Source organism: Streptomyces sp. NPDC047061 (assembly GCF_040643955.1).
GTDB lineage: Bacteria > Actinomycetota > Actinomycetes > Streptomycetales > Streptomycetaceae > Streptomyces.
Genome location: NZ_JBEYVI010000032.1, coordinates 57,672 through 114,962 on the forward strand (window position 1 = coordinate 57,672; position 57,291 = coordinate 114,962).

Genomic DNA, 57,291 nt, shown 5'->3' on the forward strand with positions numbered 1-57,291 from the left:
GGGGCTGGAGCTCGCCGAACGGGTCTGGCACAACAGCGAGTTGATCCCGCGGGCCGAACAACTGGCCGCGACGGGTGCGCCGGTGCGGCGGGCCGTCGTGCTCGGTGCCGGGCAGAGCGCCGCCGAGACGGTGGACTACCTGCACCGCACGTTCCCGGACGCCGAGGTCTGCTCGGTCTTCGCCAAGTACGGCTACACGCCCGCGGACGACAGCCCGTTCGCCAACCGGATCTTCGATCCGGAGGCGGTGGACGTCTACTTCTCCGCGCCGTCCGCGGTCAAGCAGTCCCTGCTGGACTACCACCGCTCCACCAACTACTCGGTCGTCGACATGGACCTGATCGAGTCGCTGTACGCCACCACCTACCGGGAGAAGGTGGCGGGCCGGGAGCGGCTGCGCTTCCTCAACGTCTCCCGCGTCCGCGAGGTCGCGCCCGGCACACCGGGCGCGGACGGCACGGACGGCGGTCTCGACATCACCGTCGAGTTCCTGCCCACCGGCGAACAGCAGACGCTCCCCGCCGACGTCCTGGTGCTCGCCACCGGCTACCGGCCCCGGGACCTGACCGCGCTCATGGGCGACGCGGCCAAGCTGTGCCTCAAGGACGACGGCGACGAGATCCGGGTCGGCCGGGACCACCGCGTCGAGACGGTCCCGGAGGTCGCGGCCGGCATCTACCTCCAGGGCGGGACCGAGCACACCCACGGGCTCACCAGCACCCTGCTGTCGACCGTGGCGGTCCGGGCGCAGGAGATCCACGGATCCCTGCTGGCCGACCGGGCGACGGCGGCCTGACCCGCCGCGCCCCCGCACTCCCGTGGCCCGGACGGTACGGTCCCGTCCGGGCCACGGGGTCCGCCCAAGTCCCTCGAAGGCGGGCGGTGTCAGTACGGTCCGTGGGTCCAGCGGCCGGCCGTCATCGTGGCGTGCACCGGCATCGCGCGCAGGGTGTCCGGGTCCGCCGCCGACGGGTCCGCGTCCACGACCACCAGGTCGGCCGGGTCCCCGACCCTGATGAGCCGGCGCCCGCGGGCCGCCGCGGCCAGTGCGTCCCGTACCGGCAGGCGCTGTTCCGGGTGCCAGGCGGGGCGGCCGTCGTCGGTGCGGGCGACGGCCGACGCGATCGCGAGCCAGGGGTCGAGCGGCGAGACGGGGGCGTCCGAGCCGAACTCCAGCCGCGCCCCGGCGGCCAGCAGGTCGGCGTACGCGAAGGCGCGGCCGGTGCGTCCCGCCCAGTACCGGTCCGCCACGTCACGGTCGTCCGTCGCGTGCCGCGGCTGCACCCCTGCCGTGACGCCCAACTCCGCGAAACGCGGCAGGTCTTCGGGGCTCAGCAGCTGCGCGTGCTCGATCCGGCCGCGGCAGCGCACCGCCTCGAAGGCGTCCAGGGCCACGGTGTTGGCCCGGTCGCCGATGGCGTGCACCGCCGGCTCGATGCCGTGGGCGGCGGCCCGGCGCATGATCCGTACCAGCTCGTGCGGTCCCGTCTGCTCGATGCCGTGCGAGCCGTCCGTGCCCTCAAGACCCGGGTAGGGGTCGCGGCACAGCGCGGTACGGGTGTTGAGCGAGCCGTCGGTGAAGAGCTTGAGCGGGCCGACCCGCACCAGGCCGTCGGACGCGCCGATCGCGGAGCCGGTGCGCAGCCCGCGTGCCACGGCCGCGTCCAGGTGGCTCGGGTAGGCGGCGGCGGACACCCGTACGGCCGGCGGGAACCGTGCCGAGCGCCGCTCCCAGGCGCCCACGGTGTCGCCGTACTGGAAGTCGACGACCCCGGTGACCCCGCGGGCGGCGGCGGCCCGGCAGGCGTCGGCGACCCAGCCGTCCAGTGTCCCGTCCGGCACCTCGGGCAGGGCCGAGAGGACCTCGTGCCCCTCCGCCTCCCGGATCAGTCCGGTCGGGTGGTCGCCGCGGCCGGCCAGGGCCAGGCAGGCGGAGTTCAGCCACACGGCGTGCAGATCGGCGCTGACCAGGGCGACCGGCCGGTCCGGCAGGGCCGCGTCGAGGAGCCGCTTGTCCGGGGCGTCGGGCCAGAGCCCGTCCCGGAAGCCGTATCCGAAGAGCACCGTCCCCGCGGCGGGCGCGGTACCGCCGTGGGCGCGCACCCGGTCGGCGACCTCCTGCGCGGAGGCGGTCCCGGAGAGGTCGAGCCGGCGGCGCGCGCTCGCCCACTCGGCGAGGTGGACATGGGCGTCCCAGAGCCCCGGCAGGAGGACCCGGCCTTCCAGATCGAGGACCTGCTCCCCCGCGGCCGGTCCGGCGGGCTCCGCGACCCCCTGTTCCGGGACGACGTGGGTGACCCTGCCGTCCGCCACCCGCACGGCGACCGGCGGTCCGCCCGCCCCCAGCCGTACCCGGGCGAGCGTCACCGGCTCCGGCCGGCGCGGGATGGTGGCGAAGTCCGTCATCGAGCCTCCTTCTGTGGCGGCACACCCGCCCGGAGCCGTGCCGCCTCGGACAGGGCCGTCGACCGGGACCGTCAAACTTAGGGTCACCTTACCCAATCCCGGCCCCGTGGTCCCCGACCCACCCGCGGAGCCGGGGACGGTGGTCCGCTGATCGGAACGGCGCATGACGCACGGCGTCCGCCCTTCCACTCTGGTCGTCCAGGCAGGAGCGAAGGGCCTGGGCGCCACCGGCCGCCCGTCCGGCGGCCGCGCCACGGGGAACGGGGAACGGCCCACGGCCCGCAACGGCCGGCGGGCGCGCACGAGCCGCTCCGCGAGAGCGTGCACCGCGCCCTGCCCGCCGCGCACTTGACCGACACCACGAAAGGAGGCGGCGCGAGGTGTCCACATGCCGTGGAATCGACCTGTCCGTCTATCAGGGGGCCCAGGACTGGAAGGCCCGTGCGGCGGAGGGTGTGGTCTTCGCCTTCGCCAAGGCCAGCGAGGGCGAACACACCCACGACCAGCGCTTCGCCCTGCACGTCAAGGGCATCATCGAGGCCGGGCTGGTGCCCGGCGCCTACCACTTCGGCTGGCCCAACCAGGATGTCGCCGCCGAGGCCGCCAACTACGTCGCCGCCGTACGGCCCTACGCCCGCCCGGGGTTCGTGCACTGGCTCGATCTGGAACGCAGGGCCGACGGCGCCAACTACGCGGGGACGACGGCGGGCGGGATCCGGGCGTACGCCACCGCGTGGATCGCCAAGGTGCAGGCGGCGTTCCCCGGCCAGCGGGTCGGCGTCTACACCTCGGCGAGCGATCTGGCCGCCGGCCACGCGCCCGCCACCGTCCCGCTCTGGTACCCCGCCTACCCCTGGTCCGGAGCCGCGACCTACGCGCAGGCCGAGGCGCACCCGAAGCCCGGCCCGTCCGGCAGATCACCGCTGTTCTGGCAGTTCACCTCGACTCCCCTCGACCGATCCATCTGCTACCTGAGCGAGTCCGCGCTGCGCGCGTGGGCCGCCGGAACGGAGACAGACATGGCGCTCACCACGGACGACATCGACAAGGTCGCGGCCGCGGTCGTCGCGAAGCTGGTCGCGGGCGGCGGTGTGCTGGAGACACAGGACATCAGCAACGTCGCGTCGGCCACCGCGAAGGCGGTCCTGACCATGGACGGGGTGATCGCGGCCCCCTCCGACGCGCCGGACGCGAAGACCAACCAGTACTGGGCTCTCCAGTCCTACGTGAAGGACACCAACGCCCGCCTGCGGCTGATGCAGGCGACGGAGGCGGCACAGAGCGCGGCCGTCGCCCAACTCACCACCGCCTTCGCGGCGTTCGACAAGTCGATCGACGTCGCCGCGCTGGTCGCCTCGGTCACCGCGGCGATCGAGGACGCCGTGCGCAAGGTCGTCATCCACCTCGACCCCGCTTCCTGACGTCCGGGACAGGCCTCCTCATGAACCTCTTCACCAGCTTCATGCGCACCGTCGTGCCGATCGTGGCCGGACTGGTGCTGACCCTCCTGGTCCACCTCGGCGTCCGGTTCGATTCGGCGTCCGTGGCGAGCGTGGTCACGACCGTCCTCACCGGGGCCTACTACACGGTCTTCCGGCTCCTCGAGAACCTCGCCGTGAAGATCCGCTCCCGGCCGCTCGCGACCGTCGCCGGCGTCTTCCTCGGCTGGGCGACCCCGCCCGACTACCCGACGGCGGAGCACCCGACACCCGCCCCCGCCAGTCCCTGACGGCCGACGACACAGGCCCGCGGCGCAGCTCCGCCGCGGGCCCTCCCGGGGACATCGCCGATCCTCCGGCCGTTCACCGTCGCACTTGCCAACGCGCCGGGAGTTTCGCTCTGTCCAACTTGGGACGGATAGTCGAAGATGTTCGTCATCTCCGGGGGAGATGGGTCGCCGTCGCTCCGGCGGTGCCTGGCGTGACTCCCGTCCGCAGCCGTGATGGCATACCGGCATGGAGTTGCGGGAGTTGCGCGCGTTCGTGGCGGTGGCGGAGGAGGGCGGCCTGTCGGCCGCCGCCCGGCGGCTGCACGTGAGTCAGCCCGCGCTGTCCCAGACGATCAGCGGACTGGAGCGGCAGCTGGGGGTGAAGCTGCTGGTCCGCGGAAGCGGCGGGGTGACGGCCACCGAGGCCGGGACCGCACTGCTGGGCGAGGCACGGGCGGTGCTGGCCCGGCACGACCAGGCGGTGCGGCTGATGGCCGGGTACGCGGGCCCTGGCGGCGGGGCGCTGCGCCTCGGGATCCCCCTGGAACTGCCGCCCGGCCTGCTGGATCCGGCGCTCGCCGAACTCGCCGAGGCGCATCCGGAGACCCGGGTGCAGGCCCGGCACCTGTCCACGGCGGAGCAGCTGACCGCGCTGCGCGCCGGTGAGCTGGACGTCGGCTTTCTGCGGGAGCGACCGTCCGGGCCGGAGTTCGACGCGCTGCTCGTCGTACGGGAGAGGCTCGGTGTGCTGGTCGCCGCCGAGCAGGCCGCCGAACTCGCCGGGCCCGACGGCATCCCGCTCGACGCGCTCGCGGCCCTGCGGTGGGTCGGGTTCCCGCGCGCCGGCAGCCCCGCCTGGTACGACGAGCTGACCGCGGTCCTGCGCGGCCACGGCCTCGATCTCGGCCCCGAGGCCCCCGAGGGGCAGACGCTGATCGCCGACGTGAAGCTGGCCGCGGTCGCGTCCGGGCAGGCCTTCGCGCTGGCCCCGCCGGGCTGGCAGCAGCCGCTGCCCGGCCATGTGACGTGGTCGCCGCTGGTCGGGCAGCCGCTGGTGCGGCGCACCTGGGTGGTGTGGCCGGCCGACTCGCGCCGCCGGGACCTGGGCCGGTTCATCGCCGCGCTGGACCGGCCGGTGCGGGAGTAGCAGCGGGCGGCGCCCGCACCGGTACCCGTGTGCCGGACGGCCGCACCCGTGTGTCAGACGGCCGTACGGCCGCCGTCGACCGGCAGGATCGCGCCCTGTACGAAGCTCGCCGCGTCGCTCACCAGGTAGGCGATCGCCTCGGCGATCTCGCGCGCCTCGGCGGGCCGGCCGGCGGGTGCCTGTGCGGCCAGGGCGTCCAGGTCGTCACCCATGACGGCCGTACCCTCGGTGCGGGTCGGGCCGGGCTCCACGGCGTTCACCCGCACCCCCTGCGGGCCGAACTCGGCGGCCCACGACTTGGTCAGCAGGTTGACCGCCGCCTTGCTGGACGCGTACAGCGCCATCCCCGCGACGCCGTACTCGGCGACCATGGTGCTGATGTTGACGATGGCGCCCTTCCCACGCTCGGCCATGGCCGGGGCGAGCTCCCCCACCAGGTAGAACGGCGCCTTCACGTTCAGGTCGTAGACGGCGTCCACCTGGTCGGCGGGCGTCTGCGCGGTCGGTCCGAACGGGAAGACGCCGGCGTTGTTGACGAGGATGTCGACATGGCCGCCGCCCAGTGCGACGGCCTCGCGGGCCAGGTGCCGTACCGAGTCGGCGTCCCGCAGGTCGGCCGCCAGGAAGTCCGCCTTGCCGCCGTGCTCCCGGACGGCGGCGACCACCTGTCCGCCGCGGTCCGCGTCCCGTCCCGCGACCAGTACATGCGCCCCCCGCTCGGCGAGCAGCGTCGCGGTCGCGGCGCCGATACCGCTGGTCGCGCCGGTCAGCAGGGCCACGCGTCCGGTCAGATCAGCAGAACTCATGAGGTGTCCTTAAAGTGTGGAAAGTGGGGCGAATCCATCGTCCCGCCGCCTCCTCCACGAGGCGACGGGAGTCCACAGCGGCCGCAGCGCCTCCGCGATTCCGTTCTCCCCATCGGCGGATCCGATGGCCGCCATAAGCGCGCGGCCAGAGGCGACGCTTATGGCGGCCATTCACCGGGCGCATGGCCCTGCCGCGATCAACTGCACACGTCCCGCGGTTACCTGACCAGGACGGCTCGGGGCCCCGCGGCCCGGAACAGTTCGCAACAGTTCGGACCGGCACCGATCGCCATGTGAGGCAGCAATGAGCGAACCGAACGCAGAACGGAACGCAGGACCGCACACAGCGCCGGGCGTGACCGGCGAGAACGGCACCTACGACGTGATCGTCCTGGGTGCGGGTCCGGTCGGGCAGAACGTCGCCGACCGGGCCCGGGCCGCCGGGCTCTCCGTGGCCGTCGTGGAGCGGGAGCTCGTCGGCGGCGAGTGCTCCTACTGGGCCTGCGTCCCCAGCAAGGCACTGCTGCGGCCGGTCCTCGTGGTCGCCGACGCCCGCCGCGTGGACGGCGCCCGGCAGGCCGTCACCGGACGTCTCGACGACGCCGCCGTCTTCGCCCGCCGCAACCGGTACGTCACCGACTGGGACGACAGCGGTCAGACGCTGTGGGTCAAGTCCATCGGCGCCGACCTCTTCCGCGGCCACGGCAGGCTCGACGGGCCGCGCCGGGTCACCGTCACCCGGGACGACGGCGCCCGGCAGACCCTCGTCGCCCGGCACGCGGTGGCACTCGCCACCGGCAGCCGGCCGGCGCTGCCCGACGTCCCGGGTATCGAGGAGGCCCGACCCTGGACCAACCGGCACGCCACCGACTCCAGCACGGTGCCCGGCCGGCTCGTCGTAATCGGCGGCGGCGGGGTCGGCGTGGAGATGGCGACGCTGTGGCAGGGGCTCGGGTCACAGGTCACCCTGCTCGCCCGGCGGCGCCTGCTCCCCCGCATGGAGGCCTTCGCCGGGGAACTGGTCACCCAGGGGCTGACCGAGGCCGGCGCGGACGTGCGGATCGGCGTGCAGGTGACCGCGCTGCGCCGCCCGGACCCGGACGGGCCGGTGACGCTCACCCTCGACGACGGGAGCGAACTGGAGGCGGACGAGGTCCTGTTCGCCACCGGACGCACCCCCGGCACCGACGACATCGGCCTGGAGACCGTGGGCCTGACCCCCGGGTCCTGGCTGGACGTGGACACGACCTGCCTGGTCGACGGGGTCGAGGGGGCGTGGCTGTACGGCCTCGGCGACGTCAACCACCGCGCACTCCTCACCCACCAGGGCAAGTACCAGGCGCGGACCGCCGGTGACGCCATCGGCGCCCGTGCCGCCGGGCGGCCGCTGGACGACGGGGACTGGGGCGACCACGCCACGACCGCCGACCGGCACGCCGTTCCCCAGGTCTTCTTCACCGACCCGGAGGCGGGGGCGGTGGGCCTGACCGCCGGGCAGGCGGCCGCCGCCGGGCACCGCGTCGAGACGGTCGACCTCGACCTCAACGCCGCCCAGGGCGCCAACCTCTACGCCGACGGCTACACCGGCCACGCCCGGCTGGTCGTCGACGTCGACCGGGACGTGCTGCTCGGGGTGACCATGGTCGGGTCCGGGGTCAGCGAACTGCTGCACGCGGCCACCGTGGCGGTCGTCGGCGAGGTCCCGCTGAAACGCCTCCGGCACGCCGTCGCGCCGTTCCCCACGGTCAGCGAGATCTGGGTGTTCCTCGTGGCCGCGTACCGGCGGCAGCGGGAGCAGGCGGACGCGGGCTGACGCCCTGCCGACCCGCGCGCTGACACCCTGCGGACCCGCGCCGGGCAGGATCCCGCAGGCCCCCGACGGCACAGACGGCGACGCGCCGCGGCTATCCGGAGCCGACCACCGCCCGGACGGCGGTGCCGACCTGCTCGGCGACCTTCTCCGGGCTGGACGTGTTGAGCTTGCCGTCGAGGTGCAGGAACGCCAGCCCGTGCACCAGGGCCCACACCGCGGTGGGCAGTCCGTCCGGGTTCCCGCCGGGAAAGGCCTTCCGGACGAGGGTGTCGACGTACGCGGAGAGCACGGCGGCCGCCTCGACCCGCTCGGCGCTGCCGGGGTCGCAGGGCTCCGCGAACATCGCCCGGAACAGGGCCGGGTGGTCGAGGGCGAACCGGACGTAGGCCACGGCGACGTCGACCAGGTCGTCGGGGGTCGAGGGCGCGGGATGGGCGGCCGCGAGACTCGTGGCGAGTTCGCGGTAGCCCTCCGCGGCGACGGCGGAGACCAGTGCGTCGCGGTCCGCGTAGTGGCGGTAGGGGGCCGTGGGCGAGACCCCCGCCCGCCGTGCCACCGCCCGCAGCGACAGCGCCCCGCTGCCGTCCTCCTCCAGCAACTCCCGGGCGGCGCGCAGGCAGGCGGCCCGGAGATCGCCGTGATGGTACGAGTCGCTCGGTGGTGGCATGGGGTCACCCTCAGGGATATGTACGCTGCTGACATTACCGGCCCGATGTGAATGCCGTACACATGAGGGGCGCCGCCCATATTTTACGGCCGCGCCGAGATCCCCCCCGGCTGCCGAGCCCCCCGCTCCCCCTCCCGCCCCCTCCCCCGCTCACGGCTACGGGGGTGCTGCCTCACACCGCCAGCGCACAGACCACCGACGGGACGGCGGCCGTGGCGACCGGCTCGCCGAGGGCGCCCGAGTCCAGGACCGGCAGTGCGGCCAGGGTGCCGCTGTGCTGGTTGGCGACGAGGAGGTGGCCCGGGACCGCGGTCAGACCGCGCGGCCAGGTGCCGCCGCACCGCGTCTCGCCGAGCGGCACCAGGGTGGTGCCGTCGGTCCGGAAGGCGGCCACGGTGTCGGCGCCCCGGTTGGTGACCCAGACGGACCGGCCGGAGACGACGATCCCGCCGGGCTGGTTGGGCACCCCGGCGGCCGTGACGGCCGTGGCGGGCACCCGGGACAGCTCGGCGAGGGTGCCGGTCTCCGGGTCGTAGCGATGGCAGGTCACCGTCGAGGAGAGCTCGTCGGCGCTGAACACCAGGTCGCCCGCGGGCGCGAACGCAAGGTGCCGGGGCCCGGAGCCGGGCCGCAGCCTGTTCACCGCCGTGCGGTGCAGGGTGCCCCGGACCGGGTCCAGGCGGTAGGTGAACACCGCGTCGGCACCGAGGTCGGTGGCGAGGAGGAACCGGCCCGCCGGGTCGACGAGGACCTGGTGGGCATGGCTGCCCTCCTGCCGCCCCGCGACCGGCCCGGAGCCCCGGTGCTCGGCCACGTCGACGCGGCCGGCGATCCGGCCGGCCGCGTCCAGCCGGTGCACGGCGACCGTGCCGGGCAGGGTGTCGGTGCCGTAGTTCGCGGTCAGCAGCCAGTCGCCGCCGGGGTGGACGGCGAGGTGGCAGGGGTTGGCGCCACCGCTGCCGACGGGTGCGCCGAGGGCGGTGATCCCGGCGGCGCCGACGGCGAAGGCGGAGACGGCGCCCTCGGTGGACTCATGGGTGGTGTAGACCACGGGGAGGTCCGGGTGGGCGGCCAGGAAGGAGGCACCGCTCGCGGGGACCGGCGGAGCCTCGGTGGTCAGCACCGGACCGGCCAGGCGCAGCGGGGTGAGACCGACGCCTTCACCGCCGGTGTCGGGGGTGTAAGAGCCGGCGAGAACTGTGGGCATGGGGTTCCTCGGGTCGGTCGGCGACGCGGTACACCGCTCAGCGCAGCACGTCGTCATGGTGGTCGAGCAGGGCGAGTTCGGTGCGCCGGGGCAGGCCCTCCCAGTCCCCGGCGGTGGTGACGGCGAACGCGCCGAGCCGGGCGGCGGTGCGCAGCCGGCGCTCCGGCTCCTCACCGGCCAGCAGTTCGGCGAGGTAGCCGGCGACGAAGGCGTCCCCGGCGCCCACGGAGTCGTGCACGCGCACGGGCAGCGCGGGCTGCCGGTAGGGCACCCCGTCGAGGAGCGCGTACGCCCCCTCGGCTCCGAGTTTCACCACGGCGCCGCCCGGCCCCAGCTCGCAGAGCCCCTTGGCGAGCTCCTCGGGCTCGCGCAGGTCGGGCACCACGAGCCGGGCCTCGTGCGGCCCCGCGAACACCAGGTCGCTGTCGCGCAGCAGCGGCAGTACGGCCCGCCGGGCGTCCTCCTCGCTCCACAGCAGGGAGCGGAAGTTGATGTCGAAGGAGACGAGGACACCGGCGTCCCGGGCGATCCGCACCGCACGCCGGACCGCGCTCGCGGGGGCGTCGCCGAGGGCCGGGGTGATCCCGGTGAGGTGCAGGACCGCGGCGCCGGCGACGACCTGTTCGGGGATGTCCTGGGGCGCGAGCCGGACCCCGGCGGTGGCGGTGCGGTAGTAGCGCATGCGGTGGTGGGTGCCGGTGCGCCGCTCCTTGAGGAGCAGGGAGGTCGGCGCGGGGTCGCGGACGGCCAGCGCGGTGACGCCCTCGGCACGCAGCTCGCGCAGCACGAGTTCACCGAGCTGGTCCTCGCTGACCCGGCCGATCCAGGTGGCCCGCCCGCCGAGCCTGCTCACCCCGACGGCGACGTTGGACTCGGCCCCGGCGATCCCGAGGCGCAGCTCGGTGCCCATGGCGAGCGGACCGGGCTCGGCGGCGGACAGGACGGCGAGGGTCTCGCCGACGGTGACGAGGTAGGGCTGGGGCGACGCCTCCGGGGCGGGCTGGGGTGACGCCTCCGGGGCCCGTGCGTCGTTCGCGGAACCGTTCACAGGCCGCCCTTCCCGGCCCGCGTCGCGGACCTGACCGTCTCCAGCAGGGCGCGCGCTCTCCCGGTGAGCGCGTCGAGGGCGGCCGGGTCGCCGGGGGTGCGGTCCGCTCCGCGCAGCAGCGGGTTGCCGATGCCCACGGCACGGGCCCCGGCGGCCAGGTAGCCGGCGGCCTCGTCGAGGCCCACGCCGCCGACCGCGACAAGCGGGATCTCCGGGAGCGGGGCGCGGAGTTGCCGCAGGTGCGCGGGGCCGCCCGTGGAGGCCGGGAAGAGCTTGACGGCGGCGGCGCCGGCCCGCCAGGCGGTGGCCACCTCGGTGGGCGTCCAGGCACCGGGATAGAAGGGGACTCCGAGGTCGGCGGAGGCGCGGACGACGTCGGGTTCGACGTTGGGGGCGACCAGGAACTGCGCGCCCGCGGCCACCGCGTCCCGCAGGTCGGCCCGGGTCAGGACGGTACCGGCGCCGACCGCGACGTCGCCGCCCAGCTCCGCCCGGATCCGGGTGATCGCGTCCAGGGCGCCCGCGGTGGTGAGGGTGACCTCCAGGCAGGTGACCCCGCCGGCGGCGAGCGCGCGGGCCACGGCGGGCAGTCCGGTGGCGTCGGCGGAGCGGAGGATGGCCATCGCGCGGGTGTCGGCCAGCTGGGGCGTGAGGGCGGGGCGCGGGATCGTCACTTGACCGCCCCCGCGGACATGCCGGCCACGACCTGGCGCTGGAAGAAGACGAAGATGACCAGCAACGGCAGCACCCCGAGCAGGGCGGCCGGGAACAGGGTGGTCGGCTGCACGGTGTGCGGGTCGATGAAGGAGTAGGCGTTCACCATGACGGTGCGCTTGCCCGGGTCCTGGAGGAACACCAGCGGCACCAGCAGGTCGTTCCAGATCTGCAGGGCGACGAAGGTCAGCAGGGTACTGGTGACCGGCCGCAGCAGCGGCAGCACCACGACGAAGAAGGTGCGGAAGGCGCCGCAGCCGTCGAGTGCGGCGGCCTCCTCCAGGTCGACCGGGATCGAGCGGATGAAGCTGGTGTAGAAGAACACGGCCAGCGGCAGGTTGATCGCGGTGTAGATGAAGACGACGCCCGCGTAGGTGTCGAGCAGGTTCATGTCCCGCATCAGCAGGTACAGCGGCGCCACCACCACGAAGACGGGGATGGAGGTGCCGAGGATGAACAGCCGGTACACCGCCGTCGACCAGCCCGCGGTGATCCGGGCCAGCGGATACCCGGCCAGCGAGCCCAGCACGGTGATGCACACGCACGACAGCCCGGTGATGAGCAGGGTGTTGAGGGTGCTCGGCCCGTAGTGGATCTGGCGGAAGGCGTCGCTGAAGTTCTTCAGGGTGAAGGTGTGCGGGATGCCCAGCGGGGCGCGGGCGACGTCGGCGGCGGTGCGCAGCGAGGTGACGACCGTGAAGAGGAACGGCAGCACGAAGAGCACGGTGCCCACCCACAGCAGGGCGGTGCCGAGGCCGCTGCCCGGTCGGCCGGTGCGGCGCGGGGTCCGGGGACTGACGGCACGCGCGGTGGCGGGGAGTCGGGAGGTCTCAGAGGTCATGGTGGCGATCCGTCCGGTTCGATCAGGTGCGGTACGACGTGACAGGCGCCGTCACACGCGACGTTCGCGCAGCCTGAGCAGGGAGTTGGTGGCGCTGGACAGGACGACCACGGTCACCAGGAGCAGTACCGACAGCGCGACGCCGAGGGCGAACTTCCCGCCGCCGAAGATGTTCCGGTACACCAGCAGGGTCAGGGTGTCGGTGGCGCCGGCCGGGCCTCCGTTGGTCAGGACGAGCGGGAACTCGAAGACCTTCAGCGAGCCGATCAGGCTGAGGGTGACGTTGACGGTGAGGGCGGGGGCGAGCAGCGGCCACTCGATGCTGCGGAACCGCCGCCAGCCGCGGGCGCCGTCCAGCGCGGCCGCCTCCAGCAGTTCGGCCGGCATGCTCATGTAGCTGGCGAGGAAGATCGCGCAGGAGTAGCCGGTGAACATCCAGATGTTGACGGCGGCCACCGCGTACAGCGCGGTGTGCGGGTCGCCCAGCCAGACATGCCGGAGGCTGCCCAGCCCGACCGCGTCGAGCAGGCCGTTCAGCCCGCCGCCGGGTGCGAGCAGGTACGACCAGATGAAGGCGGCCATCACCGGGGAGATCAGGGTCGGTGTCAGCAGGACGACGTTGAGCGCCTGACGGACCCGGGGCCGGCGGAACAGCATGGACGCGAAGAGCAGCCCGAGGCCGTTCTGTACGACGACGACCACCGCGGCGTAGAGCACGGTGTGCCACAGGGCCGCCGAGACGGCGGGGTCGTCCGCCATGGCCCGGTACTGCTGGAGCCCGACGAAGTGGGCGACCGGGCCGCCGAGGCTGTCCGTGAAACTCAGGTACAGGCCCCGGACCAGCGGATACAGCATGAAGACGCTGTACACGGCGATCGCCGGGAGCAGGAAGGCGGCCATGGTGGCGCGCCGGCGGTGGAACACGGGGATCGATCCTCCTTGGCCGGGGGCCGCGGTGGGGCGGGCGACAGGGGCGGGGAAGCGGCCGCACCCGCACCGCGGCGGTCCCGGGACGGGACGGGGCGGCCGGTCTACTTGGCGGAGGCCGCCGTCTGGATGTCCTTGAGGGTCTGCGCCTCGGAGGCCTGGCCCAGCAGGTAGGCCTGGATCTTGGAGCCGACGGCGGTCTCGGCGGTGGCGCCGTACCAGGAGTTGGACGGCAGCACCCGGTAACGGCCGTCGTTGAAGGCGGCGTTGAAGGTCTTGGTCTCCGTGGCGTCCGGGGTCGTACCGCCGGTGAAGGGCGACTCGGCGTGTTCGGCATCCAGGTACTTGGCGAGGTTCTCGCTCTGCGACCAGAAGTCCACATACTCCTTGGCCGCGTCGGCGTGCTGCGACTGGGAGTTGACGCCCCACATGGTGCCGGAGAAGAGCATCGCGTTGGGCTCGGTGCCGGCCGCGCCGGCCGGCCAGGGGGCGAACTGGACCGGGAAGCCGGCCTTGGCGACGTTGGAGACCTGCCAGGCGCCCTGGTACCAGAAGGCGCTCTTGCCTGCGCTGAAGTCCTGCGGACCCTGCGACCACTCGTCGACGCCGAGCTCGTTCTTCCAGCTGACATAACCCTTGTCCGCAAGGGTCTTGAGCTGCTCCAGCGAGGACTTCCAGTCGGTGCCGAAGGAGGTCTTGCCGGCCAGGAAGTCGGCGTCCCACTGCTTGTTCTTCTGGTAGACGAGCGTGGAGCCGATCGCCTGGAAGGTGGAGCTGCCGGTCCAGCCGGACTTGTCGGGCAGCGCGATCGGGGTGATGCCGGCCTTCTTCACCTTGGCGAGGTCGGCGAGGAACGTCGGCCAGTCCGACGGGACTTCGGTGATGCCGGCCTTCTTCAGCAGGTCCATGTTGGCGTACAGGCCGATGCCGATCAGCTCCATCGGCATGGCCAGGACCTTGCCGTCGCTGGTGGCGAAGGGCTTGGCGGCGTCGGAGATGCTGCTCGCCCAGGACTCCTTGGAGAGGTCGGCGAGGTAGCCGGAGGCGCCCCACTTGTTCATCTTGTCCGTGTCGACCATGATCACGTCGCCGGCCTTGCCGCCCAGCAGCTCGGGCTGGAGCTTCTGGGTGTAGGTGTCGTTCGCGGTGATGTACTCGAAGTCGACCTTGATGTCGGGGTGGGCCTTCTCGAAGGCCTTGTTGATCTCCGCGACGTTCGCGGGCTCCGCGCCGCCGCCCTTCCAGGCCTCGACCTTGATGTGCACCTTGCCGTCCGCGGAGGACGAGCCGGAGCCACCGCCGCAGGCGGCGAGCGTGGTCGCCAGGGCGGCGACCGTGGTGGCGACTGCGAGCAGTCTCCCGGAGCGCTTCATTGCACACCTCACCCATTCGTCGGCACAGGCCGACATCTCGTTGTTGATTGCGGGACGACCAGACCCTGGTCGATATTCGATATGTCGAACCAGGTCTGGGATTACGAACACAGTGGGGGGAAGCGGGGGGAGCAGGAGAGGGGGACGTCGGACGGGTCGGACCGGTCGGGGTTGTGCACGGTCCGGAGGGTCGAGCCGGTCGGGGTTTCGAACCGGTCGCCGATGGCGAGTTTCAGCCCTGCCGTTTCGGTAGGTTCTGCATGGATATATCACTGATATCCACTTGAGGAAACCGGTTGACCAAGACTTCGGCGAACGCTAGGTTGCGGCGCCAGAAGGTGTCAAGAGGCCAAACACAACCGACCACTTGGAGGAACCGCAGTGCCCGATCAGCCAGTACGGGCCAGGCTGGTGGATGTCGCCAGGGAGGCCGGCGTCTCCAAGGCGACCGTGTCCAAGGTGCTCAACGGACGGCAGGACCTGTCCGTCCGCCCCGAGACCAGAGCGCGCATCCACGAGGTGGCCGAGGCCCTCGGCTACCGCCCGCACTCCGGTGCCCGCGCCCTGGCCGGCGCGAGCACCCACGCCCTGGCCCTGCTGGTGCCGTCCCTCGGCAACCCGACCTACGTCACCATCTCCCGCGGCGCCTACCAGCGCGCCCGTGAGCTGGGCTATCTCTCCCTGCTCGCCGAGGACTTCGACGGGCAGGAGGCCGACGAGACCTTCAACGACCTGGTCAAGGAAGGCCGCGTGGACGGGCTGCTGATCGCCTCCGCCCGCCCCGGCCATCCGCTCCTGGAGACGCTGCGCCGCAGCCCCGTCCCGCACGTGTTCCTCAACCGCGCGGTCGAGGGCTCGGGGCGCAACGTCACCATGGACGTGGCCCGTTCCAGCGTCACCGCGCTCGACCACCTGCACGAGCTCGGCCATCGCGTGGTGGGCCACATCTCGGGGCCGGCCGGCATCACGCCCAGCGAGGACCGCAGGCAGGCGTTCCTGGACCGCGCCGGTGAGCTGGGACTGCTCGCCGCGCCGGTGGCCTCCGGTGACTTCACCGAGGAGGGCGGCGCGCTGGCCGCCCGGGCCCTGCTCGCCCCCACCGACACCCGGCCTCGGGTCACCGCGCTGTACACCAGCTCGCTGGCCCAGGCGATCGGCGCGCTGCACGCGATCGGCGAACTCGGCCTGCGGGTACCGCAGGACGTCTCCCTGGTCGGCAACGACGACCTGCCGGTCGCCGGCTACCTCACCCCACCGCTCACCACGGTCGCGATGCCCCTGTACGACCTGGGCACCGCCGCCGTCGACGCCCTGGTCGCCGAGATCGAGGGCAAGTCCCCCGGGGACGTGGTCGTCCCCACCGAGCCGCGGCTGGTCCGCCGCGGCTCCACCGCTCCCCCGGCCGAACCGGGCGGAAGACCCGACTGACGCACCTAACGGGATGACCGAGCCGCCGGTCGCACCGAGAGGAACCCCATGAGCCGCACCGTCTCCACCCGCTTCGCCGGGCGCACCGCCCTGCTCACCGCCGCCGCCTCCGGCATCGGCGCCGCCACCGCCCACCGGCTGGCCGGTGAGGGCGCGGCCGTCCTGGTCACCGACGTGAACGAGGAGGGCGCCGCCCGGGTCGCCGAGGAGGTCCGCGCCAAGGGCGGCGACGCCCGCCACCGCGCCCTCGACGTGACCGACCCCGACGCCTGGCCGCACGCGGTCCGGGCGGCCGAGCAGTGGACCGGCCGCCTGGACCTCCTCCACCTCAACGCCGGCCGCAACCTGCCCGGCGCGATCCACGAACTCGACGACGCCTCCTGGCACAGCCATCTCCGCCTCGCCCTCGACTCGGTCTTCTACGGCTGCCGCGCGGCCGTGCCCCTGCTCTCCGCCTCCCACGGCGCGATCGTCGTCACCTCGTCGGTCCACGCGGTCCTCGGCTTCAGCGGCTTCCCCGCCTACGCGGCCGCCAAGGGCGGAGTCACCGCGCTGGTACGGCAGCTGGCGGTGGAGTACGGCGGCCGGATCCGCGTCAACGCGGTCGTCCCCGGGGCCGTCGACACCGGCCTGTGGGTGAACGCCCCGGCCGACTACCGCGCCCAGACCGCCGCCCGCACCCCCGTCGGCCGCATCGGCGAACCCGAGGACATCGCCGCCGCCGTCGCCTTCCTCGGCTCCGCGGACGCGGCCTTCATCACCGGCCAGAACCTGGTGGTGGACGGCGGCCGCAGCATCAGCGCCCACGAGTAACGCGCAGCTCTCCCCTTCCTCGTACGTCACCGCCCCGGGCCGTCGTGCCCGCGGACCCGGAGGTCCCGCACCATGAAAATCACCGGATACGAGCTGTTCTTCGTCGAGCCGCGCTGGCTGTTCCTGCGCGTCGACACCGACGAGGGCATCTCCGGCTGGGGGGAACCCATCGTCGAGGGCAAGGCACACACCACCGCCAAGGCCGTCGAGGAGATGTTCGACCACCTCCTCGGCCAGGACCCGGCCCGTATCGAGGAGCACTGGCAGACGCTCGCCAAGGGCGGCTTCTACCGGGGCGGCCCGGTGCTCAGCAGCGCCCTCGCCGGCATCGACCAGGCCCTGTGGGACATCGCCGGCAAGACCCACGGCGTCCCCGTGCACCAGCTCCTCGGCGGCCACGTCCGCGACCGCGTCCGCATCTACGGATGGCTGTACGGCGAGACGCCCGAGGAACTCGCCGAGTCGGCGGCGGACCAGGTGGCCAAGGGCCTGACCGCCGTGAAGATGAACCCCTGCGCACAGCTGGAACCGCTGGCCACGCCGGCCGCGATCGCCGCGATCGTGGACCGGGTGACGGCGGTCCGCGAGGCGATCGGCCCCGACCGGGACCTGGCGCTGGACTTCCACGGCCGCTTCAGCGGAGCGATGTCGCGGCGGGTCCTTCCCTACCTGGAGCCTCTGCTGCCGATGTTCGTGGAGGAGCCGGTGCTGCCGGAGTTCACGCGCGACCTCGGCGAGGTCGTCCGTGCCACGTCCATCCCCATCGCCACGGGCGAACGCCTCTTCTCCCGCTGGGACTTCCGTGACGTCCTCGGCGACGGGATCGCGGTGGCCCAGCCCGACATCAGCCACGCGGGCGGCATCTCGGAGACCCGCAGGATCGCTGCGCTGGCGGAGACCTACGACGTCCTCGTCGCCCCGCACTGCCCCCTCGGCCCCATCGCCCTCGCCGCGAGCCTCCAACTCGACTTCGCCGTCCCGAACTTCCTGATCCAGGAACAGTCACTGGGCATCGGGTACGGCGACAGCAGCGGGTTGCTGGGGTACCTGGCCGACACCTCGCCCTTCGAGGTGAAGGACGGCTACATCGACCGGCTCACCGGGCCGGGCCTCGGCATCGAGATCGACGAGGCCGTCGTCCGGGAGGCGGCGGAGAAGGGCCACCGCTGGCGCAACCCGGTATGGCGGAACAGGGACGGTTCGCTGGCGTCCTGGTAGCGACGGTAGCGGCTCGGCTGCGGGCCGGTGGGGGTTGCTCGCGCCCCTATGAGGTGGGACCAGTCGACCCACCTTCTTGGGGGCGCGGGGAACTGCGCGACAAGCCACAGCGCACCCGCAGCCGAGAACGCTCCCGCACCCCACAGATTCCGGACGGGCCCGCGGCAACGGACCCGCCCGGCTTTCGGAGGACACTCACTCTCACCAAGGAGCGTCGCAATGAAGCGTCGCAGATCAACCTCGAGTACGGCCAGTCGAACAGCCCGCGTGCTGACTCTTCTGGCCACCCTGGCCGGCGCCCTGCTCGTCCCGGCCACCGCCGCGCACGCGGCCGGCACCGCCTACTACGTCGACTGCTCGGCATCCAGCAACGGCACCGGCACCCAGGCCAGCCCCTGGAACGCGGTCGGCAGCGTCAACGGCACCACCTTCGCCGCAGGCGACAGCATCCTGTTCAAGGCCGGCACCACCTGCACCGGCCAGCTCTCCCCCGGCGGCTCGGGAGCCTCGGGCAGCAACATCTCGATCAGCTCCTACGGCTCCGGCGCCAAGCCGGTCATCGACGCGGCCGGTGCCACCGGCGCGGTCGTCAAGCTGCTCAACCAGCAGTACTGGGACATCGGCGGCCTGGAGCTGGTCGACAACGCCTCCTCGCCCGCCTACCGCTCCGGCGTCCTCGCCGAGAACAGCTCCGGCGGCGTCCTGCACCACATCCGCGTGCACGACATGTACATCCACAACATCGCGGGCTACGGCGGCGGCTGGTACTCCACCAACGCGGGCGTAGGCGTCCAGACCGACCACACCACCCCGGTCTCCACCTGGGACGACGTCGTCGTCGAGAACAACACCTTCGACCACGTCGACCGGATCGCCGTCGCCGTCACCCCGGACGGGGACGGCCAGGGCACCGGTCTGACCACGAACACCGTCATCCGCAACAACACGATGACCTACGACGGCGCCGACGACATCCTCGTCGTGAAGAACGACGGCGCCCTGATCGACGGCAACAAGGCGGGCTACGGCGGCGCCAAGTCCACCTGCCCGCCGTCCGGCCAGTACTGCAACGGCGCCTCCGCCGGCATCTGGATGTCCGGCAGCAGCAACACCGTCGTCCAGAACAACGAGGTCTACTGCCACGTCAACGGCGCCGACGGCACCGGCTTCGACGTGGACTGGGGCAACCACAACACCACGTTCCAGTACAACTACAGCCACCAGAACCTCGGCGGCTTCCTGCTGGTGATGCCGCCCTTCACCATCGCCAACGAGCCCACCTCGACGGTGCCCAGCGACGGCACGGTGGTCCGCTACAACATCAGCGAGAACGACGGCAGCAACTCCGGCTGCCCCGCCTCCGGCACCCAGACCCACGGCGCCGGAGTCCTGCACTTCGTCGGCGGAGTCCCCAACCAGAGCGGCAGCTCGTCCGCCGTCCCGCTGTTCTACAACAACACCTTCTCCGTCCGGGACGGCCTGAGCACCCCGATCCTGTACTCCCGCTCCGGCACCTCCATCAGCGGCGCCCTGTCCTTCCAGAACAACGCCGTCTTCAACTACGGCTCCGGCAACTACTTCACCACCACCGGCACGTCGACCTACTCCAACAACCTCTTCTACGGCAACCACCCGTCCCGCGAGCCCGCCGACGCCGCGAAGGTGACCGCCGACCCCGAGTTCCGCAACCCGGGCAACGCCGGCACCTCGTCCTCGTACACCGGCAAGAACGCCTACCAGGTGCACGCGTCCTCCCCGGTGATCCGGGCCGGCACGGTGATCAGCTCCAACGGCGGCTACGACGCCTTCGGCAACGCCGTCTCCGCGACGGCCGCCCCCAACATCGGCGCCTACAACGGCACCGGCGGCAACCTGCTCTCCAACGCGGGCTTCGAGACGGGAGCGTTGAGCCCGTGGACGCAGGCCAGCGGCAACGCCTCCTCGGTGACCGCGGCCAACGCCCGCACCGGAAGCTACGCGCTCACCACCACCGCGAGCAGCAGCGGCGCCAACCAGGCCCTGACCGGCCTCAGCCCCAGCACCACCTATCTGCTGACCGGCTGGGCCAAGGTCGCCACCGCGGGTGAGACCCTCGCGATCGGCGTGAAGAACTTCGGCGGCACGGAGACCTACACCAACATCGCCACCACGTCCTACAGCCAGGCGGCGGTGCTGTTCACCACCGGGTCGTCGAGCACCACGGCCACCGTCTACTGCTGGAAGAACGCCGGCGGCAGCGGCGCGGGCTACTGCGACGACCTCGCGGTGGAGCCCCTGTCCTCCGCCACCAACGCCGTCACCAACCCCGGCTACGAGACCGGCGCCCTGACCCCCTGGGCCCAGTCGACCGGAACGGCGTCCAGCGTGGTCGCCTCCAACGCCCGCTCCGGCACCTACGCGCTGCAGACCGGGGTCAGTGCCAGCGGCGCCATCCAGACGGTGAGCGGTCTCACCGCCGGCGGTACCTACCTGCTGGCCGGCTGGGCCAAGGTGGCCACCGCAGGTGAGGAGGTCGCGGTCGGCGTGAAGAGCTTCGGCGGTACGGAGACGTACCTGCGGACCTCGACCACGTCCTACGCCCAGCAGCCGATCTTCTTCACCACGGGCGTCTCCACCACCTCCGCCGGGGTCTACTGCTACAAGAACTCCGGTTCGGCGGCCGGTTACTGCGACGACTACTCAGTGATCAAGCTGTCGTAACAGCAGCGGCGGCGAGCGGGCGGGCGGGCCGGAACACCGGCCCGCCCGCTTCCCCGTCCCCGGACGAGCTCGTCATCTCCGGAAGAGCTCGTTCAGATCCGTCTGCGAGATCTGGTGCTCGGCGTACGAGAAGGTCCCCCGCTCCGCCAGCTCCCGCGCCGCGCCCAGCAGCTGCGCGTACATCGCCCGCGCGATACTCCCGCCCACCGTGACCCGGCGCACGCCGAGTTCACGGAGGTCGGCCAGGGACAGGGCGCCGCCCGTCAGCCCCATCACCACGTTCAACGGTCCGTCGATCTCCCTGACCAGCGTGCCGATCGTCGCCGCGTCCGCCGCGCCCGGCACGAACGCGCAGTCGGCGCCCGCCGCGAGATAGGCGTTGGCCCGGCGCACCGCCTCGTCGAGCGGGCCGCCGGTGAGCAGCACGTCGGTCCGGCCGACCAGGGCGAACGGCTCGCCGGCCGCGTCGATCACCTCGCGCGCGGCGCGGATCCGGTCGGCCGCCAGCTTCGGGTCGTACAACGGCTGTGCGCGGTCGCCCGTGAAGTCCTCGATGTTGCCGCCCGCGGCTCCGGCGCCGAGCGTCATCGAGATCGTTTCGGCCACGGTCTCGGGGGACTCCCCGAACCCGTCCTCCAGGTCCGCGCTCACCGGGATCCTCACCTCCGCGGCGATGTCCCGGATCCGCTCCACCATCGTCGCGCGGTCGACCCGGCCGCCGCCGTAGTCGTGGTCCGCGCGGCCCAGCGAGAAGGCGATGCCGGCGCTGGTGGTGGCCACGGCCGGGAAACCGGCCGCTTCCAGGATCCGGGCGCTTCCCGCGTCCCACGCGTTGGGGAGCAGGAAGCAGCCTTCCCGGTGCGACTCGACGAAGCGTGCGGCCAGTTCACGGCGTTGGGTGTCCACGTCGACGAGTGTGTCAGCCGGCACTGACAATCACGCGTCAGCTGCCCCCGGTGAGGTCCAGGGCGATGTCCGTGATCATGTCCTCCTGGCCGCCGACCAGCTTGCGGCGGCCCACCTCGACCAGGATGGCGCGGGTGTCGAGGCCATGGCGCCGGGCGGCGGCCTCCGCGTGCCGCAGGAAGCTGGAGTACACGCCCGCGTAGCCGAGGGTGAGCGTCTCGCGGTCCACCCGCACCTCGCGGTCCTGCAGCGGTCGTACGACGTCGTCCGCGGCGTCCATCAGCGGGAACAGCTCGCAGCCGTGCTCCCAGCCCATCAGGTCGGCGACCGCGACGAACGCCTCCAGCGGGCAGTTGCCGGCCCCGGCGCCCTGCCCGGCGAGGGAGGCGTCGACGCGGGTGACGCCGTTCTCGACGGCGACGACCGAGTTGGCCACGCCCAGGCCGAGGTTGTGGTGGGCGTGGATGCCGAGTCCGGTGGCCGGGTCGAGGACGTCCCGGTAGGCGCGGACCCGGTCGCGGACGCCGTCCATGGTCAGGCGACCGCCGGAGTCGGTGACGTACACGCAGTGCGCGCCGTAGGACTCCATCAGCTTGGCCTGGCGGGCGAGTTCGGCGGGTTCGGCGAGGTGGGACATCATCAGGAACCCGGCCACGTCCATGCCCAGTTCCCGCGCGGCGGCGATGTGCTGGGCGGAGATGTCGGCCTCGGTGCAGTGGGTGGCGATGCGGACCGAGCGGATGCCCAGGGAGTGGGCCTGCTTGAGGTCGTGGACCGTGCCGATGCCGGGGAGGAGGAGAGTGGTCGGGATCGCCTGGTGCACGGCGCCCACGACCGCCTCGATCCACTCCCAGTCGGTGTGCGCGCCGACGCCGTAGGTGACGCTGGAGCCGGACAGGCCGTCGCCGTGGGCGACCTCGATGGCGCGGACCCCTGCGGCGTCGAGGGCGGCGGCGATGGTGCGGGCCTGGTCGACGGTGTAGCGGTGGCGGACGGCGTGCATGCCGTCCCGCAGGGTGACGTCCTGGACGTACAGACGGGGACCGGTCATCGGGACGCCACCTCCTGGGTGCGGTGGGCAGCCATGCGCTCCGCGGTGCGCAGCGCGGCCGAGGTCATGATGTCGAGGTTGCCGGCGTAGGCGGGCAGGTAGTGGGCGGCGCCCTCCACTTCGAGGAAGACGGAGACCTTCACGGCGTCGCCGGGGGCCAGGGTGCGCAGCGGGTCGTCGGCGGCCACCCGCTCGAACTGCACCTTCTGCTTGAGGCGGTAGCCGGGGACGTACGTCTGCACGCGCGCGACCATCTCCTCGACCGAGGCCGTGACCGCCGCGTCGTCGCAGTCGCCGACCAGGCAGTGCACGGTGTCCCGCATGATCAGGGGCGGTTCGGCGGGGTTGAGCACGATGATCGCCTTGCCGCGGGCCGCGCCGCCGACCTTCTCGATGGCGGACGCCGTGGTCTCGGTGAACTCGTCGATGTTGGCGCGGGTGCCGGGCCCGGCGGAGCGGGAGGAGATCGAGGCGACGATCTCGCCGTAGTGGACGGGTGTCACGGCGTTCACCGCGGCCACGACCGGGATGGTGGCCTGGCCGCCGCAGGTGACCATGTTGACGTTCGGGGCGTCCAGGTGGGCGTCGCCGTTGACGGGCGGGACCACGTACGGGCCGAGCGCGGCGGGGGTGAGGTCGACGACCGTACGGCCGCGGGCCCGCAGCACCTCGTCGTGGCGGCGGTGGGCGCCGGCGGAGGTGGCGTCGAAGACGATCGAGACGTCCTCGAACTCGTCCAGGCCGACCAGCCCGTCCACGCCCTCGTGGGTGGTGGCCACCTTCAGGCGGCGGGCGCGGGCCAGGCCGTCGGAGTCCGGGTCGATACCGGCCATGGCGGCGATCTCCAGCGACTCGGAGAGCCGCAGGATCTTGATCATCAGGTCGGTGCCGATGTTCCCGGACCCGATGACGGCGACCTTCGTGGTCATGCTGCTCCCTCGGTGGCGAAGGTGACCCCGACCGTGCCGAGGCCCTCGATACGGGCGGTGAACTCGTCGCCCTCGGCGGCGACCGCCATCGGGCCGAGCGCTCCGGTCAGGACGATGTCGCCGGCCCGCAGCGGGTCGCCGAGCCCGGCCAGGGTGGCGGCGAGCCAGCGGGCGGCGGTGAGCGGGCTGCCCAGGCAGTCGGCGCCGGTGCCCTGCGAGACGGTCTCGCCGTTCTTGGCCAGGGTCATCCGGACCCCACGCAGGTCGACCCGGTCCAGCGGGACCGGTGTGCCGCCGAGGACGAACAGGCCGCTGGAGGCGTTGTCGGCGACGGTGTCGACGATGGTGATGTCCCAGTCGGCGATCCGGCTGTCCACGATCTCCAGCGCGGGCAGCGCGAAGGCGGTGGCCCGCAGCAGGTCGGCGACGGTCGGGTCGCGGTGCGGCAGGTCGGTGGCGAGGACCAGGGCGACCTCGGCCTCGACCTTGGGCTGGAGGAGCCGGCCGGCCGCGACCTGCTCGCCCTCGGCGACCGCCATGTCCGCGAAGAGGGCCCCGAAGTCGGGCTGTCCGACCCCGAGCTGCCGCTGCACGGCGGGCGAGGTCAGCCCGATCTTGCGGCCCACCAGCCGGCGGCCCGCGGCCACGCCCCGCTCGACGTGCAGCCGCTGCACCGCGTAGGCGGTCTCGATGTCGTCCTCGGGGAGGAGGGCGCGCACAGGGGCGCAGGGGATGCCGGTGCGGGTGGCTTCGTCGAGGACGTCGGCCACCTTGGTGACGAGGTCAGGGCTCATGCCGACAGGTATAGGCGGGCGCCGGGAAACGAGGCAAAATATGTTCCGTGGTACGGAACAGCAATCAGGGAAACATGCTCGACAAGGCCGTGGCGGTCCTGGACTGCTACCGACCGAACGGCGGTGCGTTCCGTCTGACGGAACTGACCGAGCGGTCCAAGCTGCCCAAGACCACCGTGTTCCGGCTCTGCGCCGAGCTGGTCCGGCTCGGCCTGCTGGAACGGGACGCGGACACCTACCGGCTGGGCGGCGCCCTCTTCGAGCTGGGGTCGCTGGTGCCGCGCCGGCAGGATCTGCGGGAGGCCGCGCTGCCGTTCCTCCAGGACCTGTTCGAGGCCACCCACGAGACCGTGCACCTCGGGGTGCGCGAGGGCCACGAGGTGGTCTACGTCGAGCGCATCCACGGCCACGACGTGCTGCGGCTGCCGTCCCGGATCGGCGGCCGGCTCCCGCTGACCTGCACCGGGGTCGGCAAGGCCCTGCTGGCGTTCTCGGGCGCCGAGCTGGTCGAGGAGGTGCTGGCGGCGCCGCTGCCGCGGTTGACGGCCCGCTCGGTGACGGAGCCCGCGCGGCTGCGTACGGCAGTGGAGCAGGCGCAGGTCGCGGGGCTGGCGTACGAGGAGGAAGAGGCGGCGGAGGGGGTCAGCTGTATCGCGGCGCCGGTTTTCGACGGGCCGACGGCGGTGGCGGCGCTGTCGGTGGCGGTGCCGTGCGGGCGGTTTCGGCCGGCGCAGCTTGCACCTGCGGTGCGGACGGCCGCGTTGGGGTTGTCGCGGGCGTTGCGGTCGGGTCGGTGAGTTGTTCGGGTCTGGGGACGCGCCTACGGGGGTGGGGGTGTTCAGGGACGGCGGGTGCGGGTTCGTGCGTGGCTGGTCGCGCAGTTCCCCGCGCCCCTTTGGGGCGCGGCAGGCGCCGGGGTCGTAAGGTGGGCCGCGCAGCTGGTTCGCCCTGTCCGCCAGGCGGGGTGTCGTAAGAGGGAACCCGGTGTGAGTCCGGGACTGCCCCGCAGCGGTGAGTGGGAACGACCGCCGTCATACGCACTGGATCCACCGGATCCGGGAAGCGACGGCCAGTAGGTGTCTCATGCGGTTCCGAGACGCGCCCGCGAGTCCGAAGACCTGCCGACTGCCCGTGTGCGAACCACTCGTGCGCGGACATCCCGGTGACCTCGTGGGCGGGTCGGCGTGCACATCGGAGGGGCGGTCGTATACGACCGTCGCCGTCCGGTCCGTCATCCCTTCGCGCTCTCGTCCCGTCACCGGGATCTCAGGGAATCGTCTCGCGAAGGAGATCTCCGTGACAGCCAAGTCCGCAGCCGCGGCAGCCCGGGCCACCGTGTACGGCTACCCCCGCCAGGGGCCGGCCCGGGAACTGAAGAAGGCGATCGAGAGCTACTGGCAGGGCCGGGTCACCGCCGGCGCCCTGCGCGCCACCACCGCCGAACTGCGCCGCTCCACCTGGCGGCAGCTCGCCGAGGCCGGCCTCCATGAGGTGCCGACCGGCGACTTCTCGTACTACGACCACGTCCTCGACACCACCGTGATGGTCGGCGCCGTCCCCGAGCGGCACCGCGCCGCCGTCGAAGCCGATGCCCTGAACGGCTACTTCGCCATGGCCCGCGGCACCCAGGACAGCGCGCCGCTGGAGATGACGAAGTGGTTCGACACCAACTACCACTACCTGGTGCCGGAGTTGGGTCCCGACACCGTCTTCACCGCGAACTCCGCCAAGCAGGTGGACGAATTGCGGGAGGCGCTGGCCCTCGGGCTCGCGGCCCGGCCGGTGCTGGTCGGCCCGGTCACCTATCTGCTGCTCGCCAAGCCGGCGCCCGGTGTGCCCGCCGGCTTCGACCCGCTCACCCTCCTCGACCGGCTGCTCCCGGTGTACGCCGAGGTCCTCGCCGACCTGCGGGCAGCCGGCGCCGAGTGGGTGCAGCTCGACGAGCCCGCCCTGGTCCAGGACCGCACCCCGGGCGAGCTGGCCGCCGTCGCCCGCGCCTACCGCGACCTGGGCGCCCGCACCGACCGGCCGAAGCTCCTGGTCGCCTCCTACTTCGACCGGCTCGGCGAGGCCCTGCCGGTGCTGGCCAAGGCCCCGGTCGAGGGGCTCGCCCTGGACTTCACCGGGGCCGCGGCCGCCAACCTGGACGCCCTGGCCGCCGTCGGGGGGCTGCCCGGCAAGCGGCTGGTCGCCGGTGTCGTCGACGGCCGCAACGTCTGGGTCAACGACCTGCCGGCGTCCCTCACCACCCTCGGCACCCTGCTGGGCCTCGCCGGCCGGGTCGACGTCGCCGCCTCCTGCTCCCTCCTCCACGTGCCGCTGGACACGGCCGCCGAGCGGGACATCGCACCGCAGGTCCTGCGCTGGCTGGCCTTCGCGAAGCAGAAGACCGCCGAGATCGTCACCCTCGCCAAGGGGCTCGCCCACTCGCCCTGCGCGACGAGGTCGGCGACCTGGAGAGGGCGGGCACTTCGGTCATCCAGGTCGACGAGCCCGCGCTGCGCGAGACCCTGCCGCTGCGGGCCGCCGACCGGGACGGGTACCTGGCGTGGGCGACCGAGGCGTTCCGCCTGACGACCGGCGGAGTCCGTCCGGAGACCCAGATCCACACGCACATGTGCTACGCCGAGTTCGGTGACATCGTCCGGGCCATCGACGACCTCGACGCGGACGTCATCAGCCTGGAGGCGGCCCGCTCGCACATGCAGGTCGCCCGCGAACTCGCCGCGCACGGTTATCCGCGCGAGGCGGGACCCGGGGTCTACGACATCCACTCGCCCCGGGTGCCGAGCCCGGCGGAGGCCGCCGACCTGGTGCGGACCGGCCTGCGGGCCATCCCCGCCGAACAGCTCTGGGTCAACCCCGACTGCGGGCTGAAGACCCGCGGCTGGCCTGAGGTCCGGGCCTCCCTGGAGAACCTCGTCGCGGCGGCACGTTCGGTGCGCGCGGAGCTCTAGCCGGGTCCTGGTGCGGGTGCCGGACGGCGTACTGTCGTGCGCGTCCGGCACCCGCCGTCACCACCGCCGTCACCCGTCACCGCCACGACCGGACACCGCCCGACATCACCAGACTCCGCCCGACACCGCCCGACACCGATGGACGACCATGGAGGAACCGCCCCGTGACCTGCCGAGTCATCCTGATAGCCCCGGCCTTCACCCCCTCGCTGCGGCGGGCCCGCTTCTACGACGGTGACTCGATCGAGAACCCCGGGAAGGTCACGCTGTCCCTGCCGGCCGCGGGCGAGGTCGTCCACTCCCCCGGCGTGCGCTGCCGGGAGACGGCGGCCGCGCTGGGCCTGGACGCCTCGGCGGAGCCCGAGCTGTCGGGCCTGGACGCGGGCCGTTGGCGGGGCCGGGCGCTGGACGAGATCGGCGCCGCCGAACCCGACGCGCTGCTCCAGTGGCTGACCGACCCGGGCGCCGCGCCCCACGGGGGCGAGTCGGTAAGGGAGTTGTGCGCGCGGGTCACCGGCTGGCTGGACCGGACGGGCCTGACCATCGGCAGGACGATCGCCGTGGTGGAGCCGGAGGTGGTGCGGGCCATGGTGCTGCACGTACTGGGGGCCCCCGATACCGCGTTCTGGCGCGTGGACACCCCGCCGCTGTCGGCGACGGAGATCACGGGCGGGCCCGGTCGCTGGAACCTGCGGCTCGGCCAGGTCGGCGGGTAGCCCCGGCGGGGCGCCGGAAATGTGGTGGAGCGGTGCGCCCCGTCCTGCCTAGGGTCGCGCCATGACCACCCGCACCTTCCGCGTGACCGTCCGCGGCGTCTTCGACGGCCTCAGCGCCGGGCAACGCGCCGAACTGCTCTCCCGGGCCGCCGAACACGACGTGCTGCGCGCGGCCTTCACCCCCGAGGGCCACCTCAGTTACGACATCGCCGCCCGTCCCGCCTTCACCTTCCGCTTCCAGGACAGCGGGGAGGACGAGGAGGACATCCTGGAGGCCACCGAGCGTGCCGAGGAGGCAGCCAGGGCGTGGCTGGCCGAGCGCGGCTACGGCTACAAGAACCTCCGGTCCAGCGCGGAGGACCTCTCCCAGGCGCCCCTCGGCAAGCGGCAGCGCCGGGCGGCCGCGCGGCAGCAGGGCTGACCCGCGCGCCGCCCCCTCGCGGAAACGGCCACGGCGGCCTGAAGTCGCCGTGGTTCAGGTCACGTCGGGATGTGACCTGATGGTGGAGTTCCTGTGCCGCAGGCGTGGCATGCTCGGGGCCACATCGAGTTACCGACCAGTTCTACCCATCGGTAACAAAGTCGATGTTCCTTCGCGACCCCCCACCCTCAGGACCGACCTTGCGCAGACGCACGAGGCCAGGGCATGCCCTCATGCCCGCCTTCGCCGTGACCGCCCTCCTCCTCGCCGCCGGCTGCTCCTCGCCGCAGCACCAGACCTCCGCCGGCGACCACGCCCGGGAGACCGCCCGGGTCTCCGACGGTGCCTCCGCCGCCGCCCGCACGGACGGCCAGGCGCTCGCCGTCGCCGCCGCACCCGCCGCCACCGCGACCACGGCCGCCGGCTCGGCGGGTGCCGGCCGCCCGGCCCACCGCACCACGCTCACCGTCAGCTCGTACGACAGCAAGACCCGACGGGCCGTCATATCCGCTGCTGCGAAGGGGAATTCCCCGGGCAAGGGAAGTCCGGCCGCCCCGACGGTCTCCGCCACCCCCTCGCCATCGGCCTCCGCCGCCGCCCGCCAGGCCGCCGTCGGTGACGTCATCGCCAGCACCCCCGCGCCCGGCGCCCCGGACGGACTGCTCGCCAAGGTGACCAAGGTGCTCGGCGAGACCGACGCCGGCACCGAGGTGCAGACCGAGCCCGCCACCCTCGACGCCCTCCTCGGCGACGACACCGCCAAGGGCACCGCGCCCGTCGACCCGGCCGCCTTCGACGTCGACAAGCTGCTGCCCGACGTCAAGGTCTCCTGGTCCAAGGCCGGTGACGTGCACGTCGGTCCCGAGGGCGCCCACGTACCGCTCGGCAGCCTCCGGCTGGACGTCAGCACCGAGATACCGACCGCCGAGGGCGCCCCGGCGTCCGCCGCGGCCTCGGTCTCCGGCTTCGTCCAGGTCGCCCCGCAGGTCGACTTCGCCTACGGCGGCGCGGGCACCGGCAGCGCGCCCGGCTCCGCCTACCTCGGCGTCTCCGGCGACTGGGACTCCGGCTGGGCGGTCAAGGGGCGGGCGGCGGCCACGGCCACCCCGCTGCGCATCCCGTTCGCCAAGCTGCACGCCGACCCCGTGCTCCAGGTCGGCGCGGTCCCCGTCGTCGTCAACCTCGACCTGACCTGCTACCTCCAGGTGAGCGGCGACGGGAAGATCTCCGTCGACGTGGAGCAGAACCTGAAGGGCGACTTCAAGGCGGGCGGCACCTTCGGCACGGCCCAGGGCTGGACGCCGGTCAGCAGCTCGACCATGACGAGCACGCCGGTGCGCACCTCGGTGACCACCGCGGGCGGCGTCAGGACCACGCTCGGCGCCGAGGCCTCCGTCGGCCTCTACGGCAGCGTCGGTGTCACCGCCGACCTGGCGCCGTACCTGCGCGGTGAGGCGACCGGCACGGTCACCGCCACCTCCGCGACCCCGGGCGCGGACGTCCAGGGCGACTGGAGCCTGTACGGCGGGGTCGACCTCTCCGGCACCCTGCGCCTCCAGCTGTCGGTCTTCGGCACCCCGGTGCTGGAACGGGGCATCCCACTGGGCACCCTGCACCGCGAGTGGAAGCTGGCGGGCGGCAGCCTATGACCCCGGGTCAGACCGCGCCGCCCGGTCTCCAGCCCTGGCCGCGCAGCACCGCCGAGACGTCCGGCGCCCGGTAGTGCTCGCCCTTGAGCACCTTGCCGTCGGCCCGGCGGGCCACCTGCCCGTCGGGCCCCAGCTTGCTCATGTTGGACCGGTGGATCTCGGCGAGCACCGCGTCGAGGTCGATCCCGTGCACCAGCGCGGTGCCGTACGCCACGTAGACCACGTCCGCCAGCTCGTGCGCGAGCCGGTCGAGGGGCCCCTCCACCGCGACCTCGGCGACCTCCGCGGCCTCCTCGGCGAGCAGCTCCCCCCGGTGCGCGGCCAGTTCCGGGGACACCTCGGTCGGCGTGGTGCGGGCGTCCAGGCCGAAGGCGTGGTGGAACTCCCGGACGAGGCGGGCGGGCGAGGTACCGGTCGGGGCACCGGGGACGGAACTGGTCATGCGAACGACTCTAGCCGCCGCCACTGACAGTCCGGGGCCGCCGCCGTGCCCCCGGCTCTGGCTCCAGCACTCGCCCCGGCCCCCGGCCTTGGCCCCCTCCCCTGGCCAGGATCGTGCCCTGCTGGCAGGATCGCGCGCATGCCCAAGGTCTTCCCCCGTATCGGCAGGCGCCGCGCCCTCCAGGGCGCGGCCGCCTGCTTCGTCGCGTCCGGCCTGCTGCTGTGGTGGCTGCTGCCGCTGGGCGAGAAGCCGCCGACCGGGACGATCACCTTCAGCACCGGGACCCTGCGCGGCGTCTACCAGGAGTACGGCGAACGGCTGCGCACCGAGCTGGCCAGGGACATGCCCGGGCTGAAGGTGAAACTGGTGCAGAGCAACGGCTCGTACGAGAACGTGCAGCGGGTGGCGACCGGCCGGGCCGACTTCACCATCGCGGCGGCCGACGCGGTGGAGACGTACGAACTGAACGGCGGAAAGGGCGCCGGAAAGCTGCGCGGGGTGGCCCGGCTCTACGACGACTACGTCCAGCTGGTCGTGCCCGGCGACTCCGGGATCACCAGCGTCGCGCAACTGCGGCACAAGAGGGTGGCGATCGGGCTGCCCGACTCGGGGGTGCGGCTGATCGCCAACCGGGTGCTCAGGGCCGCCGGGGTGGACCCGGCGAAGGACATCACCCCGGTGTCCGAGGGCATAGACACCGGCCCGGACCAGCTGCGGAAGGGCAGGATCGACGCCTTCTTCTGGTCCGGCGGACTGCCGACCAAGGGGCTGCTGGACCTGGCCGAGAAGTTCAGCTTCACGTTCGTGCCGATCAGCGGCAGCCTCGTCACCAAGCTGCACACCGAGAGCGAGGCCGCGCTCTACTACCGGGCGACCAACATGCCGGAGTCGGCGTACCCGTCGGTGCAGCAGGGCACGGCGGTGCCCACGATCGCGGTGTCCAACGTCCTGATGACCCGCAAGGACATGGACCCGCGCCTCACCGAATGGGTGACCCGCACGGTCATCAAGAGCCGCGACGACATCGGCAACCACGTCCACTCGGCCCAGCTGGTGGACCTGCGCACGGCGATCTACACGGACCCGCTTCCGCTGCAGGAGGGTGCCAGGCGGTACTACCGCTCGGTGAAGCCCTGAAGGACCTCTGAGAGGAACGCCCCTTCGAGGGCGGGGCCCTTCCGACAGGCCTCAACGGCAGCGCCCCGACAGGGGCGCGGGGCTGTACCGACTTGCGGCTCCGCCGCGTGGGCGCGACCAGCCCCCACCGGCCCGCACCCGACCCACAACCGCACCCACCTCTCTCACCCACTCCGCGGCACCGAAACCGTCACCCGCAACCCCCGCGGCTCCCCGTGCTCGTACGACAGCGCACCCCCACCCGTCGCCAGCAACGCCCGCGTGATCGACAGCCCCAGCCCCGACCCCTTCACGTTCTGATGCCGCCCGCTCCGCCAGAACCGGTCCCCCACGCGCGCGAGCTCCTCGTCCGTCAGCCCCGGTCCCGTGTCGGTCACCACGACCGTCGACACGTCACCGGCGGCCGCCACGGTCACCGTCACCGTGCCCCCCTCCGGCGAGAACTTCACCGCGTTGTCGATCACCGCGTCCAGCGCGCTGGACAGCGTGACCGGGTCGGCCCACCCGGTGGTCGGCGCGCAGTCCCCGGTCAGCCGGACCCCCTTCGCCGTGGCGGCCGGTGCCCACGCGGCGATCCGCTCCTCGGCCAGCCGCCCGAGGTCGGTCAGCATCAGGTCCGCGTCGGCATGCTCGGCCAGCGCCAGGTCGAGCAGGTCGTCCAGGACCTGTGCGAGCCGCTTGCCCTCGGTGCGGACCGAGGCGATCTCCTCGTTGCCCTCGGGGAGTTCGAGGGCGAGCAGTTCGATGCGGAGCAGCAGTGCGGAGAGGGGGTTGCGCAGCTGGTGGGAGGCGTCGGCGACGAACGCCCGCTGCTGCTCCAGCACGTCCTCGACGTTGTCCGCCATCTCGTTGAACGCCCGGGCCAGCCGTCTGAGTTCCGGCGGACCGCCGGCCGCCGCGACCCGGGACTTGAGCCGGCCGCTGGCGATCGCGTGCGTGGTGGCGTCGAGCACCCGTACCGGCCGCAGCACCCACCCGGTCAGCCGCAGCGCCGCGCCGACGGCGAGCAGCATCGCCGCGCCCTCGCCGGCGCCGATGAGCAGCCAGCCCCGCAGGGTGCGGGAGCGCATCGGCCCGGTGGGCGAGTCGGTGACCACCACGGCGACGACGTCACCGTCCCGGATCACCGGCGAGGCCACCACCAGCCGGCTGCGCTGCCAGGGCCACACCTGCTCGGGGTCGTGGCTGCGCCGGCTGAGCAGGGCCTCCTCGAAGGCCTCGCGGACCTCGCCGCCGGTCGGCAGCACCCAGTCGTCGGGCGCGTTGGCCATGGAGGAGGCGTTCCGGTAGAAGACGCCCGCGCGGATGCCGTAGACGCCGTAGTAGCTGGCCAGTTCGCGGCGGAGGGTCTCCAGGCGGTCGTCCGTGCGTATGGGGCGCGCGGTGGTGGGCGTGTCGGTCACGAACTGGGCGAGGGCCGCGAACCGCGCGGTGTCGTCGATGCGGTCGACGACGACCTTCTGCTGCTGCGCGGAGGCCGTGCTGACGGCGAGCGGAACGCCGAGCGCGAGCAGCACGGCCGCCATCAGGACGATGAGCAGCGGAAGGAGACGTGTGCGCACCCGTCCTCGCTACGCGGCCGGGGCGACGAGCCGGTAGCCGACGCCGCGTACGGTCTCGATGAGCGCGGGCATGCGCAGCTTCGCGCGCAGGGAGGCGACGTGCACCTCCAGGGTGCGGCCGGTCCCCTCCCAGCTGGTGCGCCAGACCTCGCTGATGATCTGTTCCCGGCGGAAGACCACGCCGGGGCGCTGGGCGAGCAGTGCCAGCAGGTCGAACTCCTTGCGGGTGAGCTGGACGACCTTGCCGTCCACGCTGACCTGGCGGGTGGGCAGTTCGATGTGGACGGGGCCGAGCCGCAGCGCGCTGTCGCCGGCCGGGCCGTCCTCGTGGTGGGTACGCCGGCTGACGGCGTGGATCCGGGCCAGGAGTTCCCCGGTGTCGTACGGCTTCACCACGTAGTCGTCGGCGCCGAGGTTGAGGCCGTGGATGCGGGAGCGGACGTCGGAGCGGGCCGTCACCATGATCACCGGGGTGCTGGTGCGCTTGCGGATCTTGCCGCAGACCTCGTAGCCGTCCTGGTCGGGCAGGCCTAGGTCGAGGAGGACGACGTCGTAGCCGTCGCTCTCGGGGACGAGGGCCCGGAGGGCCTCCTCGCCGCTGCGGGCATGCGTGACGGAGAACCCGTGCCGGGCCAGGACCGCGGAGAGCGCGGCGGCGACATGGTTGTCGTCCTCAACGAGCAGCAGTCTCACCCGGCCCCCTCCGGTTCAGCGGTCGTACGGTCGTCGTTCGTCGTCGGATCGTTCACGGAAAACCCGCGCATTGTAGAAAACGCGTGCCCGCGCGGGTGCACGAGGGCAGTCACGCTGATGGACGCCGACGGCGTCAAGTGGGTTCCGGCGACGCGCGGTTTCCGTTACGCGGCCGAAACGCGGGCGGCCGGTGGCGCTACGACTTGTGGCCGACTGCTATCGGATCGTGATCCTCAGATCTCGCTCAGATGTAATGACGCCGGTCGTCAACGAAAAATACATTCCTCCGCAACCGAGGAGGACGGAGCCCGAAAGCGATGACCGAAGTATCGGTGGCCAAGGAGGACTTGGCCGCGGTCGACGAACTGGTCGCCCTGAAGAGCGTCAACAAGCACTTCGGCGCGTTGCACGTGCTCCAGGACATCGACCTGACGATCGCCCGCGGTGAGGTCGTCGTGGTGATCGGACCCTCCGGGTCCGGCAAATCCACCCTGTGCCGCACCATCAACCGCCTGGAGACCATCGACTCCGGAACGATCACGATCGACGGCAGGGCGCTGCCCCAGGAGGGCAGGGAACTGGCCCGGCTGCGCGCCGACGTCGGCATGGTCTTCCAGTCCTTCAATCTCTTCGCGCACAAGACGGTGCTCGAGAACGTGATGCTCGGGCAGGTCAAGGTCCGCAAGGCGGACAAGAAGCAGGCCGAGGAGAAGGCACGCACCCTGCTCGACCGGGTCGGCGTGGGCAGCCAGGCCGACAAGTACCCCGCGCAGCTCTCCGGCGGCCAGCAGCAGCGTGTCGCGATCGCTCGGGCGCTGGCGATGGACCCGAAGGTCATGCTCTTCGACGAGCCGACCTCGGCCCTGGACCCCGAGATGATCAACGAGGTCCTGGAGGTCATGCAGCAGCTGGCCAGGGACGGCATGACGATGATCGTCGTCACCCACGAGATGGGCTTCGCCCGCTCGGCCGCGAACCGGGTCGTCTTCATGGCCGACGGCCGGATCGTCGAGCAGGCCACGCCGGACCAGTTCTTCAGCAACCCGAGCAGCGACCGGGCCAAGGACTTCCTGTCGAAGATCCTGCACCACTGATCCCTGATCCCTGATCCCTGATCCGCCGATCCGCCGATCCGCGGATCCCTGATCCGCACAGCGATCCGCGTCGCGTCACCCGTCCCGCACGGACCTCGTCTTTCACCACGCAAAGGATGTTCATCATGCAGCTCCGCAAGGTCACCGCCGCCTCTGCCGCCGTGCTCGCGCTCGCCCTGTCCGCCACGGCGTGCGGCAGCGGCGACAAGGACGACAGCGGTTCCTCGGGCGGCGGCAAGATCAAGATCGGCATCAAGTACGACCAGCCGGGTCTCGGTCTCCAGGAGCCCGACGGTTCCTTCTCGGGCTTCGACGTCGACGTGGCCACCTACGTCGCCGGGCAGCTCGGCTACAAGCCGAACCAGATCGAGTTCGTGCAGACCAAGAGCGCCGACCGGGAGACCGCCCTCGCACGCGGTGACGTGAAGTTCATCGCGGCCACCTACTCGATCAACGACGAGCGCAAGGCGAAGGTCGACTTCGCCGGCCCGTACCTGCTGGCCCACCAGGACCTGCTGGTCAAGAAGGACTCGACCATCGCCAAGGGCACGGACCTCAACGGCAAGAAGCTGTGTTCCGTGACCGGTTCGACGTCGGCGCAGAACATCCAGCAGACGATCGCCCCGAAGGCCAACCTCAAGGAGGTCAGCACCTACTCGGAGTGCATCGCCGGCCTCCAGAGCGGCTCCGTCGACGCGGTGACCACGGACGACTCGATCCTCGCGGGCTTCGCCGCGCAGGACAAGTACAAGGACCAGTTCAAGCTCACCGGCCTGAAGCTGAGCAACGAGAACTACGGCATCGGCGTCAAGAAGGGCGACTCCACGACCGTCGACAAGATCAACAAGGCGCTGGAGAAGATGGTCAGCGACGGTTCCTGGCAGAAGGCCGTCGACAAGAACCTCGGCCCGGCGAACTACAAGAACGAGCCCGCCCCGAAGGTCGGCGTGATCGTCAAGTAAGGCATCAGGTAAGGCGGAACCCGCGCGTATCGCACGTATCTCACGTATCGCGGAATTCCGCAGACGCAGGAATCCGGCAGGTTTTCGCACGGTTCCTCGGGCGCGCCGCCCGCCACCGCTTCCCCGGCGGCGGCGCGCCATGCCCTCCACGTACGCCACACACCCGGAAGCGCGGGAGATCGTGTTCGACTTTCTTCAAGGCTACGACGTCCTAGGGGCGTTCTGGACGACGGTGAAACTGACCGTCTTCTCCGCCGTCGGCTCCCTGGTCTGGGGCACCCTGCTGGCCGGGATGCGGGTCAGCCCGGTTCCGCTGATGCGCGGGTTCGGCACCGCCTACGTCAACATCGTCCGGAACATCCCCCTGACCGTCATCGTCATCTTCACCTCGCTCGGCCTCGCCGACATCTTCGGCGTGACGCTCGGTGCCTCCGACTTCAAGGTCCAGGGCTTCCGCCTCGCGATACTCGGCCTGACCGCCTACACCGCGGCCTTCGTCTGCGAGGCGATCCGCTCCGGCATCAACACCGTGCCCGTGGGACAGGCCGAGGCGGCCCGCGCGATCGGGCTGAACTTCACCCAGACCCTCCGGCTGATCGTGCTGCCGCAGGCCTTCCGCGCGGTGATCGGTCCGCTGGCCAACGTCCTGATCGCACTGACCAAGAACACCACGGTGGCGGCGGCGATCAGCGTCGCCGAGGCCGCCGCCCTGATGAAGACGATGATCGAGAACGAGGCCCAGACGCTGGCCATCGGCGCGGTCTTCGCCTTCGGCTTCGTGGTCCTGACCCTCCCGACCGGCCTGCTCCTGGGCTGGCTCGCCAAGCGCCTGGCGGTGAAGCGATGAGCTCCGTCCTGTACGACACACCGGGGCCCCGCGCCAAGCGGCGCAACCAGCTGCTCTCCGTCGTCTTCCTCCTGCTCCTCGCCCTGCTGGCCTGGTGGGTCTGGCAGCGGCTGGACGACAAGGGCCAGCTGAAGTGGGACCTGTGGCAGCCGTTCACCACCTCCGAGGCATGGAGCACGTATCTGCTGCCGGGCCTCGGCAACACCCTCAAGGCCGCGGCGCTCGCCATGGTGATCGCCCTTCCGCTGGGCGCGGTCTTCGGCATAGCGCGCATGTCCGACCACGCCTGGGTGCGGATCCCGGCGGGCTGGGTCGTGGAGCTCTTCCGCTCGATCCCGGTCCTGCTGCTGATGCTGTTCGCCCAGGAGTTCTACGTCCGCTCCACCGACGTCGGCAGCGACGAACGACCGTTGTACGCGGTCGTCACCGGCCTGGTGCTCTACAACGCCTCGGTGCTCGCCGAGGTCGTACGGGCCGGCGTCCTCGCGCTTCCCAAGGGGCAGACGGAGGCGGCGTACGCCATCGGGCTGCGCAAGGGGCAGACGATGACGGGCATCCTGCTGCCGCAGGCGGTCACCGTGATGCTGCCGGCCATCGTCAGCCAGCTCGTGGTGGTCGTGAAGGACACCGCGCTGGGCGGTGTGATGCTGCAGTTCACGGAGCTGCTCACGGCACGCGGCACGCTGGCCGCCAACTATGCCAACGTCATCCCGAGCTTCGTCGTCGTGGCCGTCATCTTCATCCTGCTGAACCTCGCGCTCACCACGTTCGCCTCCTGGCTGGAGGGCCGGCTGCGGCGCAGCAAGCGGGGCACGGGCGCGATCCTCGGCCCCGACGTGGACGACATCAACGCGGGCGAGATCGCCGGCACCTTCGCCACGGGGGCGGGCGGCGCCAATCCCTGACCCCGGGTCAACCCGGATGACGGACACGGAGGCAGCGGTCGTACGGCCGCTGCCTCCCCTTCTTTCACCCGGGTTCCGGGGCCCGCGCGCCCGCCATGCTGACGTGTCCCCGGGTGCGCCGCTTGACCGGGTGGCGCCCAGTCTGTTGCATACGTTCTGTGATCGTGCACCCTGCTCCACCCACCTGTTCACCCATCTCCGCCGGGACTTGCGCACGGGCAGGGGGCGCCGCGCCGTGGACCCGGTGATCATCGTCGGAGCGGGGCCCGTCGGGCTCACGCTCGCCCTGGCGCTGGCCCGCCAGGAGGTGCCGTCCGTCGTCCTCGACGAGGGTCCGGGCAAGGACGAGCCACGCCCCGCGCGCACGGTGGTGCTCCGCGAGGACACCGCCGCCCTGCTGGCGCGGCTGAGCGGCGCGCCCCTGGACGACCTGGGCGCCCGCTGGACCGGCTGGCGGTCGATGCGGCGCCGTCAGGTGATGCGCGAGGTCGTCTTCGGCGACGCCGGCGAGCCGGCCCCGCTGCACATCGCCCAGCAGGTGCTGACCAACGCCCTGCGCGCCGCGATCGCCGACGAACCGCTGGTCAGACTCGTCACCGACAGCCGCCTGGACACCGTCGAGCAGGAGCGCTCCGGAGTCACCGCGCACACCCGGGGCCCGAAGGCCACCTGGTGGCGCGGCAGCTACCTGGTGGGCTGCGACGGTCCCCGCTCGACCGTGCGCAAACTCCTGGACATCCGCTTCCCGGGCCGTACGGCGGTGGAACGGCACGCGGTCGCCGCGCTGCGCACGGAACTTCCGTGGCCGGGTCGGGCGTTGCTCCATCGGACACCGCCGTGGCGGATGACCGGGCCCTCGGCCGGGGAGGTGACCGCCCGCCCCCTCCCGGACGGCGTGTGGCGCCTGGACTGGCTGCTGCCGCCCGGCAAGGACCTGGTCACACCCGAACTGCTCGTGACCCGGATCCGCGAGACCCTCGCGGGCTGGACGGACGGCACCACCCCGCCGTACGACCTGCTCGACACCGGAGTCCACACCGTCCACCACCGCCTCGCCCGCAGGTGGCGGGTGGGCCGGGTGTTCGTCGCCGGGGACGCCGCGCACCTGCTCGGCGCGCTCGGGACGCACGGGCTGGACGAGGGGCTGCGGGACGCCGACAACCTCGCCTGGAAGCTGGCCCCGGCCTGGCACCACGGCCCGCACGAGGCGCTGCTGGACAGCTACCAGACCGAGCGGCGCGCCGCGGTCGCCGGCCGGCTGCGCGCCGCCGACCAGGTGCTGCCGGTGCTGCGCGGCGGTGGCGGGCTGCGCGGGTTCGTGCCCGGCACCTCCCGGGGGCAGGACACGCTCCTCACGGATGGTCACTTGGGGCACGGCCCGCTCGGTGCGCCGGGGGCGTACGCCGACTCGCCGCTCGCCCCCCGGCACCTGGAGCACGAGATCCCGGTCGACACCCCGCCGGGGGCGCCGGTCACCGATGTCCGGGTCACGGCGGAGGACGGCACCTTCGTACAGCTCCGCTCACGGCTCGGGCGCTGCGCGCTGCTCGTCGTCCTGATCGCGCCGGGTACGGGCGTATGGGACCGCAAGCACTGGGTCTCCGCCGGGGTCATGCCCCGGCTCGCGGCGGCCGTGACCGCGCTGCCGCACCCCGCCGAGCTGCTGGTCGCCGAGGCCTACCCGGGCGCACCGGCGCACACCGTGCTGCTCGTGCGCCCCGACGGCCATCTGGTGACCGCCCTCAACGGGGTCCGCCCGGCCGATCTGTACGCGGCGGCCGAGGCGACGCTGGGCGGCAAGGACCAGGAGAAGAGCGAGCAGACGGAGCCGAGGACGGAGGCGGAGGCCGGTTCCCCCGCGCGGTGACCGGGCTGTCCACATTCTGACGGTGAGTTGACCGGCCCGCACCGGCGTGGTGTACTCCGCATCGTGAACGACACCACTGTGCGCCTGTGGCGGAAGGTCCATGTGGACCTGGTCCGCTATGCGGGCTGCGTGTGTCTTCCGTCCTGCTGATTTCGCATTCCTCTTCTCTCCGGGCGCAGTCTGCGCCCGCTTCTGCGAACCCTCTTCAGGATCGGTGCACGTGTCTGCCTCTCTCTCGTCGTCCTCCGTTTCCCCGTCCGCCCCTGCGCCCGGCGCCGCGCCCACCCAGGCGGACCTCCTCGACTTCGTCCGGCGTACGGCCGCCGACACCGAGCTGATCGCCTCGCTCCCGCTCGACCCCGAGGGCCGCACCTGGGTACGGCTCGACGGCCCGGCCGGCAGCGAGGCCTGGCTGATCGGCTGGCCGCCGGGCTCCGGCACCGGCTGGCACGACCACGCCGAGTCGGTCGGGGCCTTCCTCACCGCCACCGGTGAGCTGAAGGAGTACTCACTGGCCACCCGGCTGCCCACCGACGGCTGGCAGACCCTGGAGCTCTCCGAGGGAGTCGACCGCGAACGCCGGCTGCCCGCGGGAAAGGGCAGGTCCTTCGGCCGCGACCACGTCCACGAGGTGCACAACGAGTCCACCGAGCAGCACGCGGTCTCCGTCCACGCCTACTACCCGCCGCTGCCGCGGATCCGCCGCTACAGCCGCACCGGACAGGTGCTGCGCCTGGAGCAGGTCGAACGCCCGGCGGACTGGCAGTGAGCGGCACGGAACCGGTGGAGCCGCGGCCGGTGGGCATCGACGAGCTGCTGGAGCGGGTGCGTACGGGCTACCGGCGCATCGAGGCGCAGGAGGCGTACGACGCGGCGCAGGCCGGCGAGGCCCTGCTCGTCGACATCCGGTACGCGGCGCTGCGCGACCGGGACGGAGCGATACCCGGTGCCCTCGTCATAGAGCGCAACGAACTGGAGTGGCGGCTGGACCCCCAGGGCAGCCACAAGACCCCGGAGGCCACCGGCCACGGCATCCGGGTCGTCGTGATCTGCAACGAGGGCTACGCCTCCAGCCTGGCCGCGGCCTCCCTGCACCAACTGGGCCTGCACCGGGCGACGGACCTGGTCGGCGGCTTCCAGGCCTGGAAGGCGGCTGGCCTGCCGGTCACTCCCTGAGACGGCGGCCCGGCCTGTCCCGCGGAGAGTGCGCACGCCGTGGCCGACGTCGTCCCGGTGGATCCTTGCCGAAGCCACATCCGAATCGCGGCAAGGATGAACGACATGAAGCTTCTCCTCACCGACTCCGGCGTCAGGAACGCGAGCATACGGGCGGCCCTGGTCGATCTCCTGGGCAAACCGATCTCCGAGGCAAGCGCCCTCTGTATCCCCACCGCTGGGTACGGGGGCCCGTATGGGGATCCGGGCGGGCCCTGGCGTTTCGTCAGCGGGCGGTCCCCGAGTCCCATGACCGGGTTGGGGTGGAAGTCGGTGGGCATGCTGGAGCTCACCGCACTGCCCGGCATCGACAGGGAACGCTGGGTCTCCTGGGTCCGGGAGGCAGACGCCCTGCTGGTGAACGGCGGCGACACGCTGTACCTGTGCCACTGGATGCGGGAGTCCGGACTGGCCGACCTCTTTCCTGCGTTGCACGACACGGTCTACGTGGGGCTCAGCGCCGGGAGCATGGTGCTGACTCCCCGCGTCGGGGAGCACTTCGCCGGCTGGAAGCCGCCCACCGGTGACGACAGCACGCTGGGAGTCGTCGGCTTCTCCGTCTTCCCGCACCTCGACAGCCCGGACTGTCCGGAAAACACCATGGCCGAGGCGGAACGGTGGGCCGCCGGGACAGCGGGTCCGGCGTACGCCATCGACGCCGAGACCGCCATCAAGGTGACCGACGGCACCGTCGAGGTCGTCTCCGAGGGGCACTGGAAGCTGTTCAACCCGGCCTCATGAACGCCGCCGGGGCCGACGCCCCGTCAGAAGTCCCCGCCCTCCGGGAACTCCGTGTCCTCGCCCTCCTCCTCCAGCGCCCGCCGGACCACGCGCAGGGCCATGCCCTCGGAGTACCCCTTGCGGGCAAGCATGCCGGCGAGACGCCGGATGCGTCTGTCGCGGTCGAGGCCCCGGGTGGAGCGGAGCCTGCGGGCGACGAGTTCGCGGGCCGTCTCCTCCTCCTGCTCGGAGTCGAGCTGCGCGACGGCCTCGTCGATGAGCGTGGACTCGACGCCCTTGGTGCGCAGTTCCTGGGCGAGCGCGCGCCGGGCCAGTCCCCGGCCGTGGTGCCGGGACTCCACCCAGGCGTCCGCGAACGCGCTGTCGTTGATCAGCCCGACCTCCTCGAACCGCGACAGCACCTCCTCGGCGACGTCGTCCGGGATCTCCCGCTTGTGCAGGGCGTCCGCGAGCTGTTTCCGGGTGCGCGGGGTCCCGGTGAGCAGGCGCAGGCAGATCGCCCGCGCCCGCTCAGCCGGGTCCGCTGGAGGTTCCCCCTGCTCGGCCCTCGACGAGGAGGAGGAACCCCCGTCCTCACCGGACGGCTCCCCGAAGCCACGCCGCCGGCGCGTCCCGGGCTTCCGCGGGCCACGGCCGGGTGACCCGTGCCCGCGGGGGCCGCCCGGGGCGCCGTACGAACCGTCGTCGTACGAACCGTCGCCCCGGTACGTGCCGCCCTCGTCCGTCCCGCCCCCGTGGTTGCCGCCGCCCGTGCCGTAGGCCTCGTCGCCGTCCCGGGCGGAGCCCGAGTCGCCCCCGGTGCCCCTCCCCCGTGGGGCACCGGGGGACGTGTACTCGTGGTCGGCCCAGTCGGTTCGTCGTGTCACGGCGTCAGCTCTTGGCGGTGGCGGCCTTGGGCTTGGTGACCTTGGCGGCGGCCGGGGCGGGCACCGTCTTCGCCGCGTCGTCGGTGGCCGCGGTGGCGACCGCCGCGTCCGCGCCCGGCTCGGCGGCGGGCTGCTCCGGGCGGACGCCGACGCCCAGCTTCTCCTTGATCTTCTTCTCGATCTCGTTGGCCAGGTCGGGGTTGTCCTTGAGGAAGTTGCGCGCGTTCTCCTTGCCCTGACCGAGCTGGTCGCCCTCGTACGTGTACCAGGCGCCGGCCTTGCGGACGAAGCCGTTCTCCACGCCCATGTCGATCAGGCCGCCCTCACGGCTGATGCCCTGGCCGTAGAGGATGTCGAACTCGGCCTGCTTGAAGGGCGGCGCGACCTTGTTCTTGACGACCTTGACCCGGGTGCGGTTGCCGACCGCCTCGGTGCCGTCCTTCAGGGTCTCGATGCGGCGGATGTCGAGTCGCACCGAGGCGTAGAACTTCAGCGCGCGGCCACCGGTCGTGGTCTCCGGGGAGCCGAACATCACGCCGATCTTCTCGCGGAGCTGGTTGATGAAGATCGCGGTGGTCTTGGACTGGTTGAGCGCGCTGGTGATCTTCCGCAGCGCCTGGCTCATCAGGCGGGCCTGGAGACCGACGTGGCTGTCGCCCATCTCGCCCTCGATCTCCGCGCGCGGGACGAGCGCGGCGACGGAGTCGATGACGATGAGGTCGAGGGCGCCGGAGCGGACCAGCATGTCCACGATCTCCAGGGCCTGCTCGCCGTTGTCGGGCTGGGAGAGGATCAGGTTGTCGATGTCGACGCCGAGCTTCTGCGCGTACTCGGGGTCGAGGGCGTGCTCCGCGTCCACGAACGCGACCTGACCGCCCGCCTTCTGCGCGTTGGCCACGGCGTGCAGGGTCAGGGTCGTCTTGCCGGAGGACTCCGGTCCGTAGATCTCCACGACGCGGCCGCGCGGCAGACCACCGACACCGAGGGCGACGTCGAGCGCGGTCGACCCGGTCGAGATGACCTCGATGGGCTCCTTCGTCCGGTCGCCCATGCGCATGACCGCGCCCTTGCCGAATTGCCGTTCAATCTGTGCGAGCGCGGCGTCGAGCGCCTTCTCGCGGTCGGTTCCTGCCATGGGTTCCACCCGGTTTGCTTGAGTCGATCGCTTCACGTCAAAGACGCTAACGCCTGCCACTGACAATGCGCCCCGACGCCGGTTCGGCCTGTGGACAACTCGGGAACTTCTCCCCCGAAAACGTGTCGAACTGCCCCTGGAATCCCCACCGGGAGCCTCGCCGGAACCTCCATGAGAATGGATGTTCGATTTTTGTGTCAAGCGCACCACGCGGTACTCCCGCCACTTCCCCACAGGGTGCTCACCCACCGCCACGGAGACGGAGCCGGGGCGCACGGGGCAGGTACGCACGGCGCGCGAGGCGGGGAAGCACGGCGCGCGAGGCGGGGAAGCAGGGCGTGCGAGGCGGGGAGACACGGCGCGCGGGGCGGGGGCGAGGGCGCTCGGGAATCGGGCGCGCGCGGCACGCGGGCGGGAGCGCGCGGCGGGCAGGGGGGCGGCAGCGTGAGGCCGGACCGCGGCACGGCGATCCGCACCACCCCGCGACCACCCGGCAAGGCGTTCACCCGATCGTGAGTTTCCGCATGCCCGCGCCCGTCGTGCCGCGATGCTCGAAGAGGCGGCCGGGGAGCGGCGCCGCCCTGTGTGCCGTGGGTGGGAGAGCGCATGACACGTGAGACGGAACGACAGACGGGACGACGCGGCCTGGACGAACAGGCCGTGCTGCTGGCGGCGGGGCTGGCCGACCTGGCGGTGAGCACGGTGGGCACCGCCTTCGGGACGTTACGGGGCCTGCTGCGCCGCTCGGACGCCGGCGCGCTGGCGGCGGAGGCCGAGCACGACCTGACCGCGCGCGGACGCCTGGTCCTGGACCGGTACACGACCGTGCCCCCGGCCCATCTGGAGGTCCTCGCCCGGCACGCCCTCGCCCGGCGGACCGCCGGCGATGACTGACCGGTGGGATCCGGGCGCCTTCAAGGACCGCGTCGACGAGGTGCTGCGCGGGTTCGTCGCCCAGGAGGCCGACCTGTTCGCGGCGGTCGACCCGCTCCTGGGCCCGGTGGCCGAGCAGCTGGAGGCGGCGGTCGCGGACGGCAAGCGGCTGCGGGCGGCGTTCTGCTACTGGGGCTGGCGTGCGGTGGGCCAGCCGGACAGCGACGCGCTGGTGCGGGCGGCGGCCTCCATGGAACTCGTGCACGCCGCCGCCGTCGTGCACGACGACCTCATCGACGACAGCCCCCTGCGGCACGGGCGCCCCACCCCGCACCTCGCCCTGCGTGCCGCCGTACGGGACCGTCCGCACGCCGACGACACCGCACGGTGGCTGGCGATGCTCGTGGGCGATCTGCTGATGTCGCTGGCCGGGCAGCTGTTCGCGACCTGCGGGCTGCCCGCCGCCTACCTCGCCCGGGCCCGCCCCCTGTGGTCGGTGCTGGCGCGGGAGCTGATCGCGGGCGAGTGCCTGGAGATCCTGCGCACCGGAGCCGGCCCGGACACCGCGGCCTCGCTGAAGGTGGTCCGGTACAAGACCGCCAAGTACACCGTCGAGCAGCCCCTGTTGATCGGCGGCGCCCTGGCGGGGGCCGGCGAGCGGCTGAGCGAGGGGTACTCCGCGTACGGGCTGCCGCTGGGCGAGGCCTTCCAGCTGCGCGACGACCTGCTCGGCCTGTTCGGGGCACCGGAGCACACCGGCAAGGCCAACGCCGACGACGTGCGCGGCCACCGGCCCACCGCCCTGCTCGCGGAGACCTGGCGTCTCGCCCGGGACGACGACCGGGAGCGGCTGGGCGCGTTGCTGGGCAGCCGTGATCTGGACGCGGACGGCCTGGACGCGGTCCGCGAGGTGATGCGCCGGCTCGGGGCGCCCGACCGGATCGAGCACATGATCGGCGCACGGGTCGCGGAAGCGCTCGACGCCCTCCACGGACTGAACGTGCCGGCCCCCGCCGCCGGCGCCCTGACCGCACTGGCCCATTCGGCCGCGGTCCGCCTGTCCTGACACCCGCCGCCTGTTTCCTGACGCCGACCGGCGCCCCGGCCGGCGCGCCGCACGACACCCGCACGACACCCGGACGACATCCCGGACGACACCCGCGATGACAAGGAGCCCTGCCGTGACCCACACCGAGGCCTCGATGGACACCCTGCGGCACGCCGGTGACGAACTCGCCGACGCCACGGTCGCCGCACTCTTCGAGCGTGGGGAGGTGGGCACGTTCAACACCCTGATGCGCTACGTCTCCACCGCTGGCGCACCCCTGCCGGACGGGCTGCCCGATGTCGCGCGGGAGTACCTGGAGGCCACCCGGGTGCCGCCGTCCTGGGTGGACTGGGGCGAGATGGAGAAGGCCCGGCTGTTCTTCATCGACAACAACGTGCACATCTCGACCGCGCTGTCCTTCGCCTCCATGCCCGCCTGTTACGTCGTCCCGCGCGTGGCGAAGCTGCTGTCCGCCACCCACGGGCTGCGGTACCCGTCCAAGCGCATGGCGGAGACCGGTCAGTTCACCGTCTACCTCATGCGGCCCGACGCCTTCGAGGCCGGCAGCCGCTTCGTCCCGGCCGCCCAGAAGGTGCGCCTGCTGCACGCCTCCATCCGGCACCACCTGGGGCGCGAGAACCGCTGGGACACCGAGGCGCTCGGCACGCCGATCTGCCAGGAGGACATGATCGGCGGGCAGATGTTCTTCTCGCTGCTGGTCCTCGACAGCCTGCACCGGCTGGGCGTCCATCTGTCCACGGAGGGCGCGGAGGCCTACTACTACGCGTGGCGGGTGGTGGGCGCCATGCTCGGCGTCGACCAGGAGGCCGTCCCGAAGACCCTCGACGAGGCGCGCGCCTACCTCGACCTGTACATGGTCCGGTACATGGGCCCCTCCGAGGAGGGCGCGGTCCTGACCCGGCAGCTCATCGACCTCTACGAGGAGGTCGTCCCCGGCACCTTCTTCGATCCGGTCGTCTCGGCCCTGATCCGTCATCTGGTCGGCGACACCTGCGCCGACTGGCTGGAGGTGCCGCGCACCCCGTGGGACACCGTGGTCAAGGCCGTGCCGCACCTCCTCGGCATCCTGGAGACCATCGAGGACCGCTCCCCGCTGGGTGCCTGGGCCCTGGACCGCCTCGGTCACCTCACCACCGTCCTGGAGCTGTCCTCCCTCACCCGTGGCCGCGTCATGCACTACGCCATCCCCGAACACCTCAGGAAGGACTACGGCGTCCAGGGCGGCGTGCCCCGCACCCGGCGGTGGACCCCGCCGGCCGCCACGGTCTCCTGATCCCCCCCGGCATCCCCCTGCTCCGCACCTCTACTCCGCACGGCGTACGCCCGCTGCCTTCGGCCGGACGACGACCACGCGGGCGGGCCCCGGAAGGCTGGGCGCATGCCCTCCTCCCTGAAGAGTCCGCCCCGAAGGCCACCGGCGAACCCGCTGACCGGGGTGCGCCCCGCCGAGCGTCTCTGTCACACGACCGGTGCGCTCCTCGTCCTCTCCGGCCTGGTGCATCTGGTGGTGTTCGCGGTGGACGGCGGCCCCTGGTACGGCCCGGTCTCCTGGCGCAAGCCCGTCACGTTCGGGCTCTCCTTCGGGCTGACGCTGATCGCGGTCACCTGGGTCACGTCGTATCTGAGGGTCGGGGAGCGGCTGCGGACCGTCCTGCTGCTCGTGTTCGCCGCCGACTGTGTGGTGGAGGTAGGCGGGATCACCCTGCAGGCGTGGCGCCGGGTGCCTTCGCACCTCGACATGGAGACGCCCTTCGACTCGGCGGTGTCGATGGCGCTCGCGGTGGGCGGCGGGGTCCTGGTGGTGCTGCTCACCGTCTTCGCGGTGGCGTCCTTCCGGCGCCGGCCGGCCGGTCCCGTGGGCATGGCGCTCGCGGTGCGCTCCGGGTTCGCGGTCCTGCTGGTGGCGCTGGCCTCGGGAGCGGCGATGATCGCGCGCGGGGTGGTGCTCGTCCGGACCGGCCACCAGGAGGCGGCGTACGCGTCGACGGCCCCGCTCAAGCCGCTGCACGGGGTCAGCCTGCACGCGGTGCTGGTCCTGCCGACGCTGGCCTGGCTGCTGTCCCGCACCTCCTGGAGCGAACAGGTCCGGTGGCGCACGGTGGCCGTGGCGGTGGGCTGCTACGCGGCGGCCGTCGCCGCTGCCGGGGTGTGGGCCGCACTCACCTATTGATCACGGCTCACCTATTGATCGCGGCTCACCTGCGGATCGCGGCCGGCCTACGGATCACGACCGGCCTACGGACGGCGGCGACCGTCAGGCCGAGCTCCCCTCGGACTCCGGCTCCTCGGCCGGCCGCTGCCATATCAGCCGCCGCACGCGCGTGAGCAGCCCCGGGCCGCCCGGGCCGCGCCGGGGGTGCCCGTGCACCCGCGGGTCGTCCGTGACGTCGTAGCGCTTCACATAGGCGCCCAGGAACGCCTGGAGGGTGGCGACCGCCGGGATGGCGATCAGCGCGCCGACCGCGCCGAGGAGCGCGGTGCCCGCGATGACCGAGCCGAAGGCGACCGCCGGGTGGATGTCGACCGACTTGGAGGTCAGCTTGGGCTGGAGCATGTAGTTCTCGAACTGCTGGTAGATCACGACGAACACCAGCACCCACACCGCGTACAGGGGGTTGACGGTGAACGCGATCAGCATCGGCAGCGCACCCGCGAGATAGGTGCCGATGGTGGGGATGAACTGCGAGACCAGCCCCACCCAGACGCCCAGCACCGGCGCGTACGGCACGCCCAGGGCCTCCAGCAGGATGTAGTGGGCGATGCCGGAGATCAGCGCCATCACGCCGCGCGAGTACAGATAGCCGCCGGTCTTGTCGACGGCGATCTCCCAGGCGCGCAGCACCTCGGCCTGGCGGGCGGGCGGCAGCACGGAGCACAGGGTGCGGCGCAGCCGGGGGCCGTCGGCGGCGAAGTAGAAGGCGAACAGGGTGATCGTCAGCAGCTGGAACAGGCCGCCGAGCACCTGGCCGGAGACGTCGAGCACGCCGGCCGCGCTGTTCTGCGCGTACTTGCGCAGCCAGTCGGAGTGCAGCAGGCCCTCCTGGACGTCGACCCGTCTCACATGGCTGTGGAAGGTCTCGTTGACCCAGTTGATGACCGAGTCCAGGTAGTCCGGGAAGTCTTCGACGATCTTGTTGATCTGTCCGGCCAGCATCGAGCCGAGCAGGGTGACGAAGCCCGCGACGGCGACCGCCAGGCCGAGGAAGACCAGGAAGGTCGCGAAGCCCCGGCGCATGCCGCGGGAGGCCATCCAGCCCACCGCGGGCTCGATGGCCAGCGCCAGGAAGAACGCGATGAGGATGTTGATCAGCAACCCGGTGAGCTGGTGGAAGGCCCAGCTGCCCAGCTGGAAGGCGGCGACGAGGGCGAGCGCCAGCACCATGGCGCGCGGCAGCCAGCGCGGCATGCGGCCGCCCGGTACCGCGGCGCCGGCGGCCGGGGATCCGGCGCGCGGCGTCGTGTCGGCGGTGTCCAGCGTGTCCACCGGGGATGCGTCCTGGGCGGTCCGCCCGTCGTCGTCAGTGAGTGCCACGGTGCAAGTCTCGCCCACGCCACTGACAACGCGTGGCCCGTATCCGATCTCCGTGCACGGTCAGTGCCTCTCCCCCGGAACGTTCATGACCGTGCAGACCACGCGCCACACGTCCTTGGCCTCCCAGCCGGAGTCCAGCGCCTCGTGCACCGTCAGTCCGCCGAGTTCCGTCATCACATGATCGCGCGCGAAGGTTTCGGAGTACCCGGAACCGAAGTGATCCGCCATCCGCTGCCAGAAGACCGTCAACCGCATGAAACCAGTATCCCGCCCCTGAGAGTGGGCCCTGCCCGGGACCGCATTGCGAGACCGCTTTCCGCCCTACGGTCTTTCGCATGGCCGAAACCGGAGCTTCCCCACTCCCCCCTACGCCCCCGGCGCACTCCCCGCTCTCGCGCGCCGAACAGTTCGTGTGGCTCACCGCGCGCGTGCTGGAGCAGCGTCTCTTCGCGTACCACTTCCTGAACGGCGGCCCCGATCCGGTGGAGACGGCACTGGACGCCTACCGCAACGAGGACGGCGGCTACGGCCATGCGCTGGAGCCGGATCTGCGCGGCCCGGTGAGCCAGCCGCTGCACACCGGGCGCGCGCTGCGGGTCCTGGACGCCGTCGAGCGGTGCGGCGGGCAGCGGATGGAGCGCGTGTGCCGCTATCTGACGGCCGCCTCCACCGCGGACGGCGCGCTGCCGGCGGTCCGGCCGAGCCAGCGCGGCTATCCGGCGGCACCGTTCGTCCCTGTCGTCGACAACCCTCCGAGCGAGCTCCTCGCCACCGGTCCGGTGGTGGGCCTGCTGCACCGCAACGAGGTCTGGCACGCGTGGCTGTTCCGGGCCACCGACTTCTGCTGGCAGGCGATCGACCACCTGGAGAAGTCGCACCCCTACGAGATCGAGGCCGCGGTCGCCTTCCTGGACATGGTGCCGGACCGCTCGCGCGCCGAGGCGTCCGCCGACCGGCTGGGCCGCCTGGTGCGCGGGCAGCGCCTGGCCGCGCTGGACCCGGGACACCTCGACGCGTACCGGGTCGCGCCCGGCTACGCCCCGGACGAGCACCATTTCCCGCACGACTTCGCGAAGTCTCCGGACTCGCTCGCGCGCACGTGGTTCACCGACGAGGAGATGACCCGCTCGCTCGACTTCCTCGCCGCCGAGCAGGAGGCGGACGGCGGCTGGCCGATCCGCCGGCGCCGGTGGGCGCCGGCCGCCGCCCTGGAGGCCCGCCCCGTGGTGACGATCGAGGCCCTGCACACGCTCCGGGCGTACGGCCGCTTCGTGGGGTGACGGAAACCGGAGACCGGGTGACGGAAGCCGGAGGCCGGATAACGGAGACCGGATGACAGACGTCTCAGCCGGTGACGACGCGCAGCCCCGCCGTGACCAGCACGGCGACTCCGACGACGACCAGGAAGGGCGCGCGCAGTACCAGCGCCACGGCGGCCGCCCCGAGCCCCGCGGCCCGGGCATCCAGCACGAGCACGTGCCCGTCGGCGAACGTCTGCTGGGCCGTGAGAGCCGCCAGCAGGGCCACGGGCAGCAGGGCGGCCAGTCGCCGCACCACCGGCCGCTCCAGCACGCCCGCGGGCACCAGCAGTCCGGCGAGCTTGACGGCGTAGCAGCCGAGGGCGGTCGCGCCGATCGCGATCCAGAAGTTCACGGGGTCTCCTCGGATGCCTCGTCGCGGGTACGGTCGCGCCCGAGGCGGCGGCCGGAGACGAACAGGGCGGCCGGTGCCGCCAGCGCGGCCACCAGGACCGGCACCCCGGCCGGCAGCACGGGCAGCAGGCCGAGGCCCAGCAGCACCGCGAGGGCGGCGACCGCGCGGTCGGTGGTGGTCTTCAGCATCGGGGCGAGCAGGGCCAGGAAGACGGCGGGTCCGGCCGCGTCCAGGCCCCAGGCGTCGGTGTTCCCGACGGCCTTGGCGCCGAGCGCGCCGAGCAGGGTGGTGAGGTTCCACAGCACGTACAGGCTGAGCCCGGTGACGGTGAAACCGAGCCGGGCGGCGCGCCGCGTCGGCTGGGCCAGGGTGACCGCGGTGGTCTCGTCGATCACCCACTGGGCGGCGAACGGCCGCACCGCGCGCGGGAGGGGGGCCAGCACCTGGGAGAGGCGCAGCCCGTAGAACGCGTTGCGCACGCCCAGGAAGAAGGCGCCGGCTGCCGCGGTGAGCGGGTTGCCGCCCGCCGCGAGCGCGCCCACCAGGGCGAACTGGGAGGCGCCGGTGAACACCAGGAGGCTGAGCGCGCAGGTCTGGAGCAGGCCGAGCCCGCTGCCGGCCGAGGTCACCCCGAAGGCGAACCCGGACAGTCCCACGGCGACCCCGACCCCGAGGGCGTCCCGGACGACGGCGGAGTCGGGCTTCGGCCCGCCTTCGTCGCGTATGTCTGCGAGTGCTGTCTGTTGTGCCACGCCCAGGACGCTACGGGCGGCCGTCCCGCGCGTCTTGTACGTTCTTGCGCTCGCGCTGGTAGGCGCCCGGCGGGACACCGACGATCCGGGCGAAGTGCCGGTTGAGGTGCGGCTGGTCGGTGAAGCCCACGGCGACGGCCGCCTCGGCGGGCGGCGTGCCCGCGTCCAGCAGCAGCCGGGCGCGTCGCACCCGGGCGTCGGTCAGCCAGGTGTGCGGCGGCATGCCGTAGGCGTCGCGGAACGCCCGCAGCAGCGCGAAGGGGCTGGTGCCGAGGTCGGTGGCGAGCCGCTCCAGGGTCGGCGGCTCGGCCATCCGCTCCTCCAGCACGGCACGCGCGCGTGCGGCGAGCCGGGCGCCGGCGGTGCGCACCTGCCGCTGCGGCAGCGGGCCGCCGTTCAGCCGCAGCAGCCGGGTGATCGCCACCCGCAGCAGGGTGTCGGCAGCGAGCGCGTTGCCCTCGTCGGCGGCGCGCAGCACCCGGTGCACGAGGGAGACGCTGTACGGATCGTCGAGCACCGGGCTGACGAAGCCGGGGGTGCCGCGGAGCCCGGTGGTCTCGGCGGCGATCCCCGCCACGAGGTCCGGCGCCGGGTAGACCGCCCCGTACCGCCAGCCCTCGGGCACCCCGGCCCGCCCGGTGTGCGGGGTGTCCGGGTTGACCAGTGCGAGCGCACCCGCCCCCGCGGACACGTCGGAGCCCCGGTGGTGGAAGACCTCGACGCCGTCCGCGATGGCGGCGATCACGAAGTTCTCGTGGGTGTGCCGGACGAACGTCTTGCTGATGTACCGGGCACGCAGCAGATCGACACCGGGCAACGCCTCGTACCGCCAGTGCCGCGCCCGCTCCTCCGATCCCGTCATACGCCCATTGTCACCGTCCTCACCCGCCACCCCGCTTCTTGACTGGGTAGGGGCAGCGCCCCTGAAAGGGGCGCGAGGAACTGCGCGACCAGCCCCCACCGGCCCGCACCCGAAATGCCGCCCGCCCGACTCTCCCGCCCGCCGCCCTCGCGCTGCCGCCGACGGCGAATCCGCCCCACCGGGGCCACCCGCACCCGACGACGAAACCGTCACGGGTGGTGCGGGTGGGAAGACAAGGGCCGAAGGCGTAGCCGAGGTCTCTCGACCCCGGCTGTCAGTGGCCAGGTGCAGGATGGACCCATGCCGAAATCCGCACACCGGGCCCTCGACGGCTTCTCCCCCGCGACCCGCGGCTGGTTCACGGGGGCGTTCTCCGCGCCCACCGCGGCCCAGGCGGGCGCGTGGCAGGCCATCGGCGCGGGCTCGGACGTGCTGGTGGTCGCCCCGACCGGCTCCGGCAAGACGCTGGCCGCCTTCCTCGCCGCCCTGGACCAGCTGGCCTCCACCCCGCCCCCGGCCGACCCGAGGAAGCGCTGCCGGGTGCTGTACGTGTCGCCGCTCAAGGCCCTCGCGGTCGACGTCGAGCGGAACCTCCGCAGCCCCCTGACCGGCATCCGCCAGGAGTCCGTCCGTCTCGGCCTGCCCGAGCCGGAGGTGAAGGTCGGCATCCGCTCCGGCGACACCCCGGCCGCCGAGCGCCGCGCCCTGTCCACCCGCCCGCCGGACATCCTGATCACCACCCCGGAGTCCCTGTTCCTGATGCTGACGTCGGCCACGCGCGACGCGCTGACCGGCATCGAGACGGTGATCCTGGACGAGGTGCACGCGGTCGCCGGCACCAAGCGCGGCGCGCACCTCGCGCTCTCCCTGGAGCGGCTGGACGAACTGCTGCCGAAGCCGGCCCGCCGGATCGGCCTGTCGGCGACCGTCCGCCCGGCCGACGAGGTGGCCCGCTATCTCTCGCCGCGCCGCAAGGTGGAGATCGTCCAGCCGAAGTCCGGCAAGGAGTTCGACCTCTCCGTCGTCGTCCCGGTGGAGGACATGGGAGAGCTGGGCGGCTCCCCGGCCACCGACGGCGGCGAGGGCGCGGAGAAGCCGTCGATCTGGCCGCATGTGGAGGAGCGGATCGCCGACCTGGTGCAGGCCCACCGCTCGACGATCGTGTTCGCGAACTCCCGCCGCCTGGCGGAGCGGCTGTGCAACCGGCTCAACGAGATCGCCTACGAGCGGGCGACCGGCGAGCCCCTGGACGAGCACCATTCGCCGGCCGAGCTGATGGGCGGCTCGGGCGCGGCCCAGGGCGCCCCGCCGGTCCTCGCCCGCGCGCACCACGGCTCGGTCTCCAAGGAGCAGCGCGCCCTGGTCGAGGAGGACCTGAAGGCCGGCCGGCTGCCCGCCGTGGTGGCCACTTCCAGTCTCGAACTGGGCATCGACATGGGCGCGGTGGACCTGGTCGTCCAGGTCGAGTCCCCGCCGTCGGTGGCCTCCGGCCTGCAGCGTGTCGGCCGTGCGGGACACCAGGTCGGCGCGGTCTCCACCGGCGTGGTCTTCCCCAAGTACCGGGGCGACCTGGTGCAGGCGGCCGTGGTCACCGAGCGGATGCGCACCGGCTCCATCGAGTCCCTGAAGGTCCCGGCCAACCCTCTCGACGTGCTGGCCCAGCAGCTGGTCGCGATGACCTCGCTGGACACCTGGCAGGTCGACGATCTGCTCGCCACGGTCCGCCGTGCGGCCCCGTTCGCCTCGCTGCCGGAGTCGGCGTTCACCGCGGTCCTCGACATGCTCGCGGGCCGCTACCCGTCGGACGCGTTCGCGGAGCTGCGCCCGCGCGTGGTCTGGGACCGGGTCGCGGGGACCGTCACCGGCCGCCCGGGCGCCCAGCGGCTCGCCGTCACCTCCGGCGGCACCATCCCCGACCGGGGCCTCTTCGGCGTCTTCCTGGCCGGCGCGGACCCCAAGAAGGGCGGCGGCCGGGTCGGCGAGCTGGACGAGGAGATGGTGTACGAGTCCCGGGTGGGCGACGTCTTCACCCTGGGCACCAGCTCCTGGCGCATCGAGGACATCACCCGCGACCGCGTCCTCGTCTCCCCCGCCCCCGGCGTCCCGGGCCGGCTGCCGTTCTGGAAGGGCGACCAGCTGGGGCGCCCGCTCGAACTGGGCCGCGCGGTCGGCGCGTTCCTGCGCGAGGTCGGCTCGCTCCCCAAGGACGACGCCCGGCTGCGCCTCCTCGCGGCCGGCCTGGACGCCTGGGCGGCGGACAACGTGCTGTCGTACCTGGACGAACAGCGCGAGGCCTGCGGCCATGTCCCCGACGACCGGACGATCGTGGTGGAGCGCTTCCGCGACGAGCTGGGCGACTGGCGGGTTGTCGTCCACTCCCCCTTCGGCGCCCAGGTCCACGCCCCCTGGGCCCTCGCCCTCGGCGCCCGCCTCTCCGAGCGGTACGGCATGGACGCGCAGGTCATGCACGCCGACGACGGCATCGTGCTGCGGCTGCCCGACGCCGACCTGATGGGCCTGGACCTGCTCGACCAGGCCCCCATGAAGGCGGGCACGGAGTACGACGCCGAGCAGGCGCCGGTCGGCGCGGCGGACGTCGCCTTCGACAAGGGCGAGGTCGACCAGATCGTCACCGACCAGGTCGGCGGCTCGGCCCTGTTCGCCGCCCGCTTCCGCGAGTGCGCCGCCCGCGCGCTGCTGCTCCCCCGCCGCAACCCCGGTAAGCGCACCCCCCTGTGGCAGCAGCGCCAGCGCGCCGCCCAGCTGCTCCAGGTGGCGAGCGAGTTCGGCTCGTTCCCGATCGTCCTGGAGGCCGTCCGCGAATGCCTCCAGGACGTCTTCGACGTCCCGGGCCTGGTCGAGCTGATGGGCGATCTGGAGTCCCGCAAGGTCCGCCTGGTCGAGGTCACGACCCCCGAGCCCTCCCCGTTCGCCCGCTCCCTCCTCTTCGGCTACGTCGCGCAGTTCCTGTACGAGGGTGACTCCCCGCTCGCCGAGCGCCGCGCGGCCGCGCTGTCCCTGGACTCCCGGCTGCTGGCCGAGCTGCTGGGCCAGGCGGAGCTGCGGGAGCTGCTCGACGCGGAGGTGCTGACCGAGCTGGAGCGTGAGCTCCAGTGGCTGGCCGAGGACCGCCGGATCAAGGACCCCGAGGGCGTGGCGGACGTCCTGCGGCTGCTCGGGCCGCTCACGGACGCCGAGTTGGCGGAGCGGGGCGCCGAGCCGCAGTGGGCCGCGGAGCTGGCGGGCGCCCGGCGGGCCATCAGGGTGCGGATCGCCGGGGCCGAGCACTGGGCGGCGATCGAGGACGCGGGCCGGCTGCGCGACGCCCTCGGCACCGCCCTGCCCGTCGGCGTCCCCGAGGCCTTCACCGAGCCCGTGAAGGACCCGCTCGGCGACCTCCTCGCGCGGTACGCGCGCACCCACGGCCCGTTCACGTCGACCACCGTGGCCGTCCGCTTCGGGCTCGGGGTGGCGGTCACGGAGGGCGCGTTGCAGCGGCTGGCGGCGAGCGGGCGGGTCGTACAGGGCGAGTTCCATCCGGCGGGCATCGGCCAGGAGTGGTGCGACGCGGCGGTGCTGCGCAGGCTGCGGCGCCGTTCGCTGGCCGCGCTCCGGCACGAGCTGGAGCCAGTGGCACCGGCCGCGCTCGCCCAGTTCCTGCCGCAGTGGCAGCACATCGGCAAGGGGCACGGGCTGCGCGGCGTCGACGGACTGGTGCGCGCCGTGGAGCAGTTGCAGGGCGCGTCGGTGCCGGCGTCGGCCCTGGAGAAGCTGGTCCTGCCGTCCCGGGTGGCGAACTACTCGCCCGCGATGCTCGACGAACTCACCGCGGCGGGCGAGATCGTGTGGGCCGGCGCGGGCGCCCTGCCGGGCAAGGACGGCTGGGTCTCCCTGTACATGGCGGACACGGCCCCCGTGCTCCTCGCGCCGCCGCACCCGCTGGAGCTCACCGCCCTGCACCAGTCCGTCCTGGACGCCCTCTCCGGGGGCTACGGCCTGTTCTTCCGCCAGATCGCCGACCAGGTCCGCGCCACCACGCACCCCGACGCCACCGATCCCCAACTGGCCGACGCCGTCTGGGACCTGGCCTGGTCCGGTCGGCTCACCAACGACACGCTGGCCCCGATGCGCTCCCTGCTGGGCTCGGGCCGTACCGCGGGCTCCACCGCCCACCGTGCCAAGCGGGCCGTTCCGCGCGGTCGCTACGGTTCCCTGACGGCCGCCGCCCGCCCGGCCTCCCGTACCGGCCCGCCGACCGTCGCCGGCCGCTGGTCCCTGCTGCCGCAGCGCGAGCCGGACACCACCGTGCGCGCCCACGCCCTGGCCCGCACCCTCCTCGACCGGCACGGCGTGGTGACGCGGGGCGCGGTCGCGGCGGAGGGCGTCGAGGGCGGCTTCTCGGCGGTGTACCGGATCCTGTCGGCGTTCGAGGAGAGCGGCCAGGCGCGCCGGGGTTACGTCGTGGAGGGCCTGGGCGCGGCCCAGTTCGCGATGGACGGCGCGGTCGACCGGCTGCGCGCGGTGTCCAACGCCCGCGAGCGGGGCGAGGGCCTGCCGGGTACCGGCTTCGGTGGCGCCGGAGCCCCCGGCGCCACCGCGTTCACCGACCCGAGCGGCGGCCACGGCACTCACGCGACCGACCCACTCGCCTCCCTAGACCCGCTCGGCCCTTTCGACGGGGCCGAATTCGCCGACCTGGACGGCGACTTCACCTGGCCGCCCGAGCCGCCCACCGCCCCCGGCGACTACGTCTCCCCCAAGGACCGCGCCCCCGCCGACCCGTTCACCGCCCCCGGCTACGGCGGCCCCCGGGGCGGCAGCCCCGCGAACCCGTACGGCCCGAAC

At 72.7% G+C, this 57,291-nt stretch carries 52 protein-coding genes, 1 pseudogene and 1 riboswitch (2 of these 54 running past the window's edge); of the genes and pseudogenes, 30 read left to right on the forward strand and 23 right to left on the reverse strand.

Going from position 1 to position 57,291, the window contains the following annotated elements; translation table 11 throughout:
• On the forward strand, positions 1-796 hold the 3' portion of the coding sequence (locus tag ABZ887_RS35405; protein ID WP_361298771.1) for a lysine N(6)-hydroxylase/L-ornithine N(5)-oxygenase family protein. 548 nt of this gene lie to the left of the window's left edge; 796 of the gene's 1,344 nt are visible here — the last part of the coding sequence; its start codon lies off the left edge, out of view; the stop codon is at positions 794-796.
• 89 nt (positions 797-885) lie between these two features.
• Here the strand turns inward: ABZ887_RS35405 and ABZ887_RS35410 are convergent, their stop codons facing one another.
• Positions 886-2,406: an amidohydrolase gene (locus ABZ887_RS35410; RefSeq protein WP_361298774.1), complete on the reverse strand. Its 1,521-nt coding sequence runs from the start codon at positions 2,404-2,406 to the stop codon at positions 886-888.
• Positions 2,407-2,786: 380 nt separating this feature from the next.
• On the opposite strand from ABZ887_RS35410, the gene ABZ887_RS35415 reads away from it, so the two are divergent.
• The 3 genes from ABZ887_RS35415 (at position 2,787) to ABZ887_RS35425 (ending at position 5,261) form a co-directional block, all read left to right on the forward strand.
• Positions 2,787-3,827, forward strand: coding sequence for a glycoside hydrolase family 25 protein (locus ABZ887_RS35415; protein ID WP_361298777.1), 1,041 nt, complete (start codon positions 2,787-2,789; stop codon positions 3,825-3,827).
• Positions 3,828-3,847: 20 nt separating this feature from the next.
• Entirely contained in the window at positions 3,848-4,135 is a 288-nt protein-coding gene (locus ABZ887_RS35420; RefSeq protein ID WP_361298780.1) for a hypothetical protein, read from the forward strand.
• A gap of 226 nt (positions 4,136-4,361) precedes the next feature.
• A complete protein-coding gene (locus ABZ887_RS35425) occupies positions 4,362-5,261 on the forward strand; it encodes a LysR substrate-binding domain-containing protein (protein ID WP_361298783.1) in 900 nt (299 codons plus the stop codon).
• 53 nt (positions 5,262-5,314) lie between these two features.
• Here the strand turns inward: ABZ887_RS35425 and ABZ887_RS35430 are convergent, their stop codons facing one another.
• Positions 5,315-6,067: an SDR family oxidoreductase gene (locus ABZ887_RS35430; RefSeq protein ID WP_361298786.1), complete on the reverse strand. Its 753-nt coding sequence runs from the start codon at positions 6,065-6,067 to the stop codon at positions 5,315-5,317.
• Positions 6,068-6,422: 355 nt separating this feature from the next.
• Here ABZ887_RS35430 and ABZ887_RS35435 point away from each other — a divergent pair, with 355 nt between their 5' ends.
• Positions 6,423-7,880: an NAD(P)/FAD-dependent oxidoreductase gene (locus ABZ887_RS35435; protein WP_361298789.1), complete on the forward strand. Its 1,458-nt coding sequence runs from the start codon at positions 6,423-6,425 to the stop codon at positions 7,878-7,880.
• A gap of 91 nt (positions 7,881-7,971) precedes the next feature.
• Here the strand turns inward: ABZ887_RS35435 and ABZ887_RS35440 are convergent, their stop codons facing one another.
• The 7 genes from ABZ887_RS35440 to ABZ887_RS35470 form a co-directional block, all read right to left on the reverse strand.
• On the reverse strand, positions 7,972-8,547 hold the full coding sequence (locus ABZ887_RS35440; protein ID WP_361298792.1) for a TetR/AcrR family transcriptional regulator: 576 nt from the start codon (positions 8,545-8,547) through the stop codon (positions 7,972-7,974).
• A 172-nt stretch (positions 8,548-8,719) separates the two neighbouring features.
• On the reverse strand, positions 8,720-9,754 hold the full coding sequence (locus ABZ887_RS35445) for a lactonase family protein (protein ID WP_361298795.1): 1,035 nt from the start codon (positions 9,752-9,754) through the stop codon (positions 8,720-8,722).
• A 37-nt stretch (positions 9,755-9,791) separates the two neighbouring features.
• Entirely contained in the window at positions 9,792-10,802 is a 1,011-nt protein-coding gene (locus ABZ887_RS35450) for a sugar kinase (RefSeq protein ID WP_361298798.1), read from the reverse strand.
• A complete protein-coding gene (locus ABZ887_RS35455; protein WP_361298801.1) occupies positions 10,799-11,476 on the reverse strand; it encodes a bifunctional 4-hydroxy-2-oxoglutarate aldolase/2-dehydro-3-deoxy-phosphogluconate aldolase in 678 nt (225 codons plus the stop codon). The genes ABZ887_RS35450 and ABZ887_RS35455 overlap by 4 nt, the downstream gene beginning before the upstream one ends.
• Complete coding sequence (locus ABZ887_RS35460; protein WP_361298804.1) at positions 11,473-12,357, reverse strand: carbohydrate ABC transporter permease; 885 nt, start codon at positions 12,355-12,357, stop codon at positions 11,473-11,475. The genes ABZ887_RS35455 and ABZ887_RS35460 overlap by 4 nt, the downstream gene beginning before the upstream one ends.
• Before the next feature lie 51 nt (positions 12,358-12,408).
• Positions 12,409-13,281, reverse strand: a complete 873-nt coding sequence (locus ABZ887_RS35465; RefSeq protein ID WP_361298807.1) for a sugar ABC transporter permease — start codon at positions 13,279-13,281, stop codon at positions 12,409-12,411.
• Between the two features lie 107 nt (positions 13,282-13,388).
• Complete coding sequence (locus ABZ887_RS35470) at positions 13,389-14,657, reverse strand: extracellular solute-binding protein (RefSeq protein WP_361298810.1); 1,269 nt, start codon at positions 14,655-14,657, stop codon at positions 13,389-13,391.
• Positions 14,658-15,038: 381 nt separating this feature from the next.
• On the opposite strand from ABZ887_RS35470, the gene ABZ887_RS35475 reads away from it, so the two are divergent.
• The 4 genes from ABZ887_RS35475 (at position 15,039) to ABZ887_RS35490 (ending at position 20,816) form a co-directional block, all read left to right on the forward strand.
• Entirely contained in the window at positions 15,039-16,085 is a 1,047-nt protein-coding gene (locus ABZ887_RS35475; protein ID WP_361298813.1) for a LacI family DNA-binding transcriptional regulator, read from the forward strand.
• A gap of 48 nt (positions 16,086-16,133) precedes the next feature.
• A complete protein-coding gene (locus ABZ887_RS35480) occupies positions 16,134-16,898 on the forward strand; it encodes an SDR family NAD(P)-dependent oxidoreductase (protein WP_361298816.1) in 765 nt (254 codons plus the stop codon).
• A gap of 72 nt (positions 16,899-16,970) precedes the next feature.
• Positions 16,971-18,116, forward strand: coding sequence for a galactonate dehydratase (dgoD, locus tag ABZ887_RS35485; protein WP_361298819.1), 1,146 nt, complete (start codon positions 16,971-16,973; stop codon positions 18,114-18,116).
• Between the two features lie 267 nt (positions 18,117-18,383).
• Positions 18,384-20,816: a carbohydrate binding domain-containing protein gene (locus ABZ887_RS35490; protein ID WP_361298822.1), complete on the forward strand. Its 2,433-nt coding sequence runs from the start codon at positions 18,384-18,386 to the stop codon at positions 20,814-20,816.
• A gap of 72 nt (positions 20,817-20,888) precedes the next feature.
• On the opposite strand, the gene ABZ887_RS35495 is transcribed toward ABZ887_RS35490, so the two are convergent.
• Genes ABZ887_RS35495 through mhpD form a run of 4 tightly spaced genes read right to left on the reverse strand, consistent with a single transcriptional unit; the run spans position 20,889 to position 24,496 of the window.
• Positions 20,889-21,722, reverse strand: coding sequence for an isocitrate lyase/phosphoenolpyruvate mutase family protein (locus ABZ887_RS35495; RefSeq protein WP_361298825.1), 834 nt, complete (start codon positions 21,720-21,722; stop codon positions 20,889-20,891).
• A gap of 37 nt (positions 21,723-21,759) precedes the next feature.
• Positions 21,760-22,773 (reverse strand): 4-hydroxy-2-oxovalerate aldolase, encoded by a 1,014-nt coding sequence (dmpG, locus tag ABZ887_RS35500; protein ID WP_361298828.1) that lies wholly within the window; start codon positions 22,771-22,773, stop codon positions 21,760-21,762.
• Entirely contained in the window at positions 22,770-23,702 is a 933-nt protein-coding gene (locus ABZ887_RS35505) for an acetaldehyde dehydrogenase (acetylating) (RefSeq protein ID WP_361298831.1), read from the reverse strand. The genes dmpG and ABZ887_RS35505 overlap by 4 nt, the downstream gene beginning before the upstream one ends.
• A complete protein-coding gene (gene mhpD, locus ABZ887_RS35510) occupies positions 23,699-24,496 on the reverse strand; it encodes a 2-keto-4-pentenoate hydratase (RefSeq protein ID WP_361298834.1) in 798 nt (265 codons plus the stop codon). Before mhpD ends, ABZ887_RS35505 begins: the two co-directional genes overlap by 4 nt.
• 74 nt (positions 24,497-24,570) lie before the next feature.
• Between mhpD and ABZ887_RS35515 the strand changes: the two genes are divergently transcribed.
• The 5 genes and pseudogenes from ABZ887_RS35515 to ABZ887_RS35535 all read left to right on the forward strand — a co-directional run bounded on the left by ABZ887_RS35515 (position 24,571) and on the right by ABZ887_RS35535 (position 30,239).
• Positions 24,571-25,293, forward strand: coding sequence for an IclR family transcriptional regulator (locus ABZ887_RS35515; protein ID WP_361298837.1), 723 nt, complete (start codon positions 24,571-24,573; stop codon positions 25,291-25,293).
• A 125-nt stretch (positions 25,294-25,418) separates the two neighbouring features.
• Positions 25,419-25,637: riboswitch (cobalamin riboswitch) on the forward strand.
• Positions 25,638-25,792: 155 nt separating this feature from the next.
• Positions 25,793-27,453, forward strand: a pseudogene (locus ABZ887_RS35520) (hypothetical protein).
• A 164-nt stretch (positions 27,454-27,617) separates the two neighbouring features.
• Entirely contained in the window at positions 27,618-28,169 is a 552-nt protein-coding gene (locus tag ABZ887_RS35525) for a histidine phosphatase family protein (RefSeq protein ID WP_361298840.1), read from the forward strand.
• 61 nt (positions 28,170-28,230) lie between these two features.
• A complete protein-coding gene (locus tag ABZ887_RS35530; RefSeq protein WP_361298843.1) occupies positions 28,231-28,590 on the forward strand; it encodes a DUF6204 family protein in 360 nt (119 codons plus the stop codon).
• 233 nt (positions 28,591-28,823) lie between these two features.
• The gene (locus ABZ887_RS35535) at positions 28,824-30,239 is read left to right on the forward strand and encodes a hypothetical protein (RefSeq protein ID WP_361298846.1); all 1,416 of its coding nucleotides are present in this window, start codon (positions 28,824-28,826) and stop codon (positions 30,237-30,239) included.
• A gap of 7 nt (positions 30,240-30,246) precedes the next feature.
• Here ABZ887_RS35535 and ABZ887_RS35540 read toward each other — a convergent pair whose 3' ends face one another.
• Positions 30,247-30,681, reverse strand: coding sequence for a MazG nucleotide pyrophosphohydrolase domain-containing protein (locus ABZ887_RS35540; RefSeq protein WP_361298849.1), 435 nt, complete (start codon positions 30,679-30,681; stop codon positions 30,247-30,249).
• Between the two features lie 138 nt (positions 30,682-30,819).
• On the opposite strand from ABZ887_RS35540, the gene ABZ887_RS35545 reads away from it, so the two are divergent.
• Positions 30,820-31,818 carry a TAXI family TRAP transporter solute-binding subunit gene (locus tag ABZ887_RS35545; protein ID WP_361298851.1) on the forward strand — a complete coding sequence of 333 codons (999 nt, stop codon included), beginning with the start codon at positions 30,820-30,822 and terminating at the stop codon, positions 31,816-31,818.
• A 164-nt stretch (positions 31,819-31,982) separates the two neighbouring features.
• On the opposite strand, the gene ABZ887_RS35550 is transcribed toward ABZ887_RS35545, so the two are convergent.
• Both ABZ887_RS35550 and ABZ887_RS35555 read right to left on the reverse strand, forming a co-directional pair.
• Complete coding sequence (locus ABZ887_RS35550; RefSeq protein ID WP_361298854.1) at positions 31,983-33,380, reverse strand: HAMP domain-containing sensor histidine kinase; 1,398 nt, start codon at positions 33,378-33,380, stop codon at positions 31,983-31,985.
• A gap of 9 nt (positions 33,381-33,389) precedes the next feature.
• Positions 33,390-34,073 (reverse strand): response regulator transcription factor, encoded by a 684-nt coding sequence (locus ABZ887_RS35555; protein WP_361298857.1) that lies wholly within the window; start codon positions 34,071-34,073, stop codon positions 33,390-33,392.
• A 317-nt stretch (positions 34,074-34,390) separates the two neighbouring features.
• On the opposite strand from ABZ887_RS35555, the gene ABZ887_RS35560 reads away from it, so the two are divergent.
• The 9 genes from ABZ887_RS35560 to ABZ887_RS35600 all read left to right on the forward strand — a co-directional run bounded on the left by ABZ887_RS35560 (position 34,391) and on the right by ABZ887_RS35600 (position 41,704).
• Complete coding sequence (locus tag ABZ887_RS35560) at positions 34,391-35,167, forward strand: amino acid ABC transporter ATP-binding protein (RefSeq protein WP_361298860.1); 777 nt, start codon at positions 34,391-34,393, stop codon at positions 35,165-35,167.
• Positions 35,168-35,292: 125 nt separating this feature from the next.
• Positions 35,293-36,129 (forward strand): glutamate ABC transporter substrate-binding protein, encoded by an 837-nt coding sequence (locus tag ABZ887_RS35565; RefSeq protein WP_361298864.1) that lies wholly within the window; start codon positions 35,293-35,295, stop codon positions 36,127-36,129.
• Between the two features lie 181 nt (positions 36,130-36,310).
• Positions 36,311-36,976, forward strand: coding sequence for an amino acid ABC transporter permease (locus ABZ887_RS35570; RefSeq protein WP_361298958.1), 666 nt, complete (start codon positions 36,311-36,313; stop codon positions 36,974-36,976).
• Positions 36,973-37,881, forward strand: a complete 909-nt coding sequence (locus ABZ887_RS35575) for an amino acid ABC transporter permease (protein ID WP_361298867.1) — start codon at positions 36,973-36,975, stop codon at positions 37,879-37,881. Before ABZ887_RS35570 ends, ABZ887_RS35575 begins: the two co-directional genes overlap by 4 nt.
• A gap of 235 nt (positions 37,882-38,116) precedes the next feature.
• Positions 38,117-39,748: an FAD-dependent monooxygenase gene (locus tag ABZ887_RS35580; protein WP_361298870.1), complete on the forward strand. Its 1,632-nt coding sequence runs from the start codon at positions 38,117-38,119 to the stop codon at positions 39,746-39,748.
• A 78-nt stretch (positions 39,749-39,826) separates the two neighbouring features.
• Complete coding sequence (locus ABZ887_RS35585; protein ID WP_311737274.1) at positions 39,827-39,898, forward strand: putative leader peptide; 72 nt, start codon at positions 39,827-39,829, stop codon at positions 39,896-39,898.
• A gap of 70 nt (positions 39,899-39,968) precedes the next feature.
• On the forward strand, positions 39,969-40,517 hold the full coding sequence (locus ABZ887_RS35590) for a cysteine dioxygenase (protein WP_361298873.1): 549 nt from the start codon (positions 39,969-39,971) through the stop codon (positions 40,515-40,517).
• Positions 40,514-40,924, forward strand: a complete 411-nt coding sequence (locus ABZ887_RS35595) for a rhodanese-like domain-containing protein (RefSeq protein ID WP_361298876.1) — start codon at positions 40,514-40,516, stop codon at positions 40,922-40,924. Before ABZ887_RS35590 ends, ABZ887_RS35595 begins: the two co-directional genes overlap by 4 nt.
• A 105-nt stretch (positions 40,925-41,029) precedes the next feature.
• On the forward strand, positions 41,030-41,704 hold the full coding sequence (locus ABZ887_RS35600; protein ID WP_361298879.1) for a Type 1 glutamine amidotransferase-like domain-containing protein: 675 nt from the start codon (positions 41,030-41,032) through the stop codon (positions 41,702-41,704).
• Positions 41,705-41,727: 23 nt separating this feature from the next.
• On the opposite strand, the gene recX is transcribed toward ABZ887_RS35600, so the two are convergent.
• Positions 41,728-42,570, reverse strand: coding sequence for a recombination regulator RecX (recX, locus tag ABZ887_RS35605; RefSeq protein ID WP_361298882.1), 843 nt, complete (start codon positions 42,568-42,570; stop codon positions 41,728-41,730).
• 4 nt (positions 42,571-42,574) lie between these two features.
• The gene (gene recA / locus ABZ887_RS35610) at positions 42,575-43,705 is read right to left on the reverse strand and encodes a recombinase RecA (protein ID WP_361298885.1); all 1,131 of its coding nucleotides are present in this window, start codon (positions 43,703-43,705) and stop codon (positions 42,575-42,577) included.
• A gap of 606 nt (positions 43,706-44,311) precedes the next feature.
• Between recA and ABZ887_RS35615 the strand changes: the two genes are divergently transcribed.
• From ABZ887_RS35615 to ABZ887_RS35630, 4 genes are all read left to right on the forward strand, one after another.
• Entirely contained in the window at positions 44,312-44,599 is a 288-nt protein-coding gene (locus ABZ887_RS35615; protein ID WP_361298888.1) for a polyprenyl synthetase, read from the forward strand.
• Entirely contained in the window at positions 44,592-45,644 is a 1,053-nt protein-coding gene (locus ABZ887_RS35620; protein WP_361298891.1) for a polyprenyl synthetase family protein, read from the forward strand. The genes ABZ887_RS35615 and ABZ887_RS35620 overlap by 8 nt, the downstream gene beginning before the upstream one ends.
• Before the next feature lie 115 nt (positions 45,645-45,759).
• A complete protein-coding gene (locus tag ABZ887_RS35625) occupies positions 45,760-46,920 on the forward strand; it encodes an oxygenase MpaB family protein (protein ID WP_361298894.1) in 1,161 nt (386 codons plus the stop codon).
• 105 nt (positions 46,921-47,025) lie between these two features.
• The gene (locus ABZ887_RS35630; RefSeq protein ID WP_361298897.1) at positions 47,026-47,817 is read left to right on the forward strand and encodes a hypothetical protein; all 792 of its coding nucleotides are present in this window, start codon (positions 47,026-47,028) and stop codon (positions 47,815-47,817) included.
• Between the two features lie 84 nt (positions 47,818-47,901).
• On the opposite strand, the gene ABZ887_RS35635 is transcribed toward ABZ887_RS35630, so the two are convergent.
• Both ABZ887_RS35635 and ABZ887_RS35640 read right to left on the reverse strand, forming a co-directional pair.
• Entirely contained in the window at positions 47,902-49,179 is a 1,278-nt protein-coding gene (locus ABZ887_RS35635) for an AI-2E family transporter (protein WP_361298900.1), read from the reverse strand.
• Positions 49,180-49,239: 60 nt separating this feature from the next.
• On the reverse strand, positions 49,240-49,434 hold the full coding sequence (locus tag ABZ887_RS35640; RefSeq protein ID WP_361298903.1) for a DUF3046 domain-containing protein: 195 nt from the start codon (positions 49,432-49,434) through the stop codon (positions 49,240-49,242).
• Between the two features lie 80 nt (positions 49,435-49,514).
• Between ABZ887_RS35640 and ABZ887_RS35645 the strand changes: the two genes are divergently transcribed.
• Positions 49,515-50,459 (forward strand): hypothetical protein, encoded by a 945-nt coding sequence (locus ABZ887_RS35645; protein WP_361298906.1) that lies wholly within the window; start codon positions 49,515-49,517, stop codon positions 50,457-50,459.
• Positions 50,460-50,523: 64 nt separating this feature from the next.
• On the opposite strand, the gene ABZ887_RS35650 is transcribed toward ABZ887_RS35645, so the two are convergent.
• Genes ABZ887_RS35650 through ABZ887_RS35660 form a run of 3 tightly spaced genes read right to left on the reverse strand, consistent with a single transcriptional unit; the run spans position 50,524 to position 52,446 of the window.
• A complete protein-coding gene (locus tag ABZ887_RS35650; protein WP_361298909.1) occupies positions 50,524-50,832 on the reverse strand; it encodes an AzlD domain-containing protein in 309 nt (102 codons plus the stop codon).
• The gene (locus ABZ887_RS35655; protein WP_361298912.1) at positions 50,829-51,584 is read right to left on the reverse strand and encodes an AzlC family ABC transporter permease; all 756 of its coding nucleotides are present in this window, start codon (positions 51,582-51,584) and stop codon (positions 50,829-50,831) included. Before ABZ887_RS35655 ends, ABZ887_RS35650 begins: the two co-directional genes overlap by 4 nt.
• Positions 51,585-51,594: 10 nt before the next feature.
• Positions 51,595-52,446, reverse strand: coding sequence for an AraC family transcriptional regulator (locus tag ABZ887_RS35660; protein WP_361298915.1), 852 nt, complete (start codon positions 52,444-52,446; stop codon positions 51,595-51,597).
• 300 nt (positions 52,447-52,746) lie between these two features.
• Between ABZ887_RS35660 and ABZ887_RS35665 the strand changes: the two genes are divergently transcribed.
• On the forward strand, positions 52,747-57,291 hold the 5' portion of the coding sequence (locus ABZ887_RS35665; protein WP_361298918.1) for an ATP-dependent helicase. The gene runs 468 nt beyond the window's last position; 4,545 of the gene's 5,013 nt are visible here — the first part of the coding sequence; its start codon is at positions 52,747-52,749; its stop codon lies off the right edge, out of view.

Coding starts and splice junctions, on each gene's coding strand:
- ABZ887_RS35410 (WP_361298774.1), bottom strand. CDS start 2,406: ATGACGGACTTCGCCACCATCCCGCGCCGGCCGGAGCCGGTGACGCTC.
- ABZ887_RS35420 (WP_361298780.1), top strand. CDS start 3,848: ATGAACCTCTTCACCAGCTTCATGCGCACCGTCGTGCCGATCGTGGCC.
- ABZ887_RS35425 (WP_361298783.1), top strand. CDS start 4,362: ATGGAGTTGCGGGAGTTGCGCGCGTTCGTGGCGGTGGCGGAGGAGGGC.
- ABZ887_RS35430 (WP_361298786.1), bottom strand. CDS start 6,067: ATGAGTTCTGCTGATCTGACCGGACGCGTGGCCCTGCTGACCGGCGCG.
- ABZ887_RS35440 (WP_361298792.1), bottom strand. CDS start 8,547: ATGCCACCACCGAGCGACTCGTACCATCACGGCGATCTCCGGGCCGCC.
- ABZ887_RS35445 (WP_361298795.1), bottom strand. CDS start 9,754: ATGCCCACAGTTCTCGCCGGCTCTTACACCCCCGACACCGGCGGTGAA.
- ABZ887_RS35460 (WP_361298804.1), bottom strand. CDS start 12,357: ATGACCTCTGAGACCTCCCGACTCCCCGCCACCGCGCGTGCCGTCAGT.
- ABZ887_RS35470 (WP_361298810.1), bottom strand. CDS start 14,657: ATGAAGCGCTCCGGGAGACTGCTCGCAGTCGCCACCACGGTCGCCGCC.
- ABZ887_RS35480 (WP_361298816.1), top strand. CDS start 16,134: ATGAGCCGCACCGTCTCCACCCGCTTCGCCGGGCGCACCGCCCTGCTC.
- dgoD (WP_361298819.1), top strand. CDS start 16,971: ATGAAAATCACCGGATACGAGCTGTTCTTCGTCGAGCCGCGCTGGCTG.
- dmpG (WP_361298828.1), bottom strand. CDS start 22,773: ATGACCGGTCCCCGTCTGTACGTCCAGGACGTCACCCTGCGGGACGGC.
- ABZ887_RS35505 (WP_361298831.1), bottom strand. CDS start 23,702: ATGACCACGAAGGTCGCCGTCATCGGGTCCGGGAACATCGGCACCGAC.
- mhpD (WP_361298834.1), bottom strand. CDS start 24,496: ATGAGCCCTGACCTCGTCACCAAGGTGGCCGACGTCCTCGACGAAGCC.
- ABZ887_RS35515 (WP_361298837.1), top strand. CDS start 24,571: ATGCTCGACAAGGCCGTGGCGGTCCTGGACTGCTACCGACCGAACGGC.
- ABZ887_RS35530 (WP_361298843.1), top strand. CDS start 28,231: ATGACCACCCGCACCTTCCGCGTGACCGTCCGCGGCGTCTTCGACGGC.
- ABZ887_RS35535 (WP_361298846.1), top strand. CDS start 28,824: ATGCCCGCCTTCGCCGTGACCGCCCTCCTCCTCGCCGCCGGCTGCTCC.
- ABZ887_RS35540 (WP_361298849.1), bottom strand. CDS start 30,681: ATGACCAGTTCCGTCCCCGGTGCCCCGACCGGTACCTCGCCCGCCCGC.
- ABZ887_RS35545 (WP_361298851.1), top strand. CDS start 30,820: ATGCCCAAGGTCTTCCCCCGTATCGGCAGGCGCCGCGCCCTCCAGGGC.
- ABZ887_RS35560 (WP_361298860.1), top strand. CDS start 34,391: ATGACCGAAGTATCGGTGGCCAAGGAGGACTTGGCCGCGGTCGACGAA.
- ABZ887_RS35565 (WP_361298864.1), top strand. CDS start 35,293: ATGCAGCTCCGCAAGGTCACCGCCGCCTCTGCCGCCGTGCTCGCGCTC.
- ABZ887_RS35575 (WP_361298867.1), top strand. CDS start 36,973: ATGAGCTCCGTCCTGTACGACACACCGGGGCCCCGCGCCAAGCGGCGC.
- ABZ887_RS35600 (WP_361298879.1), top strand. CDS start 41,030: ATGAAGCTTCTCCTCACCGACTCCGGCGTCAGGAACGCGAGCATACGG.
- recA (WP_361298885.1), bottom strand. CDS start 43,705: ATGGCAGGAACCGACCGCGAGAAGGCGCTCGACGCCGCGCTCGCACAG.
- ABZ887_RS35615 (WP_361298888.1), top strand. CDS start 44,312: ATGACACGTGAGACGGAACGACAGACGGGACGACGCGGCCTGGACGAA.
- ABZ887_RS35620 (WP_361298891.1), top strand. CDS start 44,592: ATGACTGACCGGTGGGATCCGGGCGCCTTCAAGGACCGCGTCGACGAG.
- ABZ887_RS35630 (WP_361298897.1), top strand. CDS start 47,026: ATGCCCTCCTCCCTGAAGAGTCCGCCCCGAAGGCCACCGGCGAACCCG.
- ABZ887_RS35640 (WP_361298903.1), bottom strand. CDS start 49,434: ATGCGGTTGACGGTCTTCTGGCAGCGGATGGCGGATCACTTCGGTTCC.
- ABZ887_RS35645 (WP_361298906.1), top strand. CDS start 49,515: ATGGCCGAAACCGGAGCTTCCCCACTCCCCCCTACGCCCCCGGCGCAC.
- ABZ887_RS35660 (WP_361298915.1), bottom strand. CDS start 52,446: ATGACGGGATCGGAGGAGCGGGCGCGGCACTGGCGGTACGAGGCGTTG.